This is a genomic window from Paenibacillus algorifonticola (genome assembly GCF_000971975.1).
In the GTDB taxonomy this organism is placed as follows: Bacteria; Bacillota; Bacilli; order Paenibacillales; family Paenibacillaceae; genus Pristimantibacillus; species Pristimantibacillus algorifonticola.
Window position 1 is genome coordinate 87470 of record NZ_KQ040781.1, and the last position, 57671, is coordinate 145140.

Sequence of the window (57671 nt, forward strand, 5' to 3'; positions counted from 1 at the left end):
ATGAACGTATTGTAGATGGCGTCTTGTTCGATAACTTACGGTTCGGGGATGAACGCGTGGAAGGAAACGGCCACCGAGCTCTTGATATAAACGGTTATGTCCGCAATATCGTATTCGTCAAGAAATAAACAGACAATGTAAATGAGGGGAAGAAGGACAATGGGCAATACGGGAAAAATTTTGATTTATACAAAAGACCAGGGGGCTGCTTTGGGCGATCTATTCGGCATTTTTTTCGAGGATATCAATCATGCCGCGGATGGTGGTCTATACGCCGAGATGGTTCGAAACCGTTCTTTCGAATTCGATCCGATTGACCGGCATGATTATGATGGCTTAACCGCGTGGGAGAAGGTAGAGCTTGGAGAAGGGAAAAGCAGCATACAAGTGGAGCAGGAGCACCCTATTCATCCACGCAACCCTCATTACGTTGCGGTTGAGATCATAGAGGCTGGAGAAGGAGTAGGCATCAAAAATCTGGGCTTCAATTCGGGATTGCCATATCGCGAAGGCGAAACGTATACGTTCTCCATGTACGCCAGGCGGAGCGCAAGCTTCGATGAGCCTGTAGCCGTAAGGCTGGAAGGGATTGACGGTACGGTATACGGCGAAGCGAAGGTAATGGTTACATCGGAGTGGACGAAATACGAGGTTGTCGTTGCTTCATCGGCTACCGACTTCAGCGGCAGGTTGGCAGTTGTGACTAAGGGAAATGGCACCCTATATTTGGACATGATCTCGCTCTTCCCGACCAAGACGTTTCGGAACAGACCGGGGGGACTGCGAGACGACATCGCGACAATGTTGGCCGATCTGAAGCCGAAATTTATGCGTTTCCCTGGCGGTTGCCTTATTCATGACGGCTCGTTAAACGCCGGGGACCGCGACTCCATGTACAGATGGAAAAACACGATCGGGCCTGTCGAACAAAGACCGCCGCGCAAGAACAACTGGCGATATCATCAGACGCTGGGGCTCGGTTATTTCGAGTATTTTCAATTTTGCGAAGATATTGGAGCAAAGCCCATTCCAATTTTGCCTGCGGGCTCTGATCCGCATAGCCAACGCTATGTTCCGATTGATGAGCTGGGACCATGGATTGACGATGCACTCGATCTGATCGAATTCGCGAACGGCGACGCTTCGACCGAGTGGGGCAGCTTGCGCGCGCTGCTCGGGCATCCAGAGCCTTTCAACCTGGAGTATATCGGTATTGGCAATGAAGAGATCGGGGAGCAGTTCTTCGAGCGGTATACTTATTTCCATCAGGCGATTAAAGCGAAATATCCCGACATTCAGATTATCAATTCAAGTGGGCCGTTCGCTGCCGGGGGCGAATATGAACGCGGATGGCGTTCCGCGCGGGACAACGGCTCGGATTTCGTGGACGAACATTATTATCAATCTCCGGACTGGTTGCTGGCTCATTATCACCGATATGATTCATTCAGCGCCGACGATCCTAAGGTGTTCCTCGGGGAATACGCTTCATGGGGCAATACATACTACAACGCGCTTGCGGAAGCCGCGTTTATGACCGGACTCGAGAAGAATGCTCATGCCGTCGGATTGGCGTGTTATGCGCCGCTTCTTTGCAACATCGATTATGTGAACTGGAAACCGGATTTGATTTGGTTCAATAATCATCAAGTTTTCGGTACGGCCAACTATTATGTGCAGCAAATGTTCATGCACCATCAAGGAGACCATTTGCTGCGCATGGTTACCGACGGGTTCGCAGTTCCGGCCCAGCCTGCCGGCAATAAAGAACGAATTGAAGGCAAGCTGCTCGTGGGGGCGAATCTCAATGAAGTTGTTTACCGCGATATTCGCTTGATTAACCACGAGACTGGTGAAGTGAGGACGCTGACGGACAAGGTCGAAATAGGCGAGACGGAAGAAGATCGACGCCACCGTTCCGAATTTGGCCGCAATGCGGTAGTTGGCGAAACTGGCTTGAAGAGCTATTCGCTGAGCATGAAGGCGATAAGGAAAAATGGTTCGAGAGGATTTATCATGTTTTTCGGGTTTCAGGATGAAGCCAATTATGTGGTGTGGGAAGCGGGCAGCCACTCCAATCAGGAATCGATGGTTCATGCCGGCTCGAAAGGGTACAGAGGTTGTCTGACGCAAAGCCTGTTCTCGCCGGAGACTGGCGTGGAATATCACCTGGAAGTGCGAGTAGATGGACGGAGGATACGCACCTATGTCGACGGCGCTTTGATCAATGATACGGAACACATTGCACCAGTCATTGAACCCCTATACTGTTCTGCCAGTATTGAAGAGGCAACCGGAGATGTGATTGTCAAAGCCGTGAACGTACATGATGTCGACGTTCAAGCGCAGCTCCAATTTGCCGACTTGCATTCGGACAGCCTTTTGATCGATGTATATGATATGTCTGGTTACGGTCTGGATGAGATGAACAGCTTGGAGGCGCCGGCAAAAATTGTACCCAAGTATAAGAGGATGCAAACGTCAGGCAATCAAGTAAGCTACGAGTTCCCTAAGCATTCAGTTACTGTGTTCCGCGTTAGGAAAGGATGATCGCTCTTCATTTTTCGATAGAATCCACTTAGGATTTCGATTGAATAACAATTCTGAGAATGATGCTGTTCAGTACGGCATCATTCTCATGATGTGAGACTACAACCCGGGTAATGGACAACTGGTGAAAGATATGAAAACAACTGACATGATGGTTAGTCAAGTGATTCGAAGTATTATTATTTTGTAGAAGAAGCCAACATATAAACATTTCGGTAAATTGTCTCTACATTTTTGGTTATAAGAACCATTGATAGGGGGTGATTTTTATGATTGGAACTGTAAGCGTTTTCTTAATTGTAATGGTTTAGGGGAAGAGAGTAATTTGAAGAAATTTTAAAATTGGAGGAACGAAATGAAAATCGTAAATGTTATTATGCAATCGCGCAGGCTGATAGCCCTGATTCTATCCCTGATCATGCTGTTCTCTCTTGCATTGCCTGTGCAAGGCGAAGAATCCGCAGGTTCAGGCGTAACGGTTACGGAATCAACTTACGAGCAGACTGTCACGGAGTCAACTTACGAAAGTACCCCGAAGCCGATCGTTTACGAGTTTGAAGGGAACGCCAATAGCTCTGACGGATCGGTTAACGGTACGGTCACCGGCACTCCCGCATACGTGGACGGGGTAGTCGGGCAAGCCATCCAGCTGAATGGAACATCCTCTTACGTGACGCTGCCGGCTGAGCATCCGATGTCAGACTATGAAGCCATTACAATATCTACATGGGTGAAATGGAATGGAGGAAGCAACTGGCAGAGGATTTTTGACTTCGGCAAAGGCACAAGCAATTATATGTTCCTGACACCGAAAAGAGGGACACTTATGCGGTTCGCCATTATAAACGGCGGCTCCGAGAAAGTTTTGGATACGGCACAGCTCCCAGTAGGACAGTGGACTCATGTGGCCCTGACGCTGGGCGGTGGAGAAGCTACACTTTATGTAAACGGGGAAGCAAAAGCAACGAATAGCAATGTTGCGATTAAGCCAAGTGATTTTGCGCCGAATTTGAACTATATCGGGAAAAGCCAGTTCGCTAGTGATCCGTTGTTTAACGGCTTGATTGATGAATTCAGTATCTACGACTATGCCTTAAGCGCGGCCGAGATTGAGAGGGTATATAAGGGGACCCAGTTTAACTCCGTGCTTCATCAAGCCGCCAATATGATTGTGGCCGGACAGCAATACTACTCGGATGAAACTTGGGCTATACTGCTGGAAACAAACAGTCGCGCACTGGCGTTGAAAGCAGATCGGGAAGCGACTCAAGATCAGATTGACGCCATGGCAGCAGAATTGCTTGCAGCGATTCAGGGTCTCGCCGAGCCCTTGCCGACCTTCGTCAACAACACGGGTACAGAGCTTATTCATCCTGCCGTCAGTGTAGCGCCAGCGGATCTGTTTCGCATACGGGAGCATATCCGCAACAAAGAACAGCCGTGGTACGGTTATTTCGAAAATTTTGCGGCCAGTTCGTTCGCGTCCAAATCGTACGGGATTAGAATCGATAAAAATCCGTCCGCCGGTTTTGACGCGCTTGAGGCGAACTACACCTATGACAGCTATAGCACCAGCCTCTTTAATGGGGCAATGACGCAGGATGCCCTTGCAGCGTACTATCAGGCGATCATGTATTTCATGACAGGGGATCCCGACTATCGGGAAAAAGCGATGCGGATCGTCCTGCTGTGGGGCAGCCTGGATCCGTCCAAAGCGAAGTATGTGACGGATGCGCATATTCATCAGGGACGACCCATGTACTATATGAATGCGGCCGCGGAATTGCTGCGTTATACGAGTACAGGACACGAAGAGCTGAAATGGAAGGATGAGTATTCACAAAAATATAGCGATAACTTTCAGAAACCGGCGCTAAGTCTCTGGATGGAGCGAAATACCAACTGGATGAATCAACACCAAACTTCTGTCATGGCAACATTATCCTCCTATGTTTTCATGGATAGCAAGGCGGATTACGAGCGTGTGTTAGAGTGGGCGACAATAAACGCCAGCACTCCATCTGGGCACGCATACCATAACGGTGCGATAGCCAACGCCATGTTTGAATACTCCACGGACAGCAAAGGGAATGTGCTGGACGAGCCTGTCGTGGCGGTCAAAGAAATGGTAAGGGATCAACCGCATTCGTTCGATAACGTGATGAACTTGTCCATTCTGGCTCAAATCATTTCGGCACAAGGCACTTCACTCGACCCGGTCAACGGGACAGCTACTGTGGCCAGTGATGGAGTGGACGTCTATTCCTTCTTGAACGACCGGCTTATCAAAGGCGTCAATACCTATTATAAATACAACCTGGGATACGCTATTCCATTCAATGACGGCTTGAATAATTCGGTTAGCGCAGACAGACGGGGACGCCTCGGCGCCAGCGAGGACTACTACTACATCTATAAATATGGCAAGGGCTATACGGATAACAATCCCGACTTTAAGTATGTAGCAGAAGCGATGAATAAGTATTGGGAAATTTATGGTTTGAGAACCAGCGATTTGTGGCTCTATATTCCTGATGGCGCTTTAGGCACACCCGTACCTGCTGTTATTGCCCATGAGAATGGGAGCACGGTTCCGTACCAGTTTGAAACACATTTTACCCCGTTAGACAGCGGCATTACGAGAACAAACGATTCGATCCTCATCGAGGCCGAAGAAGCCGGCTCCCTATTCGCTGTTCCTAGTGTGGGCATCTGGCGTAATGGTGACTTGGCGTTCCGAATCAAGAGCAATGCGATTACGACGCTGAAGTTCCATGGCGATATTGGCAAAGAGCCGTTCGCCACGGTTAACCTGCCCGATACCGGAGGGGAATGGAAGTATGTGATCGTCAACTTGGCAAGTGTGCCTAGCACCGCTTTCCAAGCAGACTCCATGATCTATTTCAATGTATACGGCAAGACGGGGGAATATGTCGAGTTTGATCATCTATTGCTCAACAGCACAACGGTGAAAGCCCCTCTCTTCAAGGGAGCCGTAAACGAGCTGCAACTGGACTCTTATACGTCGGCGCGGCTGCAATATGATTTGTCCAATTCCGCAAGCAATGCAGGACAAACCATAACATACAGCATAGTCGAAGATAACACCGAATTTGTTAGCCATGCAAATATGACCGTAGATAGCAACGGCATACTGTCGGGGAACATTCCGGCATCCATCCCAATGGGTGATTATTCATTCTATGTGTCGGCATCTAATGGCACAGCCATGAATATTTTGGCGGTCACCGTCTCGGTCACAGGCAGCTATAGTGAAGCGATTAAAAATGTAATCCAAGCTTATGATCCTGCTCAAGTGTATGAAACAGCTAGCTATACCGTATTCCGGACGAAGTATGAAGCTGCGCTGACTCTTGTCGAATCCGGCGACGCGGCTGCCATGAATCAGGCATTGCTTGATTTGAAGGTAGCTGTTAGCGGGTTGCGCCTGTTAAATCCGTTGATAGCGGATGGAGCCCTTGATTTAACGGGGATCGCAGTCGGGGCGCCGGACAGCCCCAATGTCAATCCGGCATTTTTAGTAGACTATGGTGGCGCAGGTATTCCCATCAGATGGATAGTTGACGAGAAGCAGTTTACATTGGATTTCGGTGAGAATTTTAAGGTAAAGCCCAGCAAGTTCCTGATGTTGCCCGACTTTGGCTTCCCGGCACGGTCAGAGGGAGCAATCATTTTGGCATCCAATGACTATACGAACTGGGTGCGAATCTCCGACGATATGTCGGAATATACCACAGATTGGTTCACTTATACGGTAAAAGACGAGTACAAAAATACCGGATTCCGTTATTTTAGAATGAAGGATCTTACCGCCGGCGTATTAAACAAGGATGATTATACGGAGGACCAACCGTTCTATATCTCTGATCTCCATATTTTTGGCGAACGCTTTGAAACGGGCAATGTGGTGAAAGATATAAGCTTGAAACTGGAAGCTGTTTCGCCTGTCCAGGATACGCTCGATATTCCGCCTAGTGCCGTCATAGGCGATAAGGTGATTCTCACATTCAAAGCAGATGAACAGATCGGCAATATTCGGGCGACCATTCAGGGTGAGGCGGTTGGCGTGACAAATAACGGGGATGGTTCCTATACCGCTGAGTATGTTGTTCATGCCGGATCGAAGTCAGGCTATGCTGAGCTTTCCATTGATTATACCTTTGCAGACGGTACACCAGCCTATACTGTCTACAGCTACCCGGAGAAATACATTACGAATGTGAATAACGCACAAGTGTCCCAGAAAGTGTTGATTTCCAATACTTCCAATGAGATTAATGTGAGAGCTGAAGCACAATTAAGCGGTTCAAGCAATACGTTGGAAGCGACTGAAGCTACTTACTTGTTCGATGGCAAAATATCAACCTTCGCCGACGTAAGATATAATGGTAACGCTTACGGTTACTACGACATTGATTTCGGCACGAGCAACAGTAACAAGCTGATGCAGCTTGACCGAATCGAAATTTTGAACCGTAGCGGCTTTCCTGGCAGGGCAGCAGCTGTGAGTGTAAGTGCTTCTGATGATGGAGTAAACTGGCGAATAATTTCCGAAACATCGAAGGGCTATAGCTATGATATCTGGCAGCCGATTAAAGTGAAGGATCAATTTAAGGATTACGCCTTCCGATATTTCCGCATTTATGGAGGAGCCTGGTATGGAAATATATCGGAACTGCGTATGTTTGGGAAAGTCGGCGAGGATCTGAAGCGCTACGATCCTACGTATACGATCACGACATCGTCGAGTGATCCCGCGGCAGGAACGACCTTGGTTTATGTCAATTCGAACGGCCTTCCTCCTGCTCCAGCACCGACAGGAAATGAGGGAACCTCGCTGACGGTGCATGGCGATCAAACGTCCGTTACCGTGGTGGCGAAGCCGGCTGAAGGCTATGAATTCGTCAAATGGGTGGAGCCGACGATTACCTATGGGATGACGGCAGATTATTTATGGTCGGAATACCCCGTGTTCAACCTGACAACCTATTCAGGCGGTTATTTGGGCGGCGGAAAAACGTACAATGTAGTCAGAGACTGGCATTTGAAGGCGGTGTTCAGAAATATCTCAGCTCCTGCTGATGCAACTTTCGTTGCAGACGTTACGGACCCGACCAACGGCGACGTCACCTTAACGATCAGCTATCCGAATGACACTGCGGTGAAGGAATACAAAGTAGGCGACAGTGGCGAATGGATCGCGTACGGTGGTCCGGTGGTTATGTCCGAAAACGTTACGGTGTTTGCACGGGGAACGAATGCTGTGGGCAATGTTTCGAATGTCAGCAGCTATGCGGTCGGCAATATCGACAAGATCTCTCCAACGGCAACCGTGGCTTACAATGGACCGTCCACGATAGATCATACTGTGATAGCAACGATTACGCCAAGCGAGCCGGTATCCATTACAAACAATGGCAGTTCAGAAAGTTATACGTTCATTAGGAATGGCAGCTTCACATTCGAGTTTGTTGATGCGGCCGGAAACCAAGGATCAGTTGCCGCGACAGTAAACAATATCCCTGCAAAGAGCACAGGTGTACCAGGCAAACCAGTTCTGTCCGACGACAATGGGGATGATACAGGTCAGCAGGACGGCAATTACAATATTATTATGAATATGTGGTACGGAAATAATGGCAGGATCTACAAGCTTTACGAGAATGACGTATTAATCGATACCAAAATTTTAAAGGATGACTCCCCGAGCGCTCAGAAAGCGATAACTTCCATTGCAAATAAGCTGAATGGGACCTATGCCTATCGCGTGGAGCTGACCAACGCGTATGGGACAACAACAAGCAGTACGCACACGGTAAACGTAACGCATGCAGCGCCGGCCAAACCGGTATTATCTGTAAATAACTGGGACGGCGACGGGGATTTCAATGTCAGCATGAATATGTGGTGGGGCACCAATGGTACAACGTACAATTTGTTCGAAAATGGCGTTCTCATCCATACGCAAGAGTTGACGAGCAATACACCGTCTGCCCAATCGGCAGTAACCGCTATTACGGATCGGACGATTGGCATATATGAATATCGCGCGGAACTCATCAACTATGCTGGTGCAATCTCCAGCGATACGATGACTGTTACTGTGACCAAGTAAGGTTTCGGTCCGGTCATTCAGGCAACAATGGTCAATTAGGATATTATTAATAATCGTACTAGTTTCGGGAGGAAGGCCTTAATGCCTTCCTCCTTTAATAAATCGGGGGCGGAATTGCAATATTTTCATGGAAAAAGAATAAAAGGAGGGTAATAAAATAATGAGTAGAAAGCGTTTTCGACAATTTGTTTCCTGCATTCTTTGCGCTATGTTGGTCGTTTCGGGCGTTATCTTCGTTGGCGGCCAGACAGCGAAAGCGGCTATTTCGCCGCTTATTACTTCTTACAAGCCTCAGGTCGTAAATACCGATGTCAATGCTTCTTATATTGATTCTTCCGGGAACACGATATCGGCAATCATCCACCATCCGGGCATTGCAATGAGACAGGCAGATTTGGACAATATGCGCGATCATGTAAGAGCGGGCGACGAGCCTTGGAACACGGCATTTAATACCTTTTCCAGCAAACCCCAATCCAGCGAAAATCCAAGAATTTATTATGAATCCGGGTATGATTTATTCGTCAATATTCCGGGTCCATGGGCCTTTACGGACGCAAACGGTGTATATCGGTCCAATCCCAGCGATTATGTAGGTACTCGGGCCAATACAGATTCCGAAACCGCTTTCATACAGGCGATTATGTGGTATGTTACCGGTAATGAAACGTATCGCTCGAATGCCATGACGATCATCAGAAATTACGCAGCAATACAGTCTGTTGTTAAACATACGAACTTCCGTTTTGCAACGTCGACTTATTTGCTTGCGGCAGCGGCAGAAATTTTGCGCTATTCCGATACGCCGACGCAGAGTCTGAAATGGTCGGATACCGATACTCAAAATTTCACAAATATGATGGAGCTTCTTAGAAACACTTATGATCAACCTGAGGATCCTAATCAAGCCCATAATTTCTTCATGAATCAGCATCAGTTTGCCATCATGGGGATGATTGCGCGAGCTATCTTCAACAATGACCTGCAGCTTTATGCGGAGGCCGTGGAAGCAACGACAGTTAACTCAGCAGGTAACCCGGGAGGAAGAAACGGTTCGATCAAGCATCAGATGCGTTGGATGACGGCAAATGAAATAACAGGAGAACCGTTGGCTCCATTGGATTACCACGTGCAGTTAATGGAAATGGGGCGCGATGCGGGACATACTTATGGCAATGTGGGTGGACTGTCTACATTGGTGAAAACCATCGATGCCCAAGGTACGAAAGTTGACCCGATGAATGGAACGATTTCTACTGCTTCGAATGCGGTCAATGTATTCAATTTCCTAGATGATCGGTTATTGGCAGGAGTGACATACACTCTGAAGTATCATCTTGGTCATGATGTTTTATGGACCCCTGCGTACTCGGACGGATACACAGCCGGAGCCGCATATTATGACAAGATCAACCCGGACGGCAGGGGCAGAATCGATCCTTACTTAAGTGTTTTATATAACTATTATAAATATATTGAACAAAGGGATATGACCCAAGAAAAATATAAATACCTGGCCTATGCCTATGAAACGGGAATGCCGGAAGTTGCAGCAAAGGATTATCCGCTTGCTACTTTGTTGTACACACCTGATGCAGCACAAACTGTCGGCTTGAGCAACCAGATCACTTTAGGCTCAATATCGGGCTTGACGGCAACGGCAGCAGGCCCGGCTACGATCAACTTAAGTTGGACGGCTGTACCGGGAGCACTAGGATATAACTTATATAGATCAATAACAGCAGATGGAACTTATACAAAGATTAATAGTGCACCAATTACAGCAGCCTCTTATAGCAATACCGGGTTAGAATCGAATACGATTTACTATTATCAGGTAAGCGTAGCCGGGGGATCGACGTCAGCTGTCGTATCCGCGGCAACGGGAGGAACCGGAGTTCCGGTTTTGGATGCAAGCAGTTATACCATTATGCTGAATGATACGCATACGACGGCATTAACGGTCATGGATTTTGATAGGAGCGTTCAGGATCTTACAGCTCAGGCGAGTTATTCTTCATCTAACCCGGTCGTGGCAACAGTGAATGCAGGAGGCGTAGTTACGGGTTTAAGTTTAGGTACAGCTACGATTACAGCTGCCTACAATGGACAGACTTACAATGCCGCCGTAAAAGTAGTCATGGATACCAACTTAAATACCTGGTATAAATTTGACGAAACGAGCGGTACTACAGCCGCGGACTCGTCCGGCTACGGAAATAACGGAACGGTTATTGGCGGAAGCAATGCAACCTGGGCGGCAGGCAAATACGGTAATGCGATTAACTTTGGAGGAACGAATACGACTGCAGCTTATGTAGCATTGCCAAGCCATATTGTAGATCGTTTGAATAATATGACATTTTCAGCCTGGGTGAAGTCCAGCAATACGGCCGATGCAATCAGCTTATTTACGGCAGGGCCGGCAGCTGCCGCGACGCCAACGAAATATATGATGATGATGCTTAATGGAAGCCGATTTACGATTACCGCTAATGGTAATACGGCGGAACAGAATATTTCACCGGGCGGTAATGTAACCGCTAACACATGGAAGCATATTGCAGTAACGTTATCCGGCAGCATCGGAATTCTGTATATAGACGGAGTTCAGGCAGCAACCAATACAGGCATGACGTTTAAACCTTCCGATTTGTCGCCAACTACCAGCGGAAACTTTATCGGAAAATCGGAATGGACAGGAGATAAATATTTGAAAGGGCAGGTTGACGATTTCCGAATCTATAACCGTGTTTTAAGCTCGTCTGAAATTGCTGGCGTAATGAATGGGCAAACATTGGCAACCGTGCCGGCAACGCCAACAGGGGCAACGGCGATAACAGCGGGTTACAGTTCAATCAACTTAAGTTGGTCAGCCGTATCGGGTGTAACCGATTATCATGTCTACATGTCTACTTCTTCAGCAGTGAATGCGATATATACAAAATTAAATTCGGATGCGATTAGCGGAACAACATTTGCCGTCCGCGGATTAAAGGCGAATACAACCTACTATTTTAAAATCACGGCAGTCAATGCGGTAGGAGCATCAGGTATTTCATCTATTGCTTCAGCAGCAACCCCAAATAGTATGCCTGATTCCAGTCTGTTCACCTGGTATAAATTTGACGAAACGAGCGGTACTACAGCCGCGGACTCGTCCGGCTACGGAAATAACGGAACGATTATTGGCGGAAGCAATGCAACCTGGGCGGCAGGCAAATACGGTAATGCGATTAACTTTGGAGGAACGAATACGACTGCAGCTTATGTAGCATTGCCAAGCCATATTGTAGATAGTTTGAATAATATGACATTTTCAGCCTGGGTGAAGTCCAGCAATACGACCGATGCGATCAGCTTATTTACGGCAGGGCCGGCAGTTGCCGCGACGCCAACGAAATATATGATGATGATGCTTAATGGAAGCCGATTTACGATTACTGCTAATGGTAATACGGCGGAACAGAATATTTCGCAAGGCAGCAATTTAACTTCGAATACATGGAAGCATGTAGCGGTAACTTTATCAGGTAGTACCGGTATTCTCTATATAGACGGAGTTCAGGTAGCCACAAATACGGGTATGACGTTTAAGCCTTCCGATCTGGCACCGACGACCAGTGGAAACTTTATTGGAAAATCGGAATGGGCAGGAGATAAATATTTGAAGGGGCAGATTGATGACTTCAGAATCTACAACCGCGTTATTAGCGCATCAGAAGTTATGAGTGTAATGAATGGGGGAACTTTGGCAGTGCCGACAATGCCGACAGGCGCATCAGCCAGCGGCGGGCCATATACAACCATTGCTACAGATGTAATTGGAACAAGCTATACTGATTCAGGCCTGACGGCCGGCGCCGCGTATTAATACGTTGTAAGCGGGTGAGATTGCTACCATGGCTCTATAATTTTGAGAGCTGTGAAAATTTGTGGTAAGCTAAAGACCGCTCTTATGGAGGAGCGGTCTTTATTTACAAGGAGATACAATTGTTATCATACACTGTTACGGTGGTAAGGGGATCAGACTATGAAAACTTCCCGCATGTTTCGAAAAAGTATTCAGAGCAAGTTTTTTATTGCTTTCTTACTCGTAATGATCATTCCAACTACTGCTCTTAGCGTGAGCTCCTACTTCTTGTCCGTGAAAATTGTGAAAGAAAAGGTCAGTCAATCCTTTCAAGAAAACTTATTGTATATTGGGAATTCAACAGAAAAGGAGCTAGCAGGCATTGAAAAAATTACGGAGTTGATCTACATCAACGAGGATATCCAGCATGCCATAACGGCCGATAACAGCAACAATATTGAGTTCTACATGAATTTGAAAAGAGTCGATCAAGTTTTTGACAATATATCGTTTTACTCGAACTATTACTCCTATATTACTTCCCTCTTTGTATTCGGAAAAAATGGCAGTCAGTTTACTTATGGCAATGATGCCTATACCATTAACACCGACGAGATTCAAACCTCAGCATGGTATAAAACCATGCTTGAATTAAACGGAAAAGTCCTTTGGCTAGGCGTTCACGACAATGACAATGACTTCAGAAGAAATCAGGTGTTTTCAATTGCCAGAGTCATTAACGATACGAATCACAATAACATCGGAGCTATCTATTTGAATTTGAGTACGAAGGTATTTACGGATATTTTAAGCAAGGCTTCGCTAAAGACGCAAAGTCAAATTTATATTGTGGACCAACGCGGAAGAATCGTATTTCCCGAACAGCAAAGCACCAAAACGTTACAATCAGAAGGAATTAGCCTTCCAGATCATATCAAAGAATCAGGCCTTGAAATCAAGAAGGATGGACAAACATTTCTTACTTCTTCTTATAAAATCGAGGAGTATGGTTGGAAAATCATTCAGATGGTGCCCGTTGAGGCGCTGACCAAAGATAATAAAATCATCATTAACGTAACGGCAATCGTGTTTCTAATTTCGTTTTTATTTACGGGAATCCTCTGGTACCTAGTTTCAAGAAATATCGTGCTTCCCATCAAACATTTGATTTCTACGATGAAAGAACTGAGGGGCTCTAATCTTGATGTGAAAGTTAATGTAACGAGTACAGATGAAATCGGCCTGTTAAGCGTAACTTATAATTACATGATCCAGCGGATTAACGCGTTATTCAATCAGGTCGTTGAGGAAGAAAAGCAAAAAAGGAACGCCGAAATCAAAGCACTTCAAGGACAGATTAATCCTCATTTTCTTTATAACACGCTGAACACGATTCGCTGGATGGCGATTATTCAGAAAGCGGATGGAATTAAAGAGGTTGTTGATGCATTAGGCCGTTTGCTGAAAAATACGTTCAGACAGCCCACCTCGATGATTACGTTGGGTGAAGAGATCGTTATGATCAAAGACTATATATTCATTCAGCAAACGAGATATCGGGACAAGTTTCAAGTTAATTATGAGGTGGAAGAACGGTTCTATGCTGCGGAATGCGTTAAATTTATTTTGCAGCCGATTGTCGAGAATGCGATATTTCATGGGATTGAACCCAAGGAAGGGCCTGGAGTCATCACAATTAAGGTGTGTGCCGAGGATTCTCTGCTCCAGATAACGGTAGAGGATAACGGTGTTGGCATGTCGGATGAACAAATATCGGAAACGATGAAATTCCGTCATCCGAATCGGGAGAACAGCAATGGGATTGGCGTACAAAATGTTCATAATCGCATTCAAATGATATATGGCGAGAAGTTTGGTTTACACATCGAAAGCAAACCCTTATGTTATACGAAGGTTCATATCACACTCCCATTATCCTTTAACCAAAATCCGAACGATACTGAAATAAGGTGAGATTACCGATGATTAAAGTACTTATTGTTGACGATGAAGCGTTAGTTCGTATAGGCATCAAGACGATTATCCCTTGGGAAGAACTTGGGCTAGAACTTATTGGGGAAGCAGAGAACGGAAAAAAAGCATTGGAGATGGCCAGGGAGCACGTCCCTGACATTATCCTAACGGATATCAAAATGCCGATCATGACGGGCATAGAGCTGCTAAAGGCGTTGAAGCGGGAAGACCACCCGGCTAAGTTTATTATTCTTAGCGCCCATGATGATCTCGAATTCGTCAAAGAAGCGATGAAGAACGGCGCCGAGGATTACATCCTAAAACTAGAATTGGAATCCGAACAACTCATTAGCCTATTAAAGGAATTAAAGACGTTAATCTTGACATCAAGCAGCGAGCAAGTATATGTCTCAACTGCAAGGCCTGCCTATCATGCTCCTCTTCACAAAGAAAAGCTCTTTAAGGATATGCTGCTCGGCGTTGTTAAGACACAATCCGAGATCCTCCATCACTTAGAGGCAAATAGGTTAACGTTCCCGGAGGAGCAGCTGGTATGTCTCATTATTGAAGTCGATGATGCGTCCATATATTTAAAATATGGCGAATCTCCGCATCTGCTCGATTATTCCGTGTTGAATATTTTGGAGGAGGTGCTGTCCAGTTACGCATACGGGCATGTCATCAGCCTTCAACTGAAGCAGTTTATTGCCGTGTTGTCGTTGCGGCCAAAGGGGGATGCGAGGTCCTCCGAAGGCTTGGAAGAGTTAATGGCAAATTTACGGATCACGCTGCGCAAATATTTAAGCACTTCGGTCAGTATCGGGATCAGCGAAATTTATGATGGCTATGAAAGACTCCAGCAAGCTTATAGAGAAGCTAAAGAAGCTGTCCGATTTGCCTTTATTTATCCGAGAGGGACGAACATTTATTATCGCGATATTTGCTCGCTGTCTTCGCAAAAAACAGATGACTTATCAGCGGAAATGAAGAGCCTTGAAAAGGCGTTCATTGACGGAGAAATGGATGATATCCAGCAAGCGTTGGAACGGTTAACCGAGGGGATCAGTCGTAACCATAAACTGACGAAAGAACTTCTGATGGGGATCAGCTTCACCATCTTTTATTTATTCCAGAGCTTTGTTGAAAATTATCAGCTCAGCGAGAAGGGAATCCTCACCAAGGATATGTACGATCGCATAAGCACAATGAGCATGAAAGTTGATTTTATCGAGTGGATCAATCAATTAAAGGATCGGATGACCCGGCAACTGATGGAGAACTATGAAAGCTTGAGAGTCTACTTAACGAAGCAATTTATCAATAAACACTATAAAGGTGAGCTGTCTCTGGAAAAAGTAGCGGACTATTTGCAGCTTTCTCCTGCCTATTTGAGCAATTTGTTTAAGAAAGAAACGGGACAAAATTTTATCGATTACGTAACCGAAGTCAAAATTGGCCGCGCAAAATTTTTGCTCAAGACAACGGATATGAAAATTGCTGAAATCGCAAGAGAAGTTGGTTATGGGGATGAATACTATTTCAGCAAAGTGTTCAAAAAGAATGTAGGAGAGTCCCCCTTAAAATATCGATAACGATCTGAAATGTACTTAATGGGATGACGACAATCTCAAAAAAGTACATTTTTTCTTTAAATAAGACAAATTCGCGCAGCAGAGCAATAGCGATATAGAAAAATAGGATAAAAAGATAAAAGATATTGCATGGGAAAGACCGGTGGAGAATTCTATACTTTAATCAGAAAGACGATGAAATTATCGAAGGGGGCTAATACGATGAAAATTACAAAAAAAGCAGTGTTATCGTTGCTGTTGCTTGGGTTCGCAGGAACTTCCCTTGCAGGCTGTAGCGGAACGAGTGACTCGCCTAACGAGTCGGCCGCAGAATCGAATGGGGGCGCGAATCCGGTCACGATCAAGTGGTATGTGACATCCGGAACAAGCAATCAGCCGACGACCAAGCAGATTCTGGCTGATTACAAAGCCGAATCCGGGGTGACGGTGGCGCTGCAAGTGGTTCCTGGTGACGGAGAGGCCATCTACAAAAAAATCGACGTGGATCTTTCGGCAGGCGGCGACGTGGACCTGATTACAATTCAAAATCCGATTGTACATGCGAAATATGCTACCAATGATTGGCTTCTGCCGCTAAATGATATTTATAAAGAAGAGGGCTACGATTACGAGGCGGAGTTTGGCAAGAATTTGACCAAATTTAATGGGGATACCGTTTATACGCTTCCGGACGGCGTAGTATCTTGGGTTGTATTCTACAACAAAAAAATATTCGACGATGCGAATGTCCCTTATCCAAAAGGCGAATGGACTTGGGATGAATATATCGAAACCGCGAAGAAGTTAACCAATGCCAGCAAAGGGATCTACGGATCGTCCATGCCCGACTATGACAGCATTTTATACCTGTTAGCCCAGCAGAGGGGCATAAACGGTTATAAGGCGGACGGGTCCTCCAACTATGATGATCCGGCTTTCAAAGAAGCGTTGCAATGGTATGGGGATTTAGGTAATACGCTGAAAATTCAGCCGAGCTGGCTAGAAATCAAGTCCAAAAAAATACCGTATGACACGTTCATGACTGGTAAATACGGCATGCAGTTTATCGGCTCCTGGTTTTCTTTCGCCCCACAGGATTTGAAATCCTATCCGCGGGATTGGAAGGTAGGCGTTACTCAGATTCCAATTGATCCGCAGGGCAAAAATAGCATCGGATCGTCCGGAGGCATTGCGGTAAACAAAGCATCGAAGCATCCGAAGGAAGCGGCGGATTTCGTAAAATGGTTTGCCAAAAATAATTATAAGTATTCCGGCGGGATGACCGCGCAAGTGAATCTGAGTGATGAGGAAGCGAACAAGATTTTTACCGATATGGCTTCCAAATACCCGGCTTCGGACGGTATTACGTCAGAGGAACTTAAAGCGGCTTTATTAACACCTAACCTTGGAATTGTACCTGAGAAAATTACGGGAACCATTCCGACCGAATATGGAAATATCATTCTGCAAGAAGGCGAATTGTATCTGGTTGGTCAAAAGTCGCTGGATGATACGATCAATGCGATCAAGACCCGTGCGGATGAAGCGATAAAAAAACAAAGCACAGTTAACTAACGAATGGTCCTTGCAAGCAAATAAAAGGTCACTTATGCGGATAAGTGACCTTTGAATTAGGAGTGAGAAGCATGTCCATACCACGGCAAATCGATGCTGACTTAAGCATAGAAAAAAAAGACAAAAGAAGACGCTTGAGTTTGGATAAACAAGAGGCGAGGGCTGCTTTCGTCTTTGTGCTGCCTTTCTTTATCGGATTCGTTATTTTCGGATTAGCGCCCTTTTTTTATGCGCTTTATATCAGCTTTATGGATTTCAATTCGTTCAAATCGTTGGATTCCTTGAAATGGACCGGTTTATCCAACTATAAGGCAATCTTTCATGATTCCGTTGCCTTATCCTCGTATTTCAAAAGCTTTTATTATACGGTGATTTACGTCCCATTGTTGACGGCGGCCGGTTTTACAGCAGCCGTCATGTTGAATAAAACGTTTCATTGGAAGGCTTTTTCAAGATCCTTATTCCTGATGCCGTATGTCGCCAACATCGTTGCCATTTCAATCGTGTTCACGATGCTGTTCGATCCCTTTGGCGGAATCGTCAATACGGTGCTTATGAAGATGGGCGTGGAAAATCCGCCTTTATGGTTCGCAGGCAGCGGTACCGCTATTCTAACTACTGCGCTGGTCGCGGTATGGGCCAATTTTCCGTTTCAAATGATCGTATATCTAGCTGCGCTTCAAGGCGTTCCAAGCGATTTGTACGAAGCGGCAGAAATTGATGGAGCCTCCAGATGGCAGCGGCTGACCCGAATTACGCTTCCACTGGTATCACCGACTACTTTCTTCTTGGTCATTACGGCGACCATCGGGTCGTTCCAGAACTTTACGATCTTTAATGCGCTTACTAGAGGAGGACCGGGTATTGCTTCCCGAGTCAGTTCGCTAAATATTTACGAAGAGGCATTTTCTCTCAATCACTACAGTTATTCGGCGGCGCAAGCCATTGTCTTGTTTGTAATCATTCTGCTGATTTCGGCTATTCAATGGGGAGGACAGAAAAAATGGGTGCATTATTAGCAAGAAAGAACCTGTCCACAACACTGTACTCTATCCTTATGTTTATCATCGCGCTTACTATGATTTCTCCATTTATTTTTATGATCTCCGCTTCGTTGAAAACGACCGCGGATGCTTTCGATGATCCGCTTGCCCATATTATTCCGAAAACGATCTATTGGGAAAACTATAAGACGTTGTTTTCATCGCCTGATTATTTCATTTGGATCGGCAATTCGTTTAAGGTAGTTGTCCTTTCGATCTTGCTGCGCGGGTTCATGGTCACGATGGCTGCCTATGCATTTGCCAGATTGAATTTTAAGGGGAAAAGCTTGCTGCTATTCTTTTCGATGTCTACGCTTGCGATTCCGTCCGATACGACTGTTGTAGCCCGTTATTTAATGTATAAATACCTGCATATGCTGGACACCCATTGGGCGATTATTATTCCGGCGATTTTCGATGTGTTCTTCTTATTCCTGCTGCGGCAATTTTTCATGGGAATTCCAAAAGAAATTACAGAAGCGGCCATTATGGATGGATGTTCGCATTATCGCGTGTACTTCCGCATCATCCTTCCATTGGCGGTACCCGCATTGCTGACCATGGTGATCTTCTCCTTCGTCTTCATTTGGAACGATTTTGCAGGTCCCTATATCTTCATTTCCAGTCAAGAGAAGCAGTTGGTGACCGTTGGCATTCAGTATTTTTCGTCTATAGCCGGAGCAAATTATTCCCTCCAGATGGCTGGTGCTTCGATCGTCGTTCTTTTGCCAATTATTTTATTCACCTTTGCTCAGAAATATTTTGTGCAAGGGATCGCTTCCAGCGGTGTGAAAGGTTAGGTATCACGCGGATGGAATTGCATCGTTTTGGAGCCACATTTTCTACGATTGGGAAGACATTGCTGTAAAGAAATATACGCCGGACATTCCAGCTACGACCAATGGCGGAGCATATGGATATTGTGCCTAGGATACCTATCTTTGTCGTTGGAAATCTAATGATCAGGTTTGGAGGGTTAACTTTGCAGGCTTATTTGTTTGTACATTTCAAAGAAAAGAGAACGCCGGATGGCGAGCAGGTTTACTTCGGTGTGAGCAAGAATGGTTTTGACTGGGAGCAAGTGAATGACGGGAACCCCGTACTGTGGAGTTATTACGGTGACAAGGGTGTCAGGGATTTTACGATTACTCGTACGAAGACAGGCAAATTTGTTATTTTGGCCACCGATTTGAGTTTGTCCTACGGCATGCTGAATCAATATAACCATTCATGGACGGAAGCTGCACGGAACGGGAGCAAATGTTTGTCGTTCTGGGGGTCTGACGATCTGGTCAATTGGTCGGAGCAGAAGATGATCAAACTCGGAGATGAGAATTTCGGCTGTTTATGGGCACCAGATATTATCTATGACAAGAAGCTCGACGACTACGTTATTCACTGGTCTTCGACTCATAGCAGCAATGATTTTGGATTAAAGGGAATCTATTATTCCCGGACCAAAGATTTTGAGCAGTTCAGCAAAGCGCAATTGCTGTATCAGAAAGAAGACAGCGGCGTCATCGACTCTGCGATGTATGAGGAAGACGAACGTTATTATATGTTCTTAAAGAGCGAACAAAATCCCGGCAAAATCATTCTCATGGAGTCGGAGGAGATTACCGGTCCTTTCAAGAGAGTTGAGGCGTTTGATCAAAGTATGGAGGTCGTCGAGGCCGGTCTTTATGAGGCTCCAACGGCGGTCCAATTGGAGGATGGAAGATGGTGTCTGTTCCTAGACTTCTATGGCTGCTCAGCTGAAGAGCAAGGTTATGTGCCCTTCATAGCGGGGCGTCTGGCCAGCGGGAAATTCATTCGTTCGGACACATCCTTCACGTTCCCTTATGGCTACAAGCACGGTGCAATTCTCACCATCACGATGGAAGAATATGAAAGATTAAAAGCTTATACGAAGAAACCATCCGAATACTAGGCAATATCTAATGTGAAATGAGGGGATAGAGAGACCATGAGCAAGCAAGGAACGATTTCAGTTGTAACGAAAGAGTGGGGAGCTGCATTGGGGGATATGTTTGGCATATTCTTCGAGGATATCAATCATGCTGCGGATGGCGGGTTGTATGCCGAGATGATTCGCAACCGTTCGTTCGAATTCGATCCGATTGACCGGAGTGATTACCATGGTTTAACGGCTTGGGACAAGGTTGAGCTTGGCGAAGGGAAGAGCAGCATCGTTGTGGAACAGACTGATCCCATCCATCCGCGCAATACGCACTACGTTGCAGTGGAAATCATAGCACCGGGAGAAGGAGTAGGTATTAAAAACCTGGGCTTCAATTCGGGACTGCCGTATCGCGAAAGTGAAACATACTTATTCTCCATGTACGCCCGGCGGAGCACAAGCTTCGACGAGCCAATCGTTGTAACGTTGGAAGGCATCGACGGTTCGGTTTACGGAAAAGCGGAGATGTTGGTCACATCAGAATGGGCGAAATACGAGGTTGTTCTTGCGTGTTCGGCTACCGACTTTTGCGGCCGGCTTGCAGTTGTGACCCGAGGCACTGGCACTTTGTTTTTGGATATGATTTCGCTATTCCCGACCAAGACGTTTCGTGGCAGACCTGGTGGACTACGCGAGGACGTCGCGGAGATGCTAGCAGATCTTAAACCGAAATTCATGCGTTTCCCGGGTGGATGTCTTATTCATGACGGCTCATTAAACGCAGAAGATCGCAATGCCATGTACCGATGGAAAAACACGATCGGACCTGTCGAGCAGAGGCCGCCGCGCAGAAACAACTGGCATTATCATCAGACGCTGGGTCTTGGTTATCTCGAGTATTTTCAACTTTGCGAGGACATTGGCGCCAAGCCGATCCCGATCTTGCCGGCGGGGTATGACCCTCATCACCAACGTATCGTTCCGATTGACGAGTTGGGACCATGGATTGATGATGCACTTGATTTGATTGAATTCGCGAGTGGCGACGCTGCAACGGAATGGGGGAGCGTACGCGCACAGCTTGGACATTCGGAGCCTTTCCAGCTCGAGTATATCGGCATTGGCAATGAAGAGGTCGGGGAGCCGTTCTTCGAACGATATGCTTATTTTCATCAGGCGATTAAAGCGAAATATCCCGACATCAAGATCATTAATTCAAGCGGACCGTTCGCGGCCGGCGGCGAATACGAACGAGGATGGCAATCCGCACGGGACAATCGGTCGGACTACGTGGACGAGCATTATTATATGTCACCGGACTGGATGCTGGCTCATTATCACCGTTATGATTCCTTCAAAGCCGATGATCCGAAAGTGTTTCTAGGCGAATACGCTTCTTGGGGCAATACGTACTATAACGCATTAGTGGAAGCGGCCTTCATGATCGGACTTGAAAGGAATGCTCATGCCGTTGGTTTGGCTTGTTATGCGCCGCTCCTCTGTAACGCTGATTATGTGAATTGGAAGCCGGACATGATCTGGTTTAACAATCATCAGGTGTTCGGCACGGCAAATTATTATGTCCAGCAGCTCTTTATGCACCATCAAGGCGACCACTTGTTGCGTATTGAATCGGAAGGGTTTGCCACCCCGGTACAGCCTGCACGAAACGCAGATCGTCTGGAAGGCAAACTGCTCGTTGGGGCTAACCTCAATGCGTGTGAATATCGCGATATACGCATCATTAATCTCGAGACAGGCGAAGAACGGCTGCTTGTAGACCAGATTGAAATTAGCGATTCGGAAGAAGATCGGATTCATACCACTCAGCTTGGCCGCAAAATGGTCGTGGGCGAAACGAACTGGACGCACTATTCGTTCCGGACGAAAGCGACGAAGACAGAGGGCGTCCGAGGATTCATTTTGTATTTTGGTCATCTGGATGAAGCGAATTTTGCAATGTGGGAGGTCGGAAGCTTCCACAATCAGGAATCGATGATTCATGCCATGTCGAGCGGGATGAGATCGTGTCTGACGCAAAACCTGCTCCAGATCGAGCTTAATGTGGAATATGAGCTGGAAGTGCGGGTGGAAGGCCGGAAGATCCGTACCTTTATTGACGGCACTTTGATCAGCGAGACGGAACATCTCGTGCCTGTTATTGAGCCGTTATACTGCTCAGCCAGCATGGAAGAGACAACCGGCGACGTGATCGTCAAAGTCGTAAACGTACAGGATGTCCACGTTCCGGCGCAGCTCCAACTCACCGACGCGCATACGGACAAACTAACAATTGAAATCTATGAATTGTCGGGTCACGCGCTGGATGCCGTGAACAGCTTTGAAGCGCCGGATAACATAAAACCACAACATAGGAGCATGCAAACATCAACAAATCAAGTCAATTATGAATTCACAAAACATTCGTGTACGGTTTTCCGGATCAGAAGAGGATAACCTGATCGCCTGAGTAGGCATTCATAATTAAACGGGAGGCAAACCATGTCACGAGTTCAAGGTATTCAAGCTATAATGGCAGGCGACTATCCGGATCCATCCATTGTGAGAGTTGGTCTGGATTACTACATGACACATTCTTCATTCCACTATACCCCAGGGCTGCTCGTATGGCATTCCCGTAATTTGATCGACTGGAAGCCGATCGGTCACGCGATCAAGGAGCATGTGGGCGGATCGATTATGGCGCCGGATTTGATCTACCATGAGGGATGTTATTACATCTATTTCCCAGCCGGCAGAACCAATTGGGTCGTAACCGCAGACAACCCTGCAGGCCCATGGAGCCAACCGGTAGACTTGAAGGTCGGCTATATCGACCCGGGACACATGGTAGACGAAGAAGGGAGTCGTTACCTGTTCTTGTCCGAAGGTTACCGAATTCGATTGTCAGTAGACGGCTTATCCACTGTGGGAGAGTTAGAGCAGATATACGAAGGCTGGAGATATCCGAAGGAATGGCTGACGGAAGGATTTTATCTGGAGTCTCCTAAGCTTAACTTTAAGGATGGCTATTACTATATGACCAGTGCTCAAGGTGGGACAGCCGGACCTGCGACCAGTCATATGATCGTCTCCGCCCGCGCCAAGTCGCTGGACGGACCTTGGGAGAACTCGCCTTACAATCCGATCGTGCGCACAAAAAACCGCAGCGAAACATGGTGGTCCAAGGGACACGGGACGCTGGTGGATACCCCTGAAGGGGATTGGTTTGTCGTCTATCACGCATATGAAAAAGACTATTATACGCTCGGCAGACAGACGCTGATCGAACCGATTCGATGGACAGCCGACGGCTGGTTCACTGCGGTTGATCCTGAAGGTGAAGCTGCTGCTGAGACCGATTCTGTTGCAACTGCAGAGCTTTCGGATGGCGCTTTGACGCTGGAAGATTCCGGGCGATTGGGACTTCAATGGCATTTCTTCGGCGGGGAACGTCTTCGCGATTACACGATCGAAGATAACCAGCTGGTGTTGAAGGCAGCCTCGAAGGAAAGTGCCGAACCGCTCTTGTGCATTCCGGTTCACCATGCTTATACAGCGGAGGTTACCGTAACGGTGGAAGGCGAATCGGAGGGCACGCTTGGCCTCTACTACAAACCGGGATTTCATTGCGGGATCGGCTTTAACGGCAAGGAGCCGTTTGCGTTCCGGAATCGATACAAGAGCGAACGCACGGTATTGTCCCAAGGCTCCGTAACGCTCCGAATCGTCAACGATCACCACGAGGTTAGCTTATATTATCGTCACTCGATCGGACCATGGACCAAATTGGATCACGGTTTCGAAATGTCGGGCTTTCATCACAATGTACTGGGCGACTTCTTAAGTCTTCGCATCGCGCTTGGCGCAACGGGCGAAGGTACGGTCACCTTTAGTGATTTTGTCTATCGGGCTGGCGTATCGATGACTTTGTGGAGCGTGACACAGAGAGGATGAATCGCATGAAGGCACCTTTATTCCGCGATCCGATCTACGACGGCGCGGCTGACCCAGTCGTCATATAGAACCGGTAGGCGCAAGAATGGTGGTTGATCTACTCGAATCGCCGAGCGACGGCCGAGGGGGGAGAAGTTCGCCTGGGTGCACGGCACCGACCTTGGCGTCGCGTCCTCGCGAGAGGGTTTATGGTAAAATTGTTATTTTCGATTCAGAATAATCGTCATTGAACTTATGGGGCATGATAATTCAATAAAACAGTGGCAGTCTAGGGCTTTATTTAATCGTCCATGGCTGCCTCTGTTTTTATTGCTGTGGTCAGTCTAATGCTTAATTTTTTTCAAACACCTCTTCTTTTAAAGTAAACAAGCAAGTCGATTTGAAAATGGAAATCATCATATTTTTCTGAGCTTGCCACGGTGAAATCAATAATTAACCGAGAGCCTATCTGAAATTTAATAAGTGTATATTATGCATAAATTCTGTATATTTCTAAAATGCGCTTTTTCTCAATTAAAATGAATTTTTAGCAGTGTATAGAGTATTAGTCAATCAATTTCTCAATTGAAATGAAACAGAACTCCTTATTTTAAGCGGTTTTTTAGAGGATAATTCTCAATTAAAATGAAAAATCACATGTGATGTGTGGCGTCATAATTATTGAGAATATTTCCAAAGTTGTTGAGACTGGATTTTCGGAATTACTGAGAAATGAATAATTATGTAATAGTATGCATTCCTAAGAAGTTGAATAATAAAAAATAACAAAAGAAGCCTGATCAATGCATAAAATGCACCTCAGGGCTTCTTTTATTTTTTATTTAGATGATACTGTACATAAACCACTGGGATCGAATTCCTAATGGTTGTTGGAACAAACCTAAAATATGTTGACGACCACATATTATTTTGTTATATTTACGTGGTCGGAAACTATATAAAGTAAAGGAGCTTTAAAAATGACAAAGTTATGGAATACAATAAAAGTCGGAAACTTAAACTTGCAGCATCGCCTGGCCTTAGCTCCCATGACTAGATCCCGTGCACTTCACGACGGGACACCGGGAGAACTTAGTGCGCTATATTATGCGCAACGCGCGTCACTGGGCCTGCTCATCAGCGAAGGTACGCAGCCTTCAGAGGATGGCCAAGGTTATTTGTATACACCGGGTATCTATACCGATGCACATATAGCAGGCTGGAAGAAGGTAGCCGACCAAGTTCACCAAGCTGGCGGATATTTATTCATTCAATTAATGCATGCGGGGCGTATGTCGCATCCGGAAAACACGCCGCATCATCGCCAACCGGTTGCGCCGTCTGCCATTGCACCGAAGGCACAGATGTTTACTGCAACCGGAATGCAGGATATTCCCGTTCCGCGTGAGTTAAGCCTTGAAGATGTCAAGGCGACCGTTGAAGATTTCCGCAAGGCAGCCGCAGCTGCCATTCAGGCTGGAGCGGATGGTGTGGAGATTCATGGGGCAAACGGTTATTTGATTCATCAATTTATTTCAGAGAATGCAAACGTACGAACAGACCAGTATGGCGGATCGATTGAAAATCGCGCGCGTTTTGCCATTGAAGTTGCAACAGCCGTGGCAGAAGAAATTGGAGCTGAGCGTACAGGCTTCCGTATCTCTCCCGGTATTCCACTGGGAGACCTCGTTGAGGGCGATAAAGGGCCGGAAGTATACAAATACTTGATTTCAGAACTTGCCAAACTTAACCTGGCTTATCTTCATGTCTTGCATGGCGGCAATGAAGAGACGCTTCGTGAAATTCGCTCGGCTTGGCCGACTTTGCTTATGGTTAATCGTCCGAGCCGCCCTCTGGAGGAACTCGGTCGAGACGTTGATACAGGATTTGCAGATATCGCATCTGTAGGCACTTGGGCGCTTGCCAATCCTGACTTTGTGGAACGTTTGAAAGCAGGCGGTCCGCTGAACGAAGCTGATCCGTCCACCTTTTATGGTGGTGACCAACGCGGCTATACGGATTACCCTGCAATGAATTGAATTCAGATATAAATGGATGTACATTGCTTGCGCCATTTCATAAGCGAATTGCTATAGTGTGGCGTGAACTTTTTTAATCGTCAAATCAAGCCAAAGACAGACCATGTTAAGCTACTGCAACTTTACAATCGTCGGGTTATCCACTACCCTTGAATAATCAGTAAAGCAACTGCAGGAGGTTAAGTTAAACATGGATGGGATTGAGAATGGTTTATGCGAAGGATTGCCTAAAGAAGAAATGCAAGCGATTCAACGGTTTCCAATAAATTTTGCTATTTTTTCCCTAGCCAGGTCGCACCGGGGTTTGGCTGCGCACTTACTACGTGACATAGGCTTGTACGCTGGCCAGGAAATTATGCTTATGCAGTTATGGGAGCAAGATGAGCAATCGCAACAAAGTCTGGGCTTCACAATGCGACTGGACCATTCAACGGTAGCCAAATCGGTTCGACGTATGGAGGCTGCGGGATTAGTCACTCGTTCACGCTCGCCAAAGGACGGGCGAGTTACGCTTGTAAAACTAACAGAAGTTGGCCGCGAGCTTGTAGCCAAGTCCACTGCCGTTTGGACAGAAATGGAAAGGCTAACGTCGAAAGGGCTTTCGGAGCAAGAAAAAGAGCTGTTAATCTCTTTATCGCACAAGATTTCAGCTAACATGGAAAGTAAAATGTAATGCCGTCGTGCCGTCGGACCGGAATTCCCAATCGTGCTGCGTTTTTCGCAATGGAAGGCCAGTGACTACACAGCGTAATGGGCTGAAACGTCGGCACCCATTCAACATTTGAAGCATACTGATATGTCCATTAGTCAAATAATGCAGTATGTGGATTGGATAATGTAAGGTGATGAGACGGTTCCCAAGCGTTTGGCTATGTTGACAGCACATCGTCAGGAAATTCTTGAAGAACTGGCAATGCGTAAAGAAAGTTTAAGGGGCGTCGAACTAAAGATTGCCCGTTATCAGCAGTATGTAGAAAAAAAGGAGAATGAAAGATGACAAAGACAGCGTTAGTAACTGGTGCGAATAAAGGTATTGGATTTGAAATTGCGAAGCAGTTGCTAGGAGCGGGGTATCGTGTTTTAGTTGGGGCACGTGATCAGAAGCGAGGAGAAACGGCAGTAACTGCCCTCCAAAAATTTGGTGATGCAAAGTTGGTGCTGTTGGACGTTGCCGACCTAGAGAGTATTGATAATGCAGTGACAACAATTAAGCAGAATTACCCAGAGTTGACGCTCTTGGTTAACAATGCGGGTATTCCAGGCGATATGCATAAACCTGGATGGGAGTTTACGGTTGAAGATCTACAGGCAACCCATCAAGTTGACTTTATCGGTCCTTTTGCACTTTCAAAAGGCTTGCTGCCACTATTGATCGCCAATAAGGGCACTATTGAAAATATCAGTATACCTATTGAGCCACAACCTTTCTTCAATGCGTTTGCCTACCAAACAGCCAAGGCGCCTTTGAATGTTATGACAAAGTCTTGGGCAATGAGTTTTGAGCAGGAGAGTATACCTGTGGAGATTTTTGCGGTGATGCCAGGGGCGGTTTCGACGGATTTGAATGGGCATATAACGGGAGATTTTGTAAAAACACCTGCTCAGGCTGCGGAATTAATCGTGAGCTTTGTTTTGGATGATGAAAATCATAATGGACAAGTGATTAATTACGACGGCACTCTAGCAGAATACTGATTTGAATAAAAAGATTTACGCACAACATCTGATCTACTTCCGCGTCTATGAACGCCCTTTCTCTACTAGAGAGAGGGCTGTTCGTGTTCGATCCGGGCAATTTGAAGACGGAACAGAATCCTCATGGAGCGGGTGATCCTGCAACGGTAATCGATAAAATCGTTACTTTGGCAACCTTTCGCTAATCAAATCGCGAGGAGATACGGCGTTTATGACAGGAAATTCCTTGTTCAAATTAGAGATTTTTGTGATAGACTTCACCTTAAAGTTGCTCCTCTCTCTGAGCGATGTTGTGTTAGCCAAACACCATTCGTCAAAGATAGGGGCGCTTTTTCTGTTTGTCACATAGCTGCTTGCATCGTTCGTTTCATTCTATTCCGGTATGGAGTCCGGTTTTAGTCCGATTTTCATAATGTTAAGGTCGTCATAACAAAAGCGTTATGAGTGATTTGGGGGTACAATTAGGATAGGCGGCTGCTGCAGCTTTGATGGAGACTGAATATTTCACTACGAAAACCACGAGTTAATCGGATTGAAGGGACAGATGACTGATGCGTGCATATCTGAATTCGCTGCGGTTTAAAATGTTTGCCAGTATCCTCTTTATGATCGTTCCGCTTGTAATCGTCATTATCGTGAATAGCATTTATTCGGTGGGGGTTGTCCGTAATCAGGTCGCACAATCGAACAAAAATCTGCTCAGTCTGTATATGAACGAAATCGACCGCAATTTGAATGAAGTGGATAAATATTTGTTCGATTTTACGGAAAATGATACCGATCTGATCGGATTTCAATTGCCCAGGCAAAATAACGAAACGACCTATATGATGAGCAAATTGCGACTGTTCAATACGATTATGACAGATGTTAGCGTACATCGGTCAATCGATCTCTTTTTTGTTTATTCGATCACCAACGGTGAGCTTATTATGACCCAGCAGTTCGGCTCATCGTTTGAAGAACGGGACGCAACCAAACAGGAAATTATGCAGATGCTGCAGGGGGAACCGGGGGCCTACAGCGGTCCTGACTGGCATGTGTGGGAAGGACGTAACCATAATTATGCGCTGCTGCGTCTTATACGCAGCGGGGAGGTGTATGTCGGGGCGTGGGTTAACAGCAATAAGCTGATGGTGCCTTTAAATCTGATCGATCTCGGCGAATCGGGAGCTGCACTGCTGACGACAGGTGAACTCAAGCCAATGAGCCAAAGCGAGATGATCGAGAGGGAAGGCATCGAACTGGCAAGCTCCTCAGAAGCCTATACGATAACTGGCAAGGAGCGATCGTTTTTAATGATGGACGAATCGTCGGACAAAGGCGATTTTAAACTCGTGGCGCTTGTGCCGGATGATGTTATTCAACAAAAGCTTCCTTTCCTTCAGAGGGTATCCTCATTCATAACGGCGGGAGCTGTCGTTTTTTTTGTCTTATTTTTATTTTTTATACGCTATGTGTTTCTTAAGCCGATGAAGCAATTGGTCGTGGCGATGAGGAAGACGAGAGACGGTCATTGGGATACAAGATTGCATCAGAGCAGTACGTCCACCGAATTTGAAATCGTGAATGAAACCTTCAATCGTATGATTGCGGAAATTCGCGATCTGAAGATCGATGTATATGAAGAAAAATTAAACCATCAGAAGTCGGAGCTTCAATTGCTTCAATTGCAAATTAATCCGCACTTTTTTTTGAACTCGTTAAACATTGTTTACAATTTGGCAACGGTCAAGGATTACAAGCTGATTCAGGAAATGTCGAAGTGTCTGGTCGTCTACTTCCGTTACATGTTTCGAACGAACCGATATGTCGTACCGTTAAAAGAAGAGCTGCTGCATACTGCCAATTATTTGCGTATCCAGCAGCTTCGGTTTCCTGGCTCGCTGAGCAGCAGCATCGAAATGAAAGACGAAGTGAAGGAGGTTGAAATTCCGCCTCTTGTCATTCAGACAATCGTTGAAAATACCATTAAACATGCGGTTGATATCGATCAGCCAATTACAATTGAGGTTGTTGCAGCGCTGCTGGAGTCGGATAACGGGAACCGTATTGTAATCACGATAAAAGACAACGGCTCCGGTTTTCCCGAAGAAGTGCTGAGCAGTCTGCATGCCGACGAGGAAAAAATAAGCGAAGAGGGCGAGCATGTCGGCATTTGGAATATTAAGCGCAGGCTGAGGCTGCTCTATCAATCGGACGCAGCGATAACCTTCGAGAACAATCAGAGCGGCAGCGGGGCTATCGTAACGATGTCGCTGCCTATGCCCGCCGTTGGACATTCATGATCATACTACTTCAAGAAGGTGGGGGCTTATATGTTTACCGTATTAATTGTTGATGATGAGGTTCATGCGATCCGAGGGCTGGAGGTAGGCGTCCGCTGGAAATCCCTGAAGGTTCAACATGTGCATACCGCGCTAAGCCTGAAGCAGGCTCAGCAAATTTATTTGAATGAGCCGATTCATTTAATGGTGTGCGATATCGAAATGCCTAAAGGGACAGGCATCGAATTGCTGGAATGGGTAAGGGAGCATGACCCAAAGGTAGAGACGATTTTTTTGACATCGCATTCCGATTTCTCTTATGCACAGAAAGCGATCAAGCTGGGCAGCTTCGAGTATTTGCTTAAACCAGTTGATTATGAGGAGCTGGAGCAAGTAATCGGCAAAGCGTTAGCTAAAATCGAAAAAACACAGGAGCTTCTGATGTATGAAAGCGATTACAAATATTATGCCCAGCTTTGGGAATCACAAAAGCCGTTGATGAAAGAGCGTTTTTGGCAGGAGCTCATCAAGCAAAGCATAGGCTCTTCCCCGGAAAGAATCTCCGAATATGCTGCGAGCAGCAAGCTGCCTAATCTGGTGAGCTCTAAATATTTGCCGATCTTAATTCGCGTCCAAAAATGGTATAAACCGCTCAGTCAGCGGGATGAGCAGATTATGGAGTATGCGTTGCGAAATGCAGCGAATGAGCAAATTTTGAAAAATGAAGCCGGGTCCGCCGTCATATCTGTTCCTAACGGTGGACTGCTTGTGCTGCTAGAAGCATCTTCAGATAGGATGGATACAGCGATGCTGGACGATTGCATCAGCTATGTGCGCGGCTGCAGCCAATACTTTAGCTGTGATTTAAACTGTTATATCGGTCAGCCTGTATATGCTACTGAAATGGTGACAAGCTATTACAATCTTATTCAAATGGACCGTGACAATGTGACGCATGCCAATCAAACCTTTTTGTTTCGCCATTACAAGAAGTCTAAAGAGGGAACGCTGCAGCCGCCTTCCATGAGTTCATGGGAAGAGTGGATGAAAATGGGAGCCAAGGATAAGTTGACGGAGGCTGTCGCTTGTTATTTGGATGATTTGAGGGACAGGAAGTACGGCGTCGACGCTCAGGCCTTGCAGCTGTTTTATCAAAATTTTCTGCAGATGATGTTTTTTGTGCTGCAAGTGAAGGGATTACAGGCCAATGATGTGTTCGCGGAAAGTCTGCTTACAGACAAGCCGCAAGAGGTGCTACGCTCTGTGTCGTCACTCAAGGAATGGATACTTTATCTAATTGACGTATCGATGAGTCAAATTCACGCTACTCAAAAAAGCCTTTCAGTGGTCGACCGCGTGAAGGCCTATATTCAAGAGCATATAGGCGAGCAAAATCTGACCCGGGAAGAGGTAGCGGGATGCGTATATTTGAACCCTGATTATTTGAATCGGGTGTTCAAGAAGGAAACGGGCATGTCCATTTCGGATTATGTACAATTACAACGCATCGCATATGCAAAAGAACTGTTAGCATTGCCAGATTACTCAGTTAGTGATATTGCCTTACAGTCAGGCTATTCCAATCTATCTTATTTCTCCACTCTGTTTAAAAAAATGACAGGTATGAATCCAGGCGATTACCGCAAGCATGCCCAGTCGAAAGAGGTCGAGATTTCGAAACTGTAAAGTCCGGATAGTGGTTATTGCCTATGTTCCGTACACCCTACAATAGAGCTACAAGATAGAATACAACAACGAAATGAGGGAAGGCGATGGAAACACCGCAAATCGCACAGGCTGTTCGTGCAGGAGAGCGGAAAGAAAGCGGGCGGCTGAATTTTATTTTGAGAAAATTAAAGCGTTACCGCGCACTGTTCCTGATGATCATTCCGGGCATGATTTATTTGATTATCAATAACTATCTGCCCATGTTTGGAGTTGTCATAGCGTTTAAGGACATTAATTATGCCAAAGGAATTCTTGGGAGCGATTGGATCGGGTTTAAGAACTTTGAATATTTGTTTGAAACGAAGGACGCCTGGATTATTACGCGCAACACGATTTTGTACAATGGCGCATTTATCGTCATTAATACGGTGTTGGCTATCGCGGTAGCGATTTTATTAAATGAAGTAAAGAAGAAGCTTGCGTCGCGCTTCTATCAAAGTGCCATTTTGCTGCCGTATTTAATCTCAATGGTCGTTGTCGGCTATCTCGGATTGTCGCTGCTCAATGTAGAGAGCGGTTTCATCAATAAACAACTGCTGCCGCTGCTCGGTATGGATCCGATAGCTTGGTATACAGAGGCTAAATATTGGCCGTATATTCTCGCAATCGTTAATATTTGGAAAAATGTAGGGTATTTATGCATCATTTATTTAGCTTCTATTATTGGCATTGATCACGAATATTATGAAGCAGCGACGATTGACGGCGCAAACAAATGGCATCAAATCCGCAGCATTACCGTTCCGCTCATCATGCCTACCATTACCATTATGACACTGCTTGCGATCGGACGTATTTTTTACTCTGACTTCGGGCTGTTCTACCAGGTTCCGCTTAATTCAGGTCCTCTTCAGCCAACGACAGATGTTATAGACACATACGTATACCGAGGACTCATGACTTTGGGAGATATCGGAATGTCGTCGGCTGCGGGCTTGTACCAATCGCTTGTCGGTTTTGTGCTCGTATTGGCCGCTAATTACGCTGTGAGCCGCAAGAACAGAGATCAGGCGCTGTTTTAGAATAAGAAAAAGGTTCTTGTTAGGAGAGGTAACTTCATGAAGACGAACCATATGAATCAATATGCTGTACATGCCATCCTTATTTTGCTGACAGCTGCTTGTGTATTTCCGTTTCTGCTGTTAATCACATCATCACTGACACAGGAGCAGGCGATTGTGAGGGACGGATACAGCTTGCTGCCTAAGGCATGGAGCATCGAGGCTTACGAGTATTTGTGGAATAAATCCACGTCGCTGGTTAAGGCTTACGGCATAACGGTAACGATTACAATTGTCGGGACAACCGTGGGGCTGCTTATTTCAGCGCTGCTGGCGTATCCGCTGTCACGGGGAGATATGCCGCTGAGAGGGACGCTGTCTTTTATCGTATTTTTCACGCTGCTGTTCAACGGGGGGCTGGTGCCGACATATCTCGTGTTTACCGAGGTATTCGACATGAAAAATACCCTGCTTGCGTTGATCATACCCGGCCTGCTTACAAACGGCTTCTTCATTCTGCTGATCCGCTCGTTTTTCAGCACCTCAATCCCGGTTCCCATTATCGAATCGGCCTATATTGACGGGGCAACGGAGTTTAAAATTTTTTACCAGATCGTGATACCGCTTTCTTTACCGATTTTGGCCACTATCGGTCTCATGCTGACGATTGGCTATTGGAACGACTGGTTCAACGGCTTGATCTATGTGACGGAGCCTGAATTATACAGTATCCAAAATTTATTGAACCGGATGCTGAGTAATATCCAATTTCTACAGCAAACCAACATTGGGGGCAACAACAGCACGGCTGCGGCGGGACTTCCTATGAATTCCGTGCGGATGGCGATGGCAGTTGCGGGAATATTGCCTATTTTGTGCGTGTATCCTTTTTTCCAAAAGTATTTCGTTAAAGGCCTTACCATTGGAGCTGTTAAAGGTTAGTTAGAGGCAGCCAAGCTCGGATTTCGCAGGTCCGATTGGTATAGATTTATGATCATCAGCACACAGGGGGAAATCGAAGATGAAGAAGAAAACAACGACACTGCTTTTATCGATTATGCTTGTACTAAGCCTGCTTCTTGCAGCCTGCGGCAGTTCGGAAAATGGAGGCAGCGCTTCGCCTGGCGGATCTGGAAGTGAAGCTGGAGCAAACGATAGCGAAGCCGTGGAACTGACGATGGCCTTTATTAATCTCGGCACGATGTCGGATGTTGCGGCGGTGCAGGAGGAGATAAACAAAATTACCAAGTCCAAAATTAATGCGACTGTGAAGCTGATGCCAATTGATATTGCAGCATGGAACCAGCAGGTCAATCTTCTTCTGGCAGGCAACGAGCCTCTGGACCTGCTTGTTACTTCCTCTTTTTTTAATTACAGCTCTCAGGTTGCCAAAGGACAGCTGCTGCCGCTTGACGAGCTTCTTGAGAAGTATGCGCCGGAAATTAAAAATACGATGCCTTCGGAAATTTACAATGGTACGAAAATCGGCGGAAGTATTTATGGCGTGTCGAGCATACGCGACGTGGGCGCAGATTATGGCATGGTCATGCGTAAGGATTTGATTGACAAGCACAGCATTGATCTTTCGGGAGTCAAGACTTTTGAGGATCTTGGTACGGTATTCCAGACGATTAAGGATAAGGAACCGGGCATTGCGCCACTCGTTCAAAGCACGCAAACAGGCACGGTTGCTTATCAAATGTATACACCGCAGATCGATCCGCTTGGAGACAGCCTTGGCGTGATTTTGCTGGACAGTAATGATCTGAAAGTCGTAAATCTGCTGGAAACAGACATTTTCAAAAACAAGGTCACTCTTGCGCGCAAGTGGTATGAAGCCGGCTATATTATGCAGGACGTAGCAACGACGCAGGAGCAGGGCTCAAGTCTTGTAAAAGCAGGCAAAGCGCTTGGTTATTTTAATAATATGAAGCCAGGCTTTGAGGCACAGGAATCCAAGACTACCGGTTATGAAATGACCAGCGTCCATCTGTCTGAGCCCGTGATCCAATCGAATGGAGCAAGCGGCTTTATGATGTCGGTTCCCCGCAACAGCGAGAACCCGGAACGCGCTATGCAGCTTCTTAACCTGCTTTATACGGATGCCGAAGTGATGAACTTGCTGGCGAACGGCATTGAAGGCAAGCACTATGTGAAGAATGAGGACGGAACGATCAAGCTTCCAGACGGCGTGAAGGAAACGACATATCAGTTCAACCAATGGGAAGTGGGCAACAATTTTTTAACATATGTGTGGGAAGGTACGGATAAGGATATTTGGAAGCAGACGAAAAAATTCAACGAGTCCGCGAAGGTATCTCCGGCACTCGGCTTCTCCTTCGATGCGACGCCGGTAAAAACGGAGGTGGCTGCGGCGACTAACGTGGTCAACCAATACAAAGTCGGGCTGGAATCCGGCTCGCTGGATCCTGCACTCATTGAGGAGTATAACGAGAAGCTGAAGGCGGCGGGGCTGGATAAGATTATTGCTGAGAAACAAAAGCAGCTTGATGAATGGGCGGCCGCTAACGGCAAATAAAAAGTTGAAAAACGGAGGTGGCGGAGTATGAAATTGCCGTTTGATGTACCGGAGTCTAAGAAAATCAGGCTGATCATTAATACCGACGCGAAAAACGAGGCTGATGATCAATTTGCCATTGTCCATGCCTTGCTGACTCCTCGTTTCAGGATAAAAGGTATTATAGCTGCCCAATTTGAAAAAACGGCTTCGATGATGAACCGGAAGGACACGATGCAGCAAAGCTATGACGAGATTGAGAAGGTGCTCTCGATTATGGGATTGCAAGAGGAGGTCCCTTATTATAAGGGAGCGGTCAGCGCATTGGAGAACGAAGAAACGCCCGTCCCTTCCGAGGGGGCTGCTGCGATTGTGCATGAAGCCATGAAGGAGGATTCTTCTCCGCTGTATGTCGTATTCCTTGGACCGCTTACGGATATGGCGTCAGCATTGCTTATGGAACCGCGCATCTCGGATAGGCTGACAGTTGTCTGGATTGGCGGCGGGCACTGGCCGCTCGGTGGCTGGGAGTATAACTTGTTTAACGATATTGCTGCCGCTAATGTGGTGTTCCAATCATCAGTGGAGCTGTGGCAGGTGCCGCACACCGTTTATACGACGATGAGGGTAAGTATTGCGGAGCTGATGTACAAGGTTAAGCCGTACGGTGAAATCGGGCAATATTTGTTCCAGCAGCTGATCGACTTCAACAATTGGGCAGCAGAAGCGTTCAAGGACTCCCCGTGGCCCAAAGGTGAAATGTGGTCGCTCGGCGATTCGCCTGCCATAAGCCTGCTTCTGGATGAGCACGAATACGGGTATGAAATGAAGCCTGCTCCGAGAATAACCGAGGATATGTACTATGTGCATGATCAGAAGGAAAGAATGATCCGTGTCTATCATTTTGTGGATGTCCGCTTTACTCTGGAAGATATGTTCGCTAAGCTCGCATTGACGTATGGCAGCTAGAAGCCAGGCTAAGTGTCCTTAGCTTGTTTGTTCCAGAGCCCCCGCGCACCGATTGGGTCGGTGCGCGGGGGCTCTTTGTAGTGAAGTCGCCTATCTTGAACACATATCATCCGTAGAAGCCATGTAGGGAATATAACTCGTTAACGGGGTTTTGACTTCGACAGTACAAGCGGCAAAAGCTACTGACACACTGTTGTCAGTAGCCGCAGGCTGTCGAGAAAGACTCGACAGCCATCTTTATAAGCATTTAGTTTAACGCGTCACCGCGTTACTATGGTATAACAATGGTGACTTATACGAACGGAAGGTGTCGTCCCATGCTGCGTTCTAATCAAGAAAAACAACAAAGTTACGAGTTCGTTTCCATTGAAGATCTAGTGCCTGCTGATCATATGCTTCGCAAGATCGACAAATACATCGATTTTACCTTTATTGATGAAAAGGTTCGGCATCTGTATGCACAAGACAATGGGCGTCCAGCCATTGATCCGCTTGTTCTTTTCAAGATGATCTTTCTGGGCTATTTCTACGGCATTCGTTCCGAACGTCAGCTTGAACGCGAAGTGCAAACGAATCTCGCGTATCGCTGGTTTCTAGGTCTGGGATTAACGGATCGCGTGCCGGACCACACGACGATCAGTTGGAACCGGCGTACACGATTTAAAGTTACTTCCGTTTTTCAAGACATCTTTGATGAGATTGTGCTGCAAGCCATCACGCACCGCATGGTCGGTGGCCGTGTACTGATGGCTACTGATCTTAGTATCTATCATCGCGGCGGTTGGCAAGAGTCTCAAGCAACGGTCACTGGAAGCCACTCCATCATTATTTGGGAGTCATCCGATCTGGTGAATTGGTCTGAGCCTCGAATGGTTGAGGTCGCTCCAAAGGAAGCGGGCTGTGCCTGGGCGATTATCGACACCACTATTATTAAAGCAGGTGGTATGTATTATCGAGCTTCGGGCGATGGTCAAATCACGATTGAATCCAGTGAACGTCTTATGGGGGAATGGAAAGTTATTTCGACACTTGAGTCATTAGGCTTGGAACTAACTGGAAAGAATGTAGAGGGTCCAGAATTTTTCAAGTTTAACGGCGAAGAGAAGTGGGGACTTCTGGTTGATCAGTAAGGAACGAATCGTGGCTACTTGCCACTCGTCACAACGAATATCGGCGATACATCCGGGAAGTGCTGGCGGAAGCCGGCGGCAGAAGAATATTCTTTTGGTCGTTTAAAAAAGCGTCATGGAACCGTGATGCCGGTCACTCAGAGTGAGTACGAAGCTATCCTGACTAAGTGGGGATGACGAATCCTAAATTGCTTGCTTTCTTATGGTAGAACCTAATGAAGATTTTGAAATTTAAACAACAATTGTTGGAACACGGCAGCTTGCTCTATTAATGCTGCCGTGTTTTTTTTCTTATGAAGAGTTGTTTAATATAGATAGGTTAACCTAAATTATTAATGTAGTTGGAAATCTGTTTTGGTCATTCAACTCCTTCACCAACCAATGTGCTCACATTGATTTACGATACTCGTTTGGAGACATGCCGGAGGCGTTGCGGAATAGCTTAATAAAGTAACTGGTATGCTCGTAGCCTAGCTGCTCCGCGATTTCTACCACGGTCATGTCAGACTGATTCAATAGCTCCTTCGCTTTCTCCATCTTCGTCCGCGTGACGAATTCGACGAAGGTTTCCCCGGTTTCCAGTTTGAAAATACGACTGAAGTGTGACGGATTCAGATTCAACCGATGAGCCATCTCATCCATTGCGATTTTCTCTCCAATATGGGTTTGAATGTAGCGTTGGGCTTCCGCGATCTCTCTCCGTACCGTATGGTCGCGCAGCATCTGAATATCGGTAGCTTTTTCTTGGAGAAAGGTCTGAAGCCACTCCAAGAGATGATTCAACGTTTCGATAGAAGCGATTTGTTGCTGCTGCAGCTCACTGTTGAAGTTGATCACGAAGTTTTGCATCACCGTATATTTGAGCTCTAGCTCCAAAGCCATTTTTAGTACCCAGCTTTTCACAGATTCGACTGGATATACACGATCTTGAATGAATGCTCCCCATCGCTTCACCGTAGATTGAATGAGCGTCCTTTCTCCCCCAAGCATACTATCCTTCAGCTCCTGAAAGGCCTTGGCATAATGCAGGAACAAATCTTCTTTCGTCGTTTGGAGCGGCCGCAGCTCCGCATAGACGAGCTCTCCTGCATAGAAACGGAACATCTTCACATTCATTAAATCTTGTAATTGCTTCTTCAATTGCAGGTAATCCCGAGCCACATCACCGCGATAGAATGATATCCCAATACTGAGATGTCGGTGCACTAATTGTTGAACACGCTTCAGCTCGGCGCGGATGTCCTCATGAAGATTACGTTTCAACGTGGCCGGGAAAGGAAACAGAAGGAAGTATTGGCGTTCGTTCGGTACAAGCAAGATAACACCTTCGTATTGAACTAATTCCTGCAAGGCGTTGTCGATGACGAATTGCATATTCATGGCTCCGCCAAACCGGCTTTCGAGCTCGAAGGAGCGCTCCGGCAGCACCGCAACAGGCAGGTATGGCATGCCATCACGGAGGTGGATGCCCATCCTCTCTGCTTCGTCGTTCCACTCCGCTTCATTCCATATCGGCTGCTCCAGCAGCTTGCGAATAAATCGGGTATGAATGGCGGACAGATTTTGCTGCACGACGTTCTGCAACTGGAGACGGTTGTTCTCGGCTTGTTTCTCTTCGGCTAACGTGCAAGCAAGCTGCTGTAGAACCGTAACGACATGCTCCTTGCGAAGGCTTTCCTTCAGAATATAATCGTTGACGTTAAGCTTAACGGCTCTTTGGGCATATTGAAAATCCTCGTGACAGGATAAAATAATGGTTTTCAAACGAGGATTCGCTCCGCGCGCCTTCTCGATGAGATCAAGACCGTCCATCACAGGCATGCCAATATCCGTAATGAGAATGTCCGGCTGTTGGTTCTGGCAGGCTTCCCATGCTTCACCTCCATTGGAGCAGAGCGCGGAAAGCTCAAAGCCAAGCTTGGTCCAAGGAATGATATTGCTTAAATAATCAAGCACGGGGTAATGATCGTCTGCAATAACGACTTTAAACATGTTGTTCACCTACCTTTACAGATTTGGCTGGCTCAGCAGCAGGGAATATTAATACGATGGTCGTTTGTTCGCCGTACACGCTATGAATATTCATTTCAAAACGGTCACTATAAATCAGCTTCAATCTGCTGTACACATTAAATAATCCGATTCCTGAGGCGGCTGTACGCTCCTCCGCAATCATCTGCTCAATTACGTCCCGCTTCTGAACATTGAATCGATCCTTCAAAGTCTGAAGCGTCTCTGGTGTCATGCCCAGACCATTGTCTTCGATTGTGATACGCAACATTTGAGCATCTGTTACTACCTTAATCGTGATGATACCGCCGCTCTGCGTAAATCCATGCTTATAAGCATTCTCGATGATTGGCTGCAAGATAAACCTTGGTACGGTGATGGTTAACGGGTCTGGCTGAATGTCTAGGTGGCACTCGGTCGGGAATCTCATCGTAAATTTCATTAAATCAATATACTGCATCGTCGTTTCAATCTCGGCATAAAGCGTTACGAATTCATTTTGCCTCATCAAGCTTGCCCGCAACAGCGAGGCTAAGGAGCCGACAACATGGGCGGTGTCTTCATCATGCTTCAATAATAATTTCAAGCGTATGGAACTTAGGACATTGAACAAAAAGTGCGGATGTACTTGTGCCTGCAGCATCGCCATTTCCGCTTGCCTCTTTAATTGTTGTTCGATCTCTACTTGCTGGAGCATCTGCTGAATCCGATCCAGCATCATGTCAAATGAGCGTCCCAAACGCCCAATCTCGTCACGGCCGCGGATATTGGAGCGATATTGCAAATCCCCGGATTCCACCTTCTTGGCTGCCTCGCCCAGCAATCGAACCGGTTTCGTGAATCTACCCAATAGATAGGTCAAAGCAAATAAGAAAAAAATGGCAAACAGCGATTGAAGCAATAAGGCGGACTGATAGAAGGTATTTAATTTACCGGTAAGCTGCTCGTAAGGAGCCAGACTTACGAGTCTCCAGTCCGCATAACGAAGTGGAAGCGAGAGATGAATTTGATTCTCCCCTCGCAGGTGAATAAAGCTTGGTGAAGAGCTTGTCTCCTCGTTCATGATCGTGTGGAATGGCTGACCAATTACGTCAGCATTTCGATTGGATAGAATGGTACCCTCGTCACTTAGCAGGTAAACATCTTCTTCCAAGCCGGCGAACAGATCTCGAATGGAGTCTTCCGTTCGACTGACAATCAAATAAGCGAAGGGGGCTTGATCAACAGCCTCCGTCAATGCCCGAGCCGTCAAATAAACATATCCTTGATCTTGATCCAGCGGCGGCAAGTAGTTCCGCAATCCACCCAAAAACAACGTCTCGTATGCCGTCAGTCGGGATGCCTTGGCGAACCAGTCCTGCTGAGTAAATTGCTGTGGCTCGAAATCGTAAAAGGAATAATCGGAATAAGCGCGGCCATCCCTTGTCAGCAGCGTAAGCCGTAAATCAGGCTTCTCTCCCGCAATCTGCTCTAGCCGGGCCGTTAGTTGTCTAGCAGCAATCGGATGATCCTGGGCTTCTTCCAGCAAGGTTTTAATCTCGGGATCGAATTGGACGAAATTTGAGATGGACACAAGCTCCTCCATAATCGCATTGGCTTGAGATTGTACAATGGCAAGGGATTGCGTTGCTTTCTCAAGCGTGTGCTCTCGAATAATTAACTTGGAGTAGTAGCTGCTAATATACAGCATAGCTACCGTAGGCAATACCAGACAGGCAATCGATGACAGAATCAGCTTCTGCCGCAAGGATAAATGTTTGAGCTTCAATATAACACGCATGATGTTGTGCCACCCCTCGTTGCCATTCTTCTTTATAAAGCCATACTACAGCATGCAGATGAACGATTCATTCAACATTTTTTGCAATACGGGAAAAAATATCGCAAATCTTTTTTGCTATAGAAAAAATCGTTGCATGTTTGCCTGGAACGCGGCACCTATAATGAGGAAGACACAGAGGACAGTGAGGTGGCAAATTTGGAGCAGACAACGAGAAATGGTTTGAATCAGAGGGCGAAAACAGGAAAGGCTCTCCGAATCCGCAAGCAAGGGTTTTACGACATGATTAATGGTTATCTATTTATTTTGCCAATGTTGTTGTTGACTATGACGCTGGTCGTTATCCCGATCATTTTGTCAGGGTTGATAAGTTTTACCGAGTGGAACTTCATCGCAGGGCTCGAAGGGCTAAATTTTATCGGATTTGAGAATTATAATAATTTGCTACATGATGAAGGGTTCCATCGAGCGCTTCGGAACAATGTCATCATGATCGCGGTTGTCCCCGTATCGATGCTTTTCGCGCTGGTGCTCGCGGCTTTGATTAACCAAGCGACCTACTTTAAAGATTTCTTCAAAGTCATCTACTTTATGCCTTTCATTTCAAGTTTCGTGGCAATCGCTTTATTATGGAGAGTCTTGTTCCATCCCAACAGCGGACCAATTAACGGATTTTTGCGGGGGATAGGCATTGAGAATCCGCCACTTTGGCTGGCGGACCCGCAATTCGCACTGATTGCAGTCATGATTATTATGGTTTGGACTTCGCTTGGCTTTAATATGGTCATTTATTTGGCAGGCTTGCAAGGGATTCCGAAGGATATTTACGAGGCGGCCGATGTAGATGGTGCTTCTCCTATGAGGCAATTTTTTACTATTACCTTGCCCATGCTTTCTCCGACAACCTTCTTTTTGCTCATAACAGGGGTGGTTGGCTCGTTCAAGGTTTTCGATCTCATTATGGTGTTGACCAGCGGCGGCCCTGCCGGCTCTACATCTGTCATCGTTTATTACCTTTACGAAGCGGCGTTTGTTAACCTGCAATCCGGCTATGCGTCTGCGATGGGGATCGTGCTGCTGCTCCTGATCTTATTCGTGACACTTATCCAATGGGTGGGTCAGAAGAAATGGGTAAATTACTAGGGGGAATACACATATGCAATCCGTCAGCGCGAGCCGTTTGATCGTCACGGCTCTAATGGGAATCGTCGGGATATTTTTTATCCTGCCATTCATTTGGATGTTATCGGCCTCGTTCAAGCCTGAATTGGAGGTCATGACATACCCCATACAATGGATTCCAAAAACATGGTACATGATAGAAAATTACACACAAGTCTGGTCAGGTGCTGTTCCATTCACTCTTTATTACTTGAATAGCATTAAAGTGACACTGATGGCCACCGCATTGTCGTTAATCATCTCGGCTATGGCCGCTTATGGATTTTCCAAGGTGATCTTCAAAGGCCGGGAAGCTATGTTTATCTTAGTGCTGGCTACTTACATGATTCCTTCTCAGGCCATCCTTGTTCCGCAATTTATGATGTTTCGCTGGCTTGGCCTGTTCGATAGCCATTTTGGTCTTGTATTGCTTGCAGCATCGGGAGTATTAGGCACGTTCTTGCTGCGCCAGTTTTTCATGAGCGTCCATAATGAGATTATCGAATCTGCGCGAATCGACGGCGCGAATCATTGGATTATTTTCTTCCGGATCGGGCTGCCATTAGTCAAGCCGGCGCTTGCGACTTATATGATTCTGCGTTTCATTTGGACATGGAACGATTATCAGAATCCTCTTATTTTCCTGCGCTCTGAAGCCTTGTTCACGCTTCAGCTGGGGATTCGGAAGTTTGCCGATTTTAATGGAGAGTTTTATTCGCTTATGATGGCGGGAGCCGTTTCTGCGATCTTGCCGCTGTTGATTATCTTCATTGTAGGCCAGAAACAAGTCATTGAAGGCGTGGCCTCGGGAAGTGTCAAAGGATAGAAAACTATTATTCAAGGGGGAATTTCGATGTTAAAGAAAAAATGGATTCAGGCGATTGTCGTTTCAGTTTTGGTTGCGCTTGCAACATCAGCATGCTCGGGGGCAGGCGGCAATAGTGCTGCGGAGGAGACGGGAAGCAATGGCTCTTCAGACGGGGCAGTCACGATTAAATTGCATACTTGGTATCCGAAGAAAGCTGATAATTGGGATCTCGTAATCGAGGAGTTCGAGAAGAAACATCCTGAGATCAAGGTGGAGTTCAACTCCGCAGAAGACAACAACTCGAATGAATATTATAAAAAGCTGGATTTAGCCGCGGCTTCTGGCGACGACCTGGATGTTATTATGTTTAGTAACATGGCATTTCTCAGCCAGCGCGCCGAGCTCGGCTTGTTAGAGCCAGTCGATACGTATATAGAGAAGGAAGGTTTCTCTCTGGCGGACGAGTACTCCTCGGACACGCGAATCAAAGATGTAACCTATGGCTTGCCAGGCAAGCTTTCTACGCCTATGGTTTTCATCAACGAGAGCCGTCTCCAGGAAGCGGGACTGGAGCTTCCGAAGGAATGGACCTGGGACCAGTATATGGAGTATGCCAAGGCGATGACGACGACGGCAAACGGCAAAACACAATACGGTACCTATTTCCACAACTGGATTCAATTCGGTTATTTCATTCAGAATATGGGGCAATCCACTACCGGAGCTAATCTCACGACGGACGATGGCTTGAAAGCAAACATCGATACTCCTGCAATAAGGAAGTCGCTGGAAGTTCGTCTGCAAGGGGAACGAGAAGGATCGGCGACGCCTTACTCAGAAATTGTGAGCCAGAAGCTAAATTACCGTCCTCAATACTTTAACCAGGATACGAGCATGATTACGATGGCATCATTCTTGGTGCCGGAAGCAGGGGGAACGGAGCAAGTACCTGCAACGTTCAAAACCGTGTTCGCACCACTTCCGACGATGAACGCAGGGGATCCGCTCACAGGCAACGTCAGCGGCGACGTATTTGGCATATACAGCAAATCCAAGCATAAAGAAGCTGCTTACACCTTTATCCGCTGGTTCACAACGGAAGGAATCGTCCTGCAGGGCAAGAACTTCCCTTCATGGAAAAAAGCCGATCTGAACGAGGTTGTAGACAACATTATTGCTGGCACGAAAACGCCTGAAAAAATCGATAAGGAATCCTTGATGTACGTTCTCGAAAACACGAAGCAGGCCACCCCAGCTGTCGCTGTTCCTTACCATGCGGAGTTAGAAAAGGTGTTCCTGGAGGAATTCGACAAAATGATGTTATCCGGCGTTGACATTGATACGACGATTCGCAATACACAAGAAAAGGTTCAGAAAATTATTGATTCCAAGCAGTAAAAAGTTCTGTGCAGCGCGGATGGGTATTCGCGCTGCACATCTATTATCCATAATGAGGAGTGATAAGGATGCTATACCCCATTAATACGTCTTCTCGCAGCGTTATCGATTTGTCCGGCATTTGGAATTTCAAAACAGATCCCGGAATCGGCTTACTGGAAGGATGGCAGATGCAGTCGCTAAGCGACACGATTGCGATGGCTGTTCCGTCTTCCTATAACGATATCGGCGTTAACGCCGGAATACGAAATCATGTAGGTTGGGTTTGGTACGAACGGGAAATCATTATTCCGAAGACGCTGGCCTCGCAGCGAATCGTTCTTCGATTCAGCTCGGCCACCCATGAAGCGAAGGTGTATATCAATGGAACACTGGCAGTAGAGCATACGGGCGGCTTTACACCGTTCGAAGTGGAACTGAACGGTCATCTGCTGCCGCATAAAAATAGGCTCACAGTTGCCGTCAATAATATTTTGGACGAATCGACGCTGCCCGTGGGACATTTCATGGAGCGCGATATTGAAGGAGTGGGCAAAGTCGCTCGGAATAATCCCAATTTCGATTTCTTTAACTATGCGGGGCTGCATCGTCCTGTGAAGATCTACACGACGCCTCAAAGCTATATACAAGATGTACAGATTATATCAAGCGTCAAGGATGACGGCTCCGCGGAAGTGAGCTGCAAGATTGACAGCGCCGGAGAGTCTGACGTGCGTATCAACATCCTAGATGAAGCGGGAACCGTCGTTGCCCAAGGAGAAGGGGCACAAGGGAGCTTCTTGCTGGCGGATGCTAAGCTTTGGGAGCCTTTGAATGCTTATTTGTACACGTTAAAGGTGGAGCTAGTTCAGGGAGGGGAAATTATCGATGAGTATGATCAACCCTTTGGCATCCGGACTGTGGAAGTGACGGGCGGCAAATTCCTAATCAACGGCAAACCGTTCTACTTCAAGGGCTTCGGCAAACACGAGGATTCGCCGATCCATGGACGTGGCATTAACGAGGCGGCCAATGTCATGGATTTTCGATTAATGAAGTGGATGGGTGCCAATTCGTTCCGTACATCCCATTATCCATATTCGGAAGAAATCATGAGACTGGCTGACAGGGAAGGATTCGTCGTTATCGACGAGGTGGCTGCCGTCGGTCTGCACTTGAATTTCATTCCAACGCTGACGGGTGGGAAGAGACGGGACACGTGGAAAGAGCTGAGAACCTATGAAGCGCATCGGGAAGCCATTCGCGAGCTGATTGCGAGAGACAAGAACCATGCATGCGTTGTTATGTGGTCCATCGCTAATGAGCCTGCGACTTCCGAGGAAGGGGCGCGCGAGTACTTCGAGCCGCTGCTCCGATATGCGAAGGAATGCGACCCGCAAGGACGCCCCGTCACAGTGGTAACGCTTCAAGAAGGGAGCCCGGAGCATTGCAAGGTATCGGATCTGGTAGACGTTCTCTGCTTGAATCGGTATTACGGCTGGTACGTCGAAGGCGGGGAATGGGAGATTGCTAAATCGAGACTCCGCCATGAGCTCGAAGGCTGGAAACAACGCTGCCCAGAGAAGCCAATCATCATGACGGAATATGGCGCGGATACGATCGCAGGCTTCCATGACGTTGATCCCGTCATGTTTACTGAGGAATTTCAGTCCGAATTTTTACGGGCGAATCATGAGGTGTTCGACGAGTGCAGCAATTTTGTCGGCGAACATGTATGGAACTTTGCCGATTTCAGCACCAGTCAGGGCATCTTCCGCGTTCAAGGGAATAAAAAAGGCATATTTACGCGTGACCGCAAGCCAAAATTAGCTGCGCATGAGCTGAAGAAACGGTGGGAAGCCATTCCGGACTATCATTATAAGAGCTAAATTACCTACGATAGCGGACCAATGGGGGGATTTAACCCTGGCGGGCTTGTAGAAGCTTTGAATATTCCACCTCGATTTATCCCGGTCATGATCGTCACAATCGGTCAAGCAGCTGCTCCGGCTCGTCCAAGTACACGCTTGCCTCTCAGCAAATTAGTTGTTCATGAATCTTTTTAATATATGAATTTCGGAGCCATCGGGAAATCTGATGGTTCCTTTTTAATGAAAGCAGCATAGCAAATGATACGCCTTACGTACACCTGAGGCTTCTGCAGCAGTTGTAAATTCGGCATTGTAGTCTTTATAGAATTTTTCACGTTTTACTCCATCACAGAATCTGGTAAATTTATGGTATATTAGCTATGAACCTGCTAAACAAGCTGTTTTTGACCATAGAGACAATCATAGTGGAGATCGAAGCTTTTATACCGGAAATCCAAGAGGATGGTGTGTATCGGTGGAAAAGAGTATGAGGGATCAGCAGCGCTTGAACACGGTCATAACGTTTGCAGACAATGTGCTTAAGGAGGGGAGGGGGCGCACCGGACGGGAGCTTAGCCCTTTGTTCGCCGACGGCATTGACGTCAGGAAGAAGGAGCCCGTCACATGGCGGTTTCCCGGAGGGCGCGAGGCGGTCATGTCCAATTTGGCGAGCCAGCAAAACCTTTTTCGCACCTTTGTTGGGCTGTCGAGGCTTACAGGCGATGAGCAGTATGAAAATGCCGCAAAAGCTGCGATCAAATTTCACTTTGACCATCTTCAAAGCCAGTGCGGCCTGCTGCAATGGGGCGGGCATCGGCTGATTGACCTGAGAACGCTGCAGGTTGCCGGAGCAGAGGAAAAAAACGGTATGGTGCATGAGCTGAAAAACCATTTTCCGTATTATGAACTCATGTACGAGGTTGACCCTGCAGCTACCGTCAAATACATTAGAGCGTTATGGAATGCGCATGTGATCAATTGGAGCTCCCTTGAAATTAGCAGACATGGCAGCTTCGGCTTGAAAAGCAGCAGGCTGTGGGCACACGAATTCCGTGATGCGGAGCCGTTTTCAGAGGTTAGCGGGCTGTCCTTTCTGAACGCGGGAAATGATCTCATATATGCGGCAGGGATGCTGTACAAGCTGGCGGGCGAGAAAGGCGCTCTGCTATGGCTGAAAAGGCTCGCACGTCAGTATAACAAGGCGAGAAATGCGGATACAGGCTTAGGTGCGTATCAATTCAACCAAGCGAGAAAAGTGTATCATACGAATGATGACAGCAATACGCATTCCCGCTTCGGGGACAGGGCTGGGCGGCAATTCGGTCCCGAGTTTGGAGACGCAGCGCTGGAAGGGAAAATGCTTTTGGAAGCGCAGGCCTCTACCGTCTATTATGAAAATACGTTGATGCAGCTTCAGCTTGTGAGCATGCTTGGGGAAGTTGTGAAGGAGCTGGCAGATTGGTCAAGGCAAGGGCTCGGCGCTTTTTTGAAATACGGCTATCTTCCTGAAAGGAATGCGTTTAAGCCGATGCTCACCGACGGTACGGATTTATCGGGATACGCGCTTAAACGGGACGGCTATTACGGAGATAAAGGCGCCATCATCGGCCAGTTTCCCGCTACTAGCAAGTTTTTGCTTTCTTATGTGAGAACGTTCATACAGACTGGCGACGTGAGCCTATGGGAAGCGGCAAGAAGCATGGCCAAAGGGAATGGTCTTGGAGATATGGGCCGTGAGCCTGGTGTGGATGACGATCTGGATTTCTCGACACCATGCGACGATGCAAGAGCTCTTTATGCGATGCTTGATGTTTATTCGAAATTTGGACATTCGCAATACTTGGAGATGGCTAGAAGAGTAGGAGATAATATCGTCAGCAGAAAATTTCATTTCGGCTATTTTCTGCCTGCAAGCAACTGCAAGTATGCGAATTTTGACGCAGCCGAACCGCTTGCCCTTCTAGCTCTACAGGCTGCTATTGAGGCAAAGCAGCACTGTGTTCCAGCATTTATCGACGGGAAAGGATTTTTTCATGCCAACGTTGAAGGTGAGGATGGCTCCATAAAGACATGGAAGTCCTTTCAGTTGTACAAGGAAACGATCTGAGCCTATTCCTCGACCAATTCTATAATGCCTACATTATTTTTGTACAAAAATACGACCTTCTTATTGCCGATAGCCGGGGCCTCCAAAGCTTCGGCTATGACTAGGTAGCCCAGCTTCTTCAATTGATCGGTCTTCTCATAAATGTTCGCGGTTTCATAACAAAAATGATAGGGTGTGCTGCCAGCCTTTTTTAAAAGGTTTTTAACCGGAGAATTGTCATTCAGCGGACAAACCAGCTCCACTAAATAGGTACCATTTTTAATAAATTGAATTAAAATATTCCGTTGATCATCATGACACTTTTCGCCGTCTACCTCGTATCCAAGTGCGATAAACTCCTGTAATGCCTTATCTAAATCCTCTACAACATAGCCTATATGATGTACCTTCATATGATTCAACTCCTGCTAAAGTTTAGCTGCTATATTCCACACATTTAACCACATACAACGGCTTATGATCTCATAGCCCACATCACAAATATAATATAATCCTCTATCGTCAAATAAACAAGATAATTGACATCCTCGACAAAAAAAGGGAATTCGTTGACAACGATTCGACGATAGACTACGATAAAATTGACTTTGTTGTAAAAATTTATAAGCTCCCAGATATAGCGGCTTAAAAGCTAGAGAAGGCTGTAAAAGTGCTATCCTAATCTAAGCAAGGGGAGAAGTTTCGTGAATATGATCAGTCGTGATTTAAATCTCGTATTTTCGGCAACGTTCACAGCAGAGCCAGTCAGAAGATCACTCGTTTTTTGGTTGGAAAAGCTCGGAATAAACGCTGCGATTCAATATGAGAATCAGGTTTTCAAACAGCTGCTCGATCCTTATAGCGCTATGCGTCAAAACAGCGGCATTAACGTCATTTTAATTCGTTTTGATGATTGGTTTAGGGTCGAAGACGGTTTGGAAACGGAGATTAGAAAAGATGCTTTATTACAATCCAAAGTCGACCGAAATATCGTTGATCTGCTGAATGCCGTGAAAACATCAGTAGAAACCACATCAGCCATTCATATCGTGTGTATTTGCCCTCCTTCGCCACTAATGGAATGGAGCACCGAGACGGCTTGCGATTATAAAGAAATAGAGAACCGTTTATATCAAGGACTTCAGGGACTGAACGGGATTTTGCCAGTCGCTTCTTCTGATATTCTTGATCTATATCCCGTAGCGGATTATTATGATTTCCATTCGGATAAAATGGGACATATTCCGTACAAACAAATCTTTTTTGATGCGCTCGGTACGGTCATTGCCAGAAAAATCTATTCGGCCACAAGCCTGCCTTATAAAGTAATCGTGCTGGATTGCGACCAGACGCTGTGGAAGGGCATTTGCGGCGAAGACGGAGTTGAAGGGATTGCGGTGGACCCATACCGAAAGCAGCTGCAGGCGTTTATGCTGGAGCAGCAGCGCTTGGGGATGCTTCTATGCCTGTGCAGCAAAAACAATGAAAGCGATATCATAGAGGCGCTGAATCGGCCTGATATGCTGATCAAGCCCGAACTTATCGCGGCTTCCAGAATCAACTGGGAGCGCAAATCGGATAATTTGGAAGCGTTGGCTAGAGAACTGAATCTGGGCTTGGACAGCTTCATCTTTATTGACGACAACCCTGTCGAATGTATGGAGGTTAAGACTCGTTGTCCCCAAGTTCTGACGTTATGCTTGCCTGAAAATGACGAGGACATTCCGCTTTACTTAAGCAACATATGGGCATTTGACCGTATAAACACGACTGCGGCAGACCAGAGCCGTACGGAATTGGTTAAACAAAATACGGAGCGGAATAAGTTCCAGCAGGAAATGCTGTCCTACGAAGCTTTTATAAGCGGGTTGGAGCTGAACGTCAGCATTTCTCCGCTGGGTGAGACGGAGCTGGCAAGAGCCGCTCAATTGACTCAAAGGGTGAATCAATTTAATTTTACTACGATTAGGCGCTCTGAAGCAGAGCTTAGAAGGATATGCAGCGAAGAAAATGTGAGCTGCTTCACCGTAGCTGCCAGTGACAGATTTGGAGATTATGGAATAGTAGGTTTGGTTGTTTGCCGCGAGCAGGGTTCAAAGCTCAGCGTGGACAGCTTCCTTCTTAGCTGCAGGGCTCTAGGTAAAGGAATAGAGTATACAATGCTTGCTAGACTTGGCGAAATAGCGGCGGACAAAGGTCTGGGCGAAGTGGAGGTTATTTTTGTTCCAACCTCTAAAAACCAGCCTGCCGGACAGTTTTTAAGCTTAATCGGAGCACAGAACGTTACGGCTTCGGCTGAAAATAAAGTGTATGCGTTCACCGCTGCATTTGCGAGAACAGTAGACTTTACGTCCTATCTGGAACAAGCGGATCACTTACGTGAGGAGGTTCATGCAGCCGTGCAGCAAACGGCAAGCGGTTCTGATCCGGTCATTTTAGATGTGCTGGATGACATTGGAAGGCATTTGAATACGTCTAGAAGCATACACGCCAAAGTTGAGGCGGCCTCGCAAGGCAAGACTGGGGAGCGGGCGGAGTATGTAGCTCCGAGGAATGAATTCGAGAAAAGAATACTAAAAATTTGGGAAGATGTTTTAGTCATTGAGCAAATCGGAGTCATGGATAATTTGTTTGAGGTTGGCGGCGAATCCATCAAAGCGATTCAGATTTTGTCCAGAATTCGGGAGGAATTCGAAGTAGATTTGCCAATGACGGTATTGTTCGAAGGCTCGCTTACGGTCGCAGGGCTTGCTCAGAGTGTCGAAACGAGCTTGCTCAGCAGCTTTGACGAAGATTTGATTGCTGAACAATTAGCGGCCTTGGAAAACCTGACGGAAGAAGAAATCGAGCTGCTGCTTCGGGAAGAGAGCGAGTGAGGCAAGTATGAAGCTGTTACTAGCTCAAAATGCATCCTATTATCCAGCACTTGGTGGAGCCAATAAGTCAAACAGGACGCTTATGGAAGCATTAAGCCGCTTAGGGCACGAGTGCCGCGTCGTTTCTACAGCCTTGGTCAATAGTGCCTCAGAACAAGACCAGCGGGGTGTTGGTGAGATTGAGGTTATATCCTCAAGTCCTGAAGTTTCGGTTTTCAACCTTAAAGGTGTTGCTATTCATGCTGTGAAAGTCCGAGCAGCGATGGACAGCGCAAGGTTGAAGGATTATTTGATCAGGCAAATGAAAGAGTTTGCTCCCGATAGAATTCTTATTTCCACGGAGGATGTGGGGCATGTACTGCTGGAGGCAGCTGTGAAGAGCGCACCCTCCAGAGTCGTCTACCTTGCCAGGACAACGCTTTATTTGCCGTTTGGACCGGATTGTTTTTTGGAGGCGCCTGATAAAACGGAGCTGCTGCGTAAAGCGGCAGCCATTGTCGTCGTTGGCGATTATTTGAAGGACTATATGTGGCAGTGGGCCAAGCTCAAAGCAGAGGTGCTTCCCATTTCTTTGTTTGGCGATGGTCCTTTTCCGGACTTTGGAAATTTCGACAAGGGCTATGTGGCCATGGTTAATCCATGCGCTTACAAGGGGATATCGATTTTTCTAGAGCTGGCGCGCTCCTTTCCTGAGCTGTCATTTGCCGCCATCCCGACATGGGGCACGACTTCCGAAGATATGAAAGCGCTGATGGAGCTCAAAAACGTTCGTATTTTTGATCCAGTAGACGATATGAACAAGCTTTTCTGCCAAACCCGTGTCATGCTCGTTCCTTCCCTGTGGGCTGAGGCCAAATCAAGGACGATCGTAGAGGCTATGCTGCGAGGCATCCCTGTTCTGGCAAGTGACGTTGGGGGAAATCCGGAAGCCAAGCTGGGGGTGGAGTATGTGCTTCCGGTAAATCCGATTAACGGTTATAAGCAGGCCGTTGATGAGCGCAGCTTGCCGGTATCGGATATTCCAGAGCAGCATATACAACCGTGGCAGGAGGCACTCAGACGTTTATTGAGCGTAAGGGAACACTATGAGGATGTATCAAGACGTTCCAGGGAAGCGGCACTGGATTATGTAGAAAATAGGGGAGGGAGCAGGCGGGTTGAAGCGTTTTTGCTGAATCTGCAAGTCGAAGCGGAAAATACGCAGCAATCAGACCTAGTCCCTGCCGTTAAAGAAAATACCGTTGCCCAAATGACCGACAAGCTTACTCCTGCGCAGAAGGCGCTGCTCGCCTTAAGGTTAAATAAAAAAAATCAAAGCCGGGGTAATGACCAATGAGTAAAGGATCGGATAACAACGCGGTTGCAGAAAAATGGAGCGGCCTTTCGGACAAGCAGAAGGCATTGCTGGCTCTGAGGATGAAAAAACAAGGTACGGAGCAGCCGGCGCAAAGCTTGAAGATCACCCGGCTGGAAAGAACCGGCGAAGACCGCTTTATGGCCTCCTATGCGCAGAAGCGCTTCTGGTTTCTTGACCAATGGCATACGAACAAGGCTGCCTATAATACCCATCTTGTTTCCAAGCTGATGGGCAGGGTGGACTTGAATGCGCTTAAGCAAACCTTCGATGCGATTGTGAACAGGCATGAGATTTTGCAGATGGTTTATCGCAGTCGCGAGCATGAGGTTGAGTGCTGCCGTCATTCCAATCCAGTTATTACGATTGGCGAGAAATCCGTAAAGGCGCTCACCAGAAAGCAGCTGGAGGGAAAAATCGAGGACTTCGTCCACGAAGAGGTACACAACCCTTTTGATTTGGCTAATGATTTACCGATAAGGGTGACTTTGCTATCTGCCTCAAAAAGAGAGCATTACCTGATTATCGTCGTCCACCACATCGTGTCGGATATGTGGTCCTTGCGTGTAATGAACAAGGAAATTGAATGGTTTTACAATGCCTTTGCCAGAGGCCTGCAGCCTGAGCTTCCGGAGCTCCCCGTGCAGTATATGGATTATGCGGTATGGCAAAGGAATCTATTAGAGGGAAAAGTTACAGAAAGACAGATCCAGTACTGGAAGGAAGAATTAGCAGGAGCGCCTCCATGTCTGCCATTGACGACCGATTTTCCCCGTCCGGATGTACAAACCTATAATGGGAAAGTTCATAAATTTATTATTCCAGATGGAATGGCGGACAAAATTCAGACGCTTTCAAGCGAAGAAGCGATAACCCCATTTGTTTTTTCATTAACGGCTTTTGCTATTTTACTGAACCGTTATACCCAAGCGGATGATATCGTCATAGGCTCTCCGGTTGCGGGGCGTACCCATAAAGAGGTTGAAAACCTGATGGGCTTGTTCATCAATACGCTTGCGATTAGAGTTCGTTTAGCGGACAATCCCCGGATCAGGGAGCTGCTGCAAACGGTCAAAAAAACCGTTATGGGAGCCGTTGCAAATCAGGAACTCCCTTTTGAGAAGCTTGTGGAGGAATTGCAAATTGAACGTGATTTGAGCTATTCACCGGTTTTTCAGGCGATGTTTAATTTTCAAAGCATAGAGAAAACAGCCCTTCAGCTTACCGGGCTGGAAGTTACTCCTTTTTTGCGCAGCAACAATACGACAAAGTTTGATTTGAACCTTGCCGTCAAGTACATTGAAGGCGAAATGACCTGCTTCTTGACCTACAACACCGATTTATTCCTTCCCGAAACGATCCAGCGCATGGCAGGCCATTACATGGAGATCATTTCCTCTATGGCCGACAGCTTTAGCTTAAAGGCTCATGAGATTGAGATGCTTACCCCACTAGAAAAACAAACGCTGCTCTCAGAATGGAGCTTTTCCGAATACAAAAATCATCCTGATGTGCCATATGTTCACAAGCTTTTTGAGGAGCAGGTGCAGAAAAGTCCAGATGCCATTGCGGTTGCTTGCCAGGGCAGGTCTTACACTTACGTGGAGCTCAATCAAAGAGCCAACAAGCTTGCCCGCTATTTATCCGCTAAAGGAGTTGGCCCCGAAAAACGTGTAGCCTTATTTGCCGAGCGTTCGCTGGAAACGGTAGTGGGCATTCTTGGCATTTTGAAAGCAGGCGGAGCCTACGTCCCAATAGATCCTCTGTTTCCTGTCGACCGTATCAGGTACATACTGGAGGATGCCTCCATTGATATTGTAGTTGCCGAGGCGCATTTAGCGGTTTCCTTAGGCGATGCTGCAACGGCCGAATGGGTGTATCTCGACGCTGACTGGCCAGCAATCGCAGAGCAGAGCAGTGACAATATGGCGGTGCCGCTGCAGCCTTCCAATCTGATTTACATCATTTATACATCAGGCTCTACAGGCAAACCGAAGGGTGTTGCAGTAGAGCATGGGAATTTTCTGAATTACTATTTCGGAGTGATGCAGAGGCTGGATGTGGAGCCAGGGCTTAAATACGCGATTGCTTCCACCTTTGCGGCTGACCTCGCCACCATTAATGTTTGGGCCGCATTAAACACGGGCGGACAGCTTCATATATTGACCTATGATCAATCCGTCGACTCCCAGCAATATGCCAAATACTTCAGGGAGCACGGAATCGATGTGATTAAAATGGTTCCAAGCCATTTCAAGGCGCTGCAGGAACGGGCGAACCTTCGCGATATTATTCCTAATAAACGGCTTATCCTTGCTGGCGAGCCATCTTATTGGGACATGATTGATGGCATCAGGGCGGCGAAGCCTGAGACGGAGATCCAGATCCATTACGGACCGACCGAAACGACGGTGTCTATGCTGACATATACCGTAACCGAAAAAAGGCCCGTTCAGCATACTTCGGTGCTGCCGCTTGGACGTCCGCTGCCGAATGTATCCATCTATGTGCTGGATGATAAATTGCAACTGGCGCCTATGGGAGTTCCCGGGGAGCTGTTCATTGGAGGGCCGGGTGTTGCCAGAGAGTATTTGGGCAGGCCGGATTTAACCGCTGAAAAGTTTATACCGAATAGGTTCGACACGGAAAATGGCGGTCGGCTATATCGGACCGGAGACATTGTGCGTTATTTGGAAAACGGGCATATTGAGTTTTTGAGCAGGGTTGATGAGCAGGTGAAAATACGCGGCTTCCGAATTGAGCTGGGGGAAATCCATTCAGCTTTGCTCGAATATCACGGGATCAAGGATGTCTTTGTGACCGTTCATGAAGATGCTAACGGTGAAAAAAAGATTGTTGCCTATTATGTGCAGGATGGGTCACAGCCAGTTAATCTAGCCGAGCTGCGGAACGCTCTGAAGGAGAAGCTTCCGGGCTACATGATTCCTGCGATATTTATGGAGCTGGATAAGCTGCCCTTGAACGCTAACGGCAAGGTGGAACGCAGCGCTCTGCCTGCTCCGAATGCCCTAGAATCAGCTGCGAAAAACGATTATGAAGCGCCGCGGGACGAATTGGAAGCGAGAATGGCTGCTGTCTGGTCCGAGGTTTTGAACATCGAGAAAATAGGGATTAACGATGATTTCTTTAGCCTGGGAGGAGACTCATTTAAGGCTGTCCAGGTCGTTCGAGGAATCGATCATGCGCTGAGCATTATCGACCTTTTTAAATATCCGACGATCGGGGAACTGTCCGCTATCGTCTCTGAGGGCAGTACGGACAGCGGGGACGTCCTCCACCGTCTATCGAGGGAAAAGAAGGCCTCCGAGGAGATTGCCATCGTTTGTGTTCCCTTTGCTGGCGGGAGCGCTATTTCCTATCAGCCGCTGGCGGATGCGCTGCCGGATCATTATGCACTGTATGCCGTTCAAATACCCGGGCATGACTTCAGCAAAAAAGATGAAGCCCTTGAGCCTTTGGAAGAAGTAGCAAGGCGCTGTGTACGGGAAATAAAGGACAAAGTTGATGCCCCATCCATCGTTGTCTACGGGCATTGTCTTGGAGGCGCTCTAGCTATTGAAATAGCGAGACTGCTGGAGCAAGAGGCTATGAATATGGCTGGTGTTGTTATGGGAGGAAATTTTCCTGTGTCGCAGCTGCCGGGCAAGCTGTTCAAGCTGTGGAACAAGCTATTGCCAAGGGATCGCCGCATTTCAAATCGTGCCTATATGGATATGCTCCGATCATTGGGCGGCTTCAGCGAAACGCTGTCAGGAGAGGAGCGGGATTTTATTATCCGCAGTCTCAGGCATGACCGCCGTGAAAGCGAGCGGTATTACTCTGATCGGTATGCCGATGCTAATCATGCAAAATTAAAGGCGCCGCTTCTTTGCATTGTCGGCGAACGGGACAGGACGACCGAGTTTTATGAGGAGCAGTATAAGGACTGGGAGTTTTTCAGCAGCCGTGTGGATATAGATCTGATTCCAAATGCGGGCCATTATTTCTTTAAGCATCAGTCCCATGCTGTAGCTGATTGCATAGAGAATGGCCTTGAAGCGTGGCAGCAGCAGAAGGAGAACGAGGAAAAACAGGGGGAAGAGGAGAATCTGAAGCAAAATAACTGGGAAACGGCAGCATCGCCGGAAGTGCTTCCGAATTTGCGAACGCTTTTCATCTTCGTTTTTGGGCAGTTTATTTCGATGATGGGCTCCAGCTTAACGGGTTTTGCGATGGGCCTATGGGTGTACAGCCATTCAGGCGCCATTATGGATTTTGCCGCAACGCTTGTGTTTCACCGTCTGCCGGGCATCCTAATGCTTCCATTTGCAGGTGTTCTGGCGGATAAAAAGGATCGCAGGCATATTCTGATTTGGAGCAATATATGCTCTGCGCTGGTCACGATTATGATTGCCCTGTTCTTCTACAGCAACTCGCTTTCGACGTGGCATATTTATGTCGCG

At 46.8% G+C, this 57671-nt stretch carries 31 protein-coding genes and 1 pseudogene (1 of these 32 cut by a window edge); 29 read left to right on the forward strand and 3 right to left on the reverse strand.

Annotated features, from left to right (window positions below; translation table 11 throughout):
- Nucleotides 1–159 precede the first annotated feature (159 nt).
- From WH37_RS03910 to WH37_RS34410, 21 genes and pseudogenes are all read left to right on the forward strand, one after another.
- Complete coding sequence (locus tag WH37_RS03910; protein ID WP_046229256.1) at nt 160–2550, forward strand: alpha-L-arabinofuranosidase C-terminal domain-containing protein; 2391 nt, start codon at nt 160–162, stop codon at nt 2548–2550.
- 355 nt (nt 2551–2905) lie between these two features.
- The gene (locus WH37_RS03915; RefSeq protein ID WP_046229257.1) at nt 2906–8686 is read left to right on the forward strand and encodes a LamG-like jellyroll fold domain-containing protein; all 5781 of its coding nucleotides are present in this window, start codon (nt 2906–2908) and stop codon (nt 8684–8686) included.
- A 160-nt stretch (nt 8687–8846) separates the two neighbouring features.
- Nucleotides 8847–12560 (forward strand): LamG-like jellyroll fold domain-containing protein, encoded by a 3714-nt coding sequence (locus WH37_RS03920; RefSeq protein ID WP_046229259.1) that lies wholly within the window; start codon nt 8847–8849, stop codon nt 12558–12560.
- 159 nt (nt 12561–12719) lie between these two features.
- Nucleotides 12720–14513 (forward strand): sensor histidine kinase, encoded by a 1794-nt coding sequence (locus WH37_RS03925; protein WP_046229260.1) that lies wholly within the window; start codon nt 12720–12722, stop codon nt 14511–14513.
- A gap of 8 nt (nt 14514–14521) precedes the next feature.
- On the forward strand, nt 14522–16105 hold the full coding sequence (locus WH37_RS03930; RefSeq protein ID WP_046229261.1) for a response regulator: 1584 nt from the start codon (nt 14522–14524) through the stop codon (nt 16103–16105).
- A 201-nt stretch (nt 16106–16306) separates the two neighbouring features.
- Complete coding sequence (locus WH37_RS03935) at nt 16307–17659, forward strand: ABC transporter substrate-binding protein (RefSeq protein WP_046229262.1); 1353 nt, start codon at nt 16307–16309, stop codon at nt 17657–17659.
- Between the two features lie 71 nt (nt 17660–17730).
- Nucleotides 17731–18678, forward strand: a complete 948-nt coding sequence (locus WH37_RS03940; protein ID WP_052736794.1) for a carbohydrate ABC transporter permease — start codon at nt 17731–17733, stop codon at nt 18676–18678.
- Nucleotides 18663–19502, forward strand: a complete 840-nt coding sequence (locus WH37_RS03945; protein WP_046229263.1) for a carbohydrate ABC transporter permease — start codon at nt 18663–18665, stop codon at nt 19500–19502. The genes WH37_RS03940 and WH37_RS03945 overlap by 16 nt, the downstream gene beginning before the upstream one ends.
- 182 nt (nt 19503–19684) lie before the next feature.
- Nucleotides 19685–20632, forward strand: a complete 948-nt coding sequence (locus WH37_RS03950; RefSeq protein ID WP_046229264.1) for a glycoside hydrolase family 43 protein — start codon at nt 19685–19687, stop codon at nt 20630–20632.
- A 36-nt stretch (nt 20633–20668) separates the two neighbouring features.
- On the forward strand, nt 20669–23059 hold the full coding sequence (locus WH37_RS03955; protein ID WP_046229265.1) for an alpha-L-arabinofuranosidase C-terminal domain-containing protein: 2391 nt from the start codon (nt 20669–20671) through the stop codon (nt 23057–23059).
- Between the two features lie 45 nt (nt 23060–23104).
- A complete protein-coding gene (locus WH37_RS03960; protein WP_046229266.1) occupies nt 23105–24559 on the forward strand; it encodes a family 43 glycosylhydrolase in 1455 nt (484 codons plus the stop codon).
- 959 nt (nt 24560–25518) lie between these two features.
- Nucleotides 25519–26577 carry an alkene reductase gene (locus WH37_RS03965; protein ID WP_046229267.1) on the forward strand — a complete coding sequence of 353 codons (1059 nt, stop codon included), beginning with the start codon at nt 25519–25521 and terminating at the stop codon, nt 26575–26577.
- A 190-nt stretch (nt 26578–26767) separates the two neighbouring features.
- Complete coding sequence (locus WH37_RS03970) at nt 26768–27250, forward strand: MarR family winged helix-turn-helix transcriptional regulator (RefSeq protein WP_046229268.1); 483 nt, start codon at nt 26768–26770, stop codon at nt 27248–27250.
- A gap of 320 nt (nt 27251–27570) precedes the next feature.
- A complete protein-coding gene (locus WH37_RS03980) occupies nt 27571–28272 on the forward strand; it encodes an SDR family NAD(P)-dependent oxidoreductase (RefSeq protein WP_046229269.1) in 702 nt (233 codons plus the stop codon).
- 551 nt (nt 28273–28823) lie between these two features.
- Nucleotides 28824–30560, forward strand: a complete 1737-nt coding sequence (locus WH37_RS03985) for a sensor histidine kinase (RefSeq protein WP_046229270.1) — start codon at nt 28824–28826, stop codon at nt 30558–30560.
- A gap of 30 nt (nt 30561–30590) precedes the next feature.
- Nucleotides 30591–32225 carry a response regulator transcription factor gene (locus WH37_RS03990; protein WP_046229271.1) on the forward strand — a complete coding sequence of 545 codons (1635 nt, stop codon included), beginning with the start codon at nt 30591–30593 and terminating at the stop codon, nt 32223–32225.
- A gap of 194 nt (nt 32226–32419) precedes the next feature.
- Entirely contained in the window at nt 32420–33289 is an 870-nt protein-coding gene (locus tag WH37_RS03995; protein WP_143088637.1) for an ABC transporter permease, read from the forward strand.
- Nucleotides 33290–33325: 36 nt separating this feature from the next.
- A complete protein-coding gene (locus WH37_RS04000; protein ID WP_143088632.1) occupies nt 33326–34210 on the forward strand; it encodes a carbohydrate ABC transporter permease in 885 nt (294 codons plus the stop codon).
- A 79-nt stretch (nt 34211–34289) separates the two neighbouring features.
- Nucleotides 34290–35807, forward strand: a complete 1518-nt coding sequence (locus tag WH37_RS04005) for an ABC transporter substrate-binding protein (RefSeq protein ID WP_046229272.1) — start codon at nt 34290–34292, stop codon at nt 35805–35807.
- A 27-nt stretch (nt 35808–35834) separates the two neighbouring features.
- A complete protein-coding gene (locus WH37_RS04010; RefSeq protein ID WP_046229273.1) occupies nt 35835–36755 on the forward strand; it encodes a nucleoside hydrolase in 921 nt (306 codons plus the stop codon).
- 317 nt (nt 36756–37072) lie between these two features.
- Nucleotides 37073–37501, forward strand: a pseudogene (locus WH37_RS34410) (transposase); the annotation flags it as partial.
- A 771-nt stretch (nt 37502–38272) separates the two neighbouring features.
- On the opposite strand, the gene WH37_RS04020 reads toward WH37_RS34410, so the two are convergent.
- Nucleotides 38273–39877 (reverse strand): helix-turn-helix domain-containing protein, encoded by a 1605-nt coding sequence (locus tag WH37_RS04020; protein ID WP_046229274.1) that lies wholly within the window; start codon nt 39875–39877, stop codon nt 38273–38275.
- Entirely contained in the window at nt 39870–41675 is a 1806-nt protein-coding gene (locus WH37_RS04025; protein WP_046229275.1) for a sensor histidine kinase, read from the reverse strand. Before WH37_RS04025 ends, WH37_RS04020 begins: the two co-directional genes overlap by 8 nt.
- Before the next feature lie 198 nt (nt 41676–41873).
- Here WH37_RS04025 and WH37_RS04030 point away from each other — a divergent pair, with 198 nt between their 5' ends.
- The 5 genes from WH37_RS04030 to WH37_RS04050 all read left to right on the forward strand — a co-directional run bounded on the left by WH37_RS04030 (nt 41874) and on the right by WH37_RS04050 (nt 48999).
- Nucleotides 41874–42818: a carbohydrate ABC transporter permease gene (locus tag WH37_RS04030; RefSeq protein ID WP_414811809.1), complete on the forward strand. Its 945-nt coding sequence runs from the start codon at nt 41874–41876 to the stop codon at nt 42816–42818.
- A 13-nt stretch (nt 42819–42831) separates the two neighbouring features.
- On the forward strand, nt 42832–43662 hold the full coding sequence (locus WH37_RS04035) for a carbohydrate ABC transporter permease (RefSeq protein ID WP_046229276.1): 831 nt from the start codon (nt 42832–42834) through the stop codon (nt 43660–43662).
- A 27-nt stretch (nt 43663–43689) separates the two neighbouring features.
- The gene (locus WH37_RS04040; protein ID WP_046229277.1) at nt 43690–45042 is read left to right on the forward strand and encodes an ABC transporter substrate-binding protein; all 1353 of its coding nucleotides are present in this window, start codon (nt 43690–43692) and stop codon (nt 45040–45042) included.
- Nucleotides 45043–45110: 68 nt separating this feature from the next.
- Nucleotides 45111–46910, forward strand: a complete 1800-nt coding sequence (gene uidA, locus WH37_RS04045) for a beta-glucuronidase (RefSeq protein ID WP_046229278.1) — start codon at nt 45111–45113, stop codon at nt 46908–46910.
- Between the two features lie 457 nt (nt 46911–47367).
- Nucleotides 47368–48999, forward strand: coding sequence for a hypothetical protein (locus tag WH37_RS04050; protein WP_046229279.1), 1632 nt, complete (start codon nt 47368–47370; stop codon nt 48997–48999).
- Nucleotides 49000–49001: 2 nt separating this feature from the next.
- Here the strand turns inward: WH37_RS04050 and WH37_RS04055 are convergent, their stop codons facing one another.
- Nucleotides 49002–49391 (reverse strand): VOC family protein, encoded by a 390-nt coding sequence (locus WH37_RS04055; RefSeq protein WP_046229280.1) that lies wholly within the window; start codon nt 49389–49391, stop codon nt 49002–49004.
- Between the two features lie 297 nt (nt 49392–49688).
- Here WH37_RS04055 and WH37_RS04060 point away from each other — a divergent pair, with 297 nt between their 5' ends.
- The 3 genes in view from WH37_RS04060 to WH37_RS04070 are tightly spaced (at most 7 nt apart) and all read left to right on the forward strand, a layout consistent with a single transcriptional unit that may run on beyond the window.
- Entirely contained in the window at nt 49689–51854 is a 2166-nt protein-coding gene (locus WH37_RS04060; protein ID WP_052736798.1) for an HAD-IIIC family phosphatase, read from the forward strand.
- 7 nt (nt 51855–51861) lie between these two features.
- Nucleotides 51862–53190 carry a glycosyltransferase family 4 protein gene (locus WH37_RS04065; protein ID WP_046229281.1) on the forward strand — a complete coding sequence of 443 codons (1329 nt, stop codon included), beginning with the start codon at nt 51862–51864 and terminating at the stop codon, nt 53188–53190.
- A protein-coding gene (locus WH37_RS04070) for a non-ribosomal peptide synthetase/MFS transporter (protein WP_046229282.1) crosses the window boundary here: on the forward strand, nt 53187–57671 show its 5' portion. 1089 nt of this gene lie beyond the right edge of the window; the window shows 4485 of its 5574 coding nt (coding positions 1–4485); its start codon is at nt 53187–53189; its stop codon lies beyond the right edge, outside the window. The genes WH37_RS04065 and WH37_RS04070 overlap by 4 nt, the downstream gene beginning before the upstream one ends.

Excerpts from the sequence above, each read along its gene's own strand:
- WH37_RS03910 (WP_046229256.1), top strand. The coding sequence starts at position 160 with ATGGGCAATACGGGAAAAATTTTGATTTATACAAAAGACCAGGGGGCT.
- WH37_RS03915 (WP_046229257.1), top strand. The coding sequence starts at position 2,906 with ATGAAAATCGTAAATGTTATTATGCAATCGCGCAGGCTGATAGCCCTG.
- WH37_RS03920 (WP_046229259.1), top strand. The coding sequence starts at position 8,847 with ATGAGTAGAAAGCGTTTTCGACAATTTGTTTCCTGCATTCTTTGCGCT.
- WH37_RS03925 (WP_046229260.1), top strand. The coding sequence starts at position 12,720 with ATGAAAACTTCCCGCATGTTTCGAAAAAGTATTCAGAGCAAGTTTTTT.
- WH37_RS03930 (WP_046229261.1), top strand. The coding sequence starts at position 14,522 with ATGATTAAAGTACTTATTGTTGACGATGAAGCGTTAGTTCGTATAGGC.
- WH37_RS03935 (WP_046229262.1), top strand. The coding sequence starts at position 16,307 with ATGAAAATTACAAAAAAAGCAGTGTTATCGTTGCTGTTGCTTGGGTTC.
- WH37_RS03940 (WP_052736794.1), top strand. The coding sequence starts at position 17,731 with ATGTCCATACCACGGCAAATCGATGCTGACTTAAGCATAGAAAAAAAA.
- WH37_RS03945 (WP_046229263.1), top strand. The coding sequence starts at position 18,663 with ATGGGTGCATTATTAGCAAGAAAGAACCTGTCCACAACACTGTACTCT.
- WH37_RS03955 (WP_046229265.1), top strand. The coding sequence starts at position 20,669 with ATGAGCAAGCAAGGAACGATTTCAGTTGTAACGAAAGAGTGGGGAGCT.
- WH37_RS03960 (WP_046229266.1), top strand. The coding sequence starts at position 23,105 with ATGTCACGAGTTCAAGGTATTCAAGCTATAATGGCAGGCGACTATCCG.
- WH37_RS03965 (WP_046229267.1), top strand. The coding sequence starts at position 25,519 with ATGACAAAGTTATGGAATACAATAAAAGTCGGAAACTTAAACTTGCAG.
- WH37_RS03970 (WP_046229268.1), top strand. The coding sequence starts at position 26,768 with ATGGATGGGATTGAGAATGGTTTATGCGAAGGATTGCCTAAAGAAGAA.
- WH37_RS03980 (WP_046229269.1), top strand. The coding sequence starts at position 27,571 with ATGACAAAGACAGCGTTAGTAACTGGTGCGAATAAAGGTATTGGATTT.
- WH37_RS03985 (WP_046229270.1), top strand. The coding sequence starts at position 28,824 with ATGCGTGCATATCTGAATTCGCTGCGGTTTAAAATGTTTGCCAGTATC.
- WH37_RS03990 (WP_046229271.1), top strand. The coding sequence starts at position 30,591 with ATGTTTACCGTATTAATTGTTGATGATGAGGTTCATGCGATCCGAGGG.
- WH37_RS03995 (WP_143088637.1), top strand. The coding sequence starts at position 32,420 with ATGATCATTCCGGGCATGATTTATTTGATTATCAATAACTATCTGCCC.
- WH37_RS04000 (WP_143088632.1), top strand. The coding sequence starts at position 33,326 with ATGAAGACGAACCATATGAATCAATATGCTGTACATGCCATCCTTATT.
- WH37_RS04005 (WP_046229272.1), top strand. The coding sequence starts at position 34,290 with ATGAAGAAGAAAACAACGACACTGCTTTTATCGATTATGCTTGTACTA.
- WH37_RS04010 (WP_046229273.1), top strand. The coding sequence starts at position 35,835 with ATGAAATTGCCGTTTGATGTACCGGAGTCTAAGAAAATCAGGCTGATC.
- WH37_RS04020 (WP_046229274.1), bottom strand. The coding sequence starts at position 39,877 with ATGTTTAAAGTCGTTATTGCAGACGATCATTACCCCGTGCTTGATTAT.
- WH37_RS04025 (WP_046229275.1), bottom strand. The coding sequence starts at position 41,675 with ATGCGTGTTATATTGAAGCTCAAACATTTATCCTTGCGGCAGAAGCTG.
- WH37_RS04035 (WP_046229276.1), top strand. The coding sequence starts at position 42,832 with ATGCAATCCGTCAGCGCGAGCCGTTTGATCGTCACGGCTCTAATGGGA.
- WH37_RS04040 (WP_046229277.1), top strand. The coding sequence starts at position 43,690 with ATGTTAAAGAAAAAATGGATTCAGGCGATTGTCGTTTCAGTTTTGGTT.
- uidA (WP_046229278.1), top strand. The coding sequence starts at position 45,111 with ATGCTATACCCCATTAATACGTCTTCTCGCAGCGTTATCGATTTGTCC.
- WH37_RS04055 (WP_046229280.1), bottom strand. The coding sequence starts at position 49,391 with ATGAAGGTACATCATATAGGCTATGTTGTAGAGGATTTAGATAAGGCA.
- WH37_RS04060 (WP_052736798.1), top strand. The coding sequence starts at position 49,689 with ATGATCAGTCGTGATTTAAATCTCGTATTTTCGGCAACGTTCACAGCA.
- WH37_RS04065 (WP_046229281.1), top strand. The coding sequence starts at position 51,862 with ATGAAGCTGTTACTAGCTCAAAATGCATCCTATTATCCAGCACTTGGT.